This is a genomic window from Porcincola sp. LCP21S3_C12 (assembly GCF_052118625.1).
Lineage (GTDB): Bacteria > Bacillota > Clostridia > Lachnospirales > Lachnospiraceae > Porcincola.
In genome coordinates, this window is record NZ_JBQKGW010000021.1 from 1 (window position 1) to 45,508 (window position 45,508).

Below are 45,508 nucleotides of genomic sequence, written 5' to 3' on the forward strand. Positions count from 1 at the left end.
GACTGATCTCTTTGCAAGCCGGGATGCAACCTCCCGGCAGGTATTTGATTAGTAACCATTATGGCCTCAGGCCAGAACGAGAGGGGTTGCATCTCGTTTTACAGTTGAGGCTTTTGAACTACTGTGATTATAGGAAATTGGCTTTTTGAAACAGGTCTCGTTTGGGTCAAGCCGGGTCATCGTGGGTCAAACGAAGAAGGGAGCATGGCCTCGTGGAATTCAAGACAATATTTCAAATTCTGAAAAAGTACCTATCGGACGGTGAAGACACTCCGACTTTTATGCGAGACCTCATCTCTATGCTCACCGATGTATCTGAGAAAGACTGGGACACAAAGAAAGATCCGTCCAATCCAGACAGGGTGTCTGACGATACTTTGATAAATTATTCAAAAAGAGGACTTTCCGCGAAACTTGCACGCCAGATCATGTATCGTACAAAGGAAGAGTATTTAATTGAGCGGATAAATGAATGCCCTTCAGGTACGCGAGAGGCAATGGCCAAAGACTTTTCTTCGTATGATCCATCTGTCAATGAATCCAATGTCGCAGACAAAGCAGCAGGTTGGATCATCGAATGCATACGAAAGAAAGCAGGTTTTGTATCAGAGGATCAGCTGTCGCAGCAAAGATGGGAACAGCAATCTTCAGATCTGAAAATGAAATATGGTAATTATCTTCTTGCAGAGGCCGACAACTTCTGCCCGATCTGCGGCAGGCGGTTGATTGCCGTTCGTAACAGCCAGTCGGTCCCTGTTTATGAGGTTAGCCTCATTGATAAGACCAAGGACCCGACACCAGAGAACCTACTTGCCATGTGTCCGAACTGTGCTGCCAACTATCAAATGGACGACAATCCAAAACTGCAAAAAGAGCTGGAAGCAAAAAAGAGCGTGCTCTCCACACATGAACAAAGCATCGAGACATTGGAAGACCTTCCTCTTGAAGCAGGGATTACTGGGGTAGTTACGCGGATAAAGAAATTAAAAGAAAAAGATCTTGCGGAAGCAGCGCTTGATCCAAAAGATCTGACAAAAAAGATTGATCCTACTGTTGACATCGCACTCTATATTTCCGTGAGGACATATGTAACTACCTACTTCAATAAGATCAACCAGATTATGATTAACCTGGATAAGAAAAATTTGATTGATTATGAAGAAGTACAGGATCAGATGAAGGGAATCTACAGGAGGCTCTCAAAAGCAAAGAAAAGTAAGGCAGAGATCTTCAATGAGATTTCCCGAAAGATACAGAGAGTAACTTTGCAGGAAGATATCTACTGCCAGATTGTGGTTTCCTACTTTATACAAAGATGCGAGGTGTTCTAATGCAGTTGCCAAGCAAACTCTACCCATACGAAAAAAGCACTCTCGCTTTAATCCCGAGAGTGCTTGAACTATTGCAGTTTGGCCCGATAAAGGTTATTGATCTATACACATCTATGCGGCAGTCATTGGCAGATCCTACGGATTTTCTTTCTGTGATGGACTGTCTCTATGCGCTTCGTTCTGTAGATATCAATTCTGAAGGTGAGGTGTATACATGCTTAAAGAAATAAGCTCTCCAGCGTTTAGAGAGAAAGGGAAAGAACGGCCTCCGATCAAATTTAAACCTGGTCTCAATGTTGTTCTTGGCAAAGAGGACGGCGCGAACTCAATCGGCAAGTCTTCTGCCCTTCTCGCCATTGACTTTGTGTTTGGCGGCAATACATACATCAGCAGCGATGGTGTAAAACATATAGGACATCATACTATTTTCTTTACGTTTGAATTCGATGGAAAAAAATATTACTTTGCCAGAAATACGGAAAACGCAGAGCAGATACAGGTATGCGATTCACACTATAATCTCACTGGTTCAGTCTTCACAAAAGCGCAATATATCGATTGGCTGAAAAAGAAATACCACATTGATTTCCAAGGACTGAATTTCCGGCAAACGCTGAGCAGCTTCTTCCGCATCTACGGGAAGGGTAATACTGATGAGACAAAACCGCTCGCCGGCATTCCAGGCGATAACATGGAGAAATCCATTAACCGGCTGATCGCACTCTTTAATCGCTATCAGGAAATCGAGGATTATACCAACCGCCGTACAGCACAAGAGGATAAACTAAAGGCGTATAAGCAGGCTCGGTCCTACGACTTTGTATCCAATCTTGTGGGTGGCAAAGAACAATATGAAAAAAATGAGGCTGAGATCAAATCATTGAAGATGCGGCTAGAAACTCTGACCTCAGAACAGGTGGAAGCACATAATGAAGAGGACATTGAAAAGAGCAGGAAAAAATCCGAACTGAAAGACAGACGCTTACGCCTGGAAGAACAGATCGATGACAAGAGAAGAAGACTCTCGCTCATCAAACTAAGCCTTGAATATGGTGTCTATCCAACAGAGGCAGACCTGACAGCATTGCAGAAATTCTTCCCGACCGTAAACCTGCGGAAGCTTTATGAGATAGAAAAGTATCATAAGAAACTGGCCAAAATCCTTGACGGCCAGTTTAATACAGAGCGTGAGAACCTTTTGTCGGATATAAACGACCTGGAGAACCAGCGAATGGTTCTGAATGATCAGATTCGACAGCTTGGATTTGTAGGGAATCTGTCAAAAGAATTCCTGGTCAGGTACTCTGAGATAAAGGGTAAAATGGATGCGTTGCGAATCCAGAATCAGGCCTATCTCACATTAACAGAACTTCAGGAACAGAAAAAAGCCGCTGATAAGATGTTAAAAAGAGCCATTGCCTCCATCCTTGCAGATATGCAGGATTCAATAAACGATCAGATGAAGGCCTACAATGATACCCTATTTGCAGAGCCGCATAAGCCTCCGGTACTACAGTTTAACGACTATAACAGCTATCGTTTTGAGACGCCGGACGATACTGGAACAGGTTCGAATTTCAAAGGAATGATAATTTTTGACCTTGCCATTCTTGCTCTGACCGATCTTCCGGCAATCGCTCACGATTCACTTATACTCAAAAATATCAGCGATGGTTCGATCGACGGAATCATGAAGATCTACAACCAGAGTGAAAAACAAATATTCATTGCTTTTGATAAACAAGATTCATATGGTCCACAAACCAGGAAGATCTTATACGACAATAGAGTATTGCAGCTCTCTGATGATGAAAGAGAGCTATATGGAGAGTCTTGGAATATAGGAGTAATAAATCCTGATGAAAATCAGTTATAAAAAACTATGGAAGCTGCTTATTGACCGTAATATGACAAAAACCCAGCTACGCATCGCAGCTGGGATCAGTTCTTCTTCACTTGCAAAATTAGGAAAGGATGAAAATGTCACAACATCAGTTTTGCTAAAGGTTTGCTCTGTCTTAAAGTGTGATGTGTCAGACATTATGGAAATTGTGCCAGACAGTGAAAAATAAAAAAGCCCCGGCGTAGCAGATCAATTGATCTACCAGCACCAGGGCTATAGCTCTATGTTGACAAATAAAGTACACAATTACTGCCCCGCCGCAGCAGCATGGAACCGTTCTACTATTCTACCGTGCTGCCATAACCTCCCCATCCACCTGTTGCCAGGATAGTCGCTACAGCGCTACTTATTCAGGATGCAGCGACGGTGCGGGTATTGAGAAGCGGGGTGAAACTCATCACCTCAGTTTGAACTTATGCCACTCATGTCTTGCTACATACACGAATAAGATTCCGATCAGATATCCCATCACATCAAACGGAATGTCTGTAATGTCGAATTCGCGTCCTGGGACAACGATCTTACTAAGCTGGTCACATATCGACACAACCGCGCAGAATACTACAGCCAGCAGAAAGGGACGTTTCTTGCCCCACACAAGGAAGAAGCTTGACGCAACTCCCATCAACAGGTACTCAACAGAATGGGCAAACTTCCGGACGAGAATGTAGAAGGCATACCAATCTGCCGTGGTGTGATTCAATTTATTATTCACCTTCGCAATCACATTAACAAAATGCATAGCAAGCGCAGCTGACGCTGAGCCCGGTTGCAGCGTAAACGCAATGATGAGAAGGATGGATAGGATTACAAGTAGGATGGATATGTACTTTTTAAGCAATAAACCAAATTCACCTCAATACATTCATAATTGTGGGACAAGTCCGGTCCGGAAGTAACTGGAGAATGGGTAATCTCACGCAAATCTCTGCGATTCTTAGAACTGCGTGATCCAGTACCCACTACTCAAAAAAGTAATACAGGATACTCTTTATTCCAGTAGTGTATTTATAATTGTAAGAGATCAGATCCCCATTTTTCCCACTAGTATTAAGATTGAATGACACCTTTGTGAAATCCAGTCTTTCAATCTCTACACGAATGAAGGGAAGAAATTCACCTAAGTCACATCTGACATACAGTCTGGTGCGAGCACCGAGATGGCCACTCTCTCCAATCTTATCCTTTGTTTTGATTTTGCTGAAGTCATCTTCAAGATCGCGAAGCGGCGATATGATACTGCACATTATCTACAATAATCGATCTGTATTCAGGAGTAGAATGCTGATATTATTTAGTGAACAGTGGCATCCACTAAACCCGAAACATTCATCTTTATCTCCGTATTAGCCTTCTTGTGAAACGATTGTCAAGAAATCGATAAAATAATTCATCTTTTATTCCATAAAGGACACTTGCATACACTCCAAAGAATACCAATGCTGTAATTACGAGACGTAAAAACGAATTGGTAACAGGAAGAAAAGTTACAGCTATGGTCGGCGCCAGCGCTACCGCTGTTGTAGCTCCATATCGTACATATCTCACATGTTTTAATGATTCTCCAACAACATCATGGCCTAAGAATAACTGGGTTGCCAACACCAAATACTCAGCGATCATTGTTGCAAATGCGGCACCGGCTGCCCCCCACTTGGGAATCATAAAACAGTTCAAAACAAAATCAGAAACTGCGCCAACAACAACAGAAATCATTAGTTGAAGCTCTCTGTTGATAGGGGTCAAGACCTGTATCCCGATAATACTAGTAATGCCAATTGCGACAATAGAAATGTTAACAATTTGCATTGTCAATGTTGCTGGTATATATTCTGCACCCGCCAAGAGAGTCAAACTGTCTTTTGCTTCTATGACAAAGTATGTACACAGAGGCATCGACATAAAAATTGTTGCATTTAGAGCTGTCGTCATAAGAGCATTAAACTGTTTTTTATCCCTTCGTTGTACATAGTAGGACATACGAGGCAGAAGTACTCCGCTAAGCGAAGAAACAACGCTTACCAAGATATTTTTCACCTTTACAGCAGCAGTGTAATATCCTACATCTGCATTCGTTTTCATAAAACCAAGCATAACAGTATCAAGATTTGTATATATGCTCGCAACGGCATTGCCGGCAAAAAGAATAAAAATTGGCTTTAAATGTTGCTTTAGATTATATTCGCCTACTTTCTTGAAGCTAATATATCTATGAAGACGAATAAAATTCATTACATTAGATCCAACTGATGCAAATACAGTGGTTGCCGCATATATACGATAATCGGATTCTTGATGGACAAGTGCAAACATCAATATTATGGATACTGCTTTGAAAAGCACAGATCTAGCTGTAATATAATCATACTTTTCGAGTGCCTGATATAACCAATTTGCTCCAAACATATTGAGGACAATATTGATGCCTTCAATAAAAAACAGATTTTTATCTTGGCTAAATCGGGGAACAGTAAAAACCATCATTAGATATGTTATTGTCACAAGTATCGTTGCAATTAGGTTTATAATCAGTATCTCTTGGGATGTCTTAGATAGTTGTTGCTTATCATCTCTAACTTTTGCACATTCCTTGACCCCATAAGTAGGAATCCCAAGCGAAGCAACCATTAGAAAGTAATTAGCAATGGAAGCTGCAAAGTTCACTTTTCCATTTCCCGTTGCATGAAGAATACGAGATACATACGGGAAAGTTATTAACGGAAATAATAGGCTAGAGGCAGTCAAGATGAAATTCATTAAAAAATTATACTTGACTGAATGTACTTTATTCTGCTCCTTTTTCATAGCCCATTTAATCCTCAACAAAGTATTTGCCAGTATAATTAACTTTACATGTATTGCTTTTAAATCTTATGTAACTGCATGTAAGTAATTCACCTAAGTACCCAGGTATCCTACTATATATTTTTTCATTCATTGGATCAATGCATATCCCTTTATCCTTAACTAGCTGTAAATGACGTTCCATAACGCCAAATACATAGGTGCAATACTCATCTAATAATTCTGTTCTCAATATGATCATATTCGCAGCATTTAATAGTGACCCATCTAGAACATCATTCAAAGAGTCACTGAACTGACTAAACTCATTTTTTACAATATCCTTCATTAAATCGATATAATCACGTCCTATTGTATCGAAAAAGTCTTCTACTGAACTGTTTAAGATTCTGACAGGTTTAGTTGCTATGATATCCGAAGAGTATATTACTTTTCTTAATCCATCGTCACTTCTTTGGAAGCGTTCGGCTTCTGTTGTTTTTATTCCGTGACAAGTATCTAAGACAATTGTATGATTATGATGATTTGTTAATACCTTTCCTGCAGCTTTTGTCTTTTCCATAGCTGTTTTTGCCCTATCATAAATTGTATGGTTCTCCGTGCTAAAATATCTTCTATAATGGCAAAGTCCAACATATTTGATGTTCGGATAAAGGGTTCTAATATTCTTCCATGCCCAGTACATAGCCGTAGTTTCGCAAAAAAGATGATTAAGGTTACTAATATTGTCACATTCTTTGCCTTTAAGCATATTATCCGTTTGGATTCCAAGATCAAAATTATTTCTTGCCCTGCCAACTTGTATGGGCAGGTATAAATCATTCTTATATATGTTGTATGGCTTGTGATAACACACAAGAATTTTTATATCATTTTCAGCCATAATGAATGACATTCCTTTCTATGAAATCAAGGTGCTACAATGATGCAAAAAATTCCTTTATGGTCTTTTCGCATTTCCTACTATCTCTCAATTGTCTCTACTATTTTCTTTGCAATCCATTTCATTCCAGTATCTCCAGGATGCAGTGAAGTCAAGCCATCCTTTCACTATTTATCAGCATTTTTCGGAAACCACGCCAGAAGCTTCTCGACCTCCTCTGGTGATTTACCATCCAGTGATGTGTAGAGATCATCGATCCTTTCCCGAATCATATCATCCGTGAGCTTGCTATAATCCAGTTTGAGGAGCTGTTCAATGACTTCAGGACTAAATCGGTACTTAATAATCTTTGCAGGCACACCACCGACGATAGCATATGGAGGAACATCTTTAGTGACAACCGCACCTGCCGCCACTACTGCCCCTTGGCCTATATGGACGCCAGACATAATAGTAGAGCGAAAACCAATCCAAACGTCATCATCTACGATTATGTCTCCTTTTGAAGTAGCTTCATAATGTTTATCTTTTAATACATCAACATGGAATGGAAATGTTGACATATTATTGATCGGATGATCAGCATTTAAGATGAACATTACGTCACTCGCAATCGAGCAAAATGAGCCTATAGTTAGTGTTTGTCCGACGTTATAATTATATACATTTAGTCCTCCATATGTATAACGTCCAACTTTAACTGCCTTCAAATCAAAATAATTTAATGGTAGTGTATTATTATCTTGATTTCCTTTTCTCCAGCACCTTTGATATTTTTTTTTTCTTACTTTTTCTTTTATAAATCCAAACATTAATATTCCTTCGGCATTTCGTTGTTATCTATCAGAGCTTTTCTTACAGCTTCCAAATACGCATAACCATATTTTTTATCTGGCTCTAGATAGCAACCTTCCGCCCACTCATTCCAAGCGTTGATAAAAATCATATCCTTTTGATATTCTTTTTTTGTCTTTATTATCAGTTTTTCAAAAGTATTCTGAAATGTTTCGGGCGTATTTTCTAAAGTTATACCACCTTTGTCACCTTTTCTTGGCGTATTATCCCAGTTAACAAACATACCTGGTATAAATTTAGAAGAAGTTACAGATCTTTTTAAAATATCTCTACAATAAGATTTATAATCAATCGGATGAATATAATATCTTCTATGAAGTAATTTAAACGCTTTACACTTGTATTCACTTAATTTGTACAAAAGATCATGACCACTGCGAAGTCCAGTATATCCAGGTTCAAACATTATCCTGTAATCCACTTTACTGTGATCATATTCCTCTAAATTATTCCAGATAGCACTTTGAATAGCAAATTTAATCCCCTTAAGGCCTTCTTTTCTTGCGAGTGTTCTCCAAAGTTCAAACATTTCTATGTAATTAGGAAATATCTCTGGTTTGTATAGTACAAAAAGAGGCTCATCATCTATGCGAATATACCTTTCGTCACGAAAAAAAGGCAAAAGATAGTAAAAGTGATCAGTCCACTCTTTCTCATCTCCATGTTCTTGTTTAATAAGAACATCTTCTTCTTTCCCTTCCCATCTTCTAGACCAAGTTTCATTTGCCCAACATATGCAAAAATGTTCATTATAATTCTTATTATTTAGAAACATCTCCATTGGCTTTTTCATCAAGATTTTTCCACTAAACCAATAGTGATAAAAACAGAAACCATAAATGCCATATTTATGTGCAAGATCAATTTGCCATGCAAATGTTTTTGGATCAAGCAAATTATAATAGTTATTATTTAAAGGCACCCTAGGCTCATAGTGATCACGATATAAAGGAACAGACTTCTTTACATTAGTCCACTCTGTAAATCCTTTTCCCCACCATTTATCGTTTTCTGGAAACGTATGATATTGTGGTAAATAAAACGCAATTACTTTCATCGGTACTCCCTTCCATTTCTATTTATGAATATTCCGGACTCAAGATACTATGATTCCGTAAAATGATACTGTTATTCCGCTGATTTGTACTGGCTTTTCTATCCTTTACTGCTTGGCTTGTGGATGCTACCGGACCTCTCTGAGCTGTCAAGAACAAGCACTGTGCAAAGCATTCTTGACAGCTCAGAATAGTCTCGGTGATGAGTAACCAAAAGCAGCAAGAAGCTGTTTACATCCTTCGGTTGACATCATTTATATTGAACGATACTCTAACGCGGAATGCCGATATCATTGCTGTGAATAAACAGTACTTTAAACCCGGAACCGCGGTTCTCTGACCGCGGAATATTCATATTTATATATCTTCAACAAACAATACGTATGTGATTCAATAATTCATCCTATCAGAAAAACTTCAAGTATGCCCTTTGATGTTATCATATGGTTAAATGACTTTTATCATTGTCATACTGTTTTCTTTCGTTTATTTAAATAAATAACTATTATTAAATATCGGCATCCACAGAGTAAGATAGCTCTGGTACATAATTATTTTCATATAGAATCCAACTGCTGCGATAAAAAACACTCCACTTTCTATTCCAAAGCTGTAGTAATTAGTTTTTAGCTTCAAAAATTTGTTCTTTTTAATTGCATTCGTTAGTACAATATAACTCATTAACATTGATGCTTCCTGAGGTCGATACATTTCACCTGTATAACGATATATAAAGGAAATAACCGACAAAAGCATAATGCTATATTTTAATAATTCTTTTACATCTTGTGTATATTGAAATAAAAAACGCTTTTTTATTACAATATTGCACAATACAATAATTAATAAGCCTATCAGAAGCGTTGTAAACAACGCCCATCCCCAGTGCCTATATTCAGATGCCTGATATTCACTGCTGAAGTATGCAAGCATTCTACTTTGAGCTCCAAGTTTAGACAATAGCCATCCTACACTGGACGGGTTAAAAATAAATAATACAAACGCATTAATTAGTAACATCCAGATTGTTGTAGTTTTAACTGTAGTCTTCTTTGCTATAAGCAATAGTAGCCAGTAAATTGCAGAGGAATGCATTAATGCAGCCAATATCACACAAAGTACAAACTTCACATCATTCTCTGTAAGGTTTCTCTTAGAGTTTCCAATCCTAGGGCTTTCATCATGTAGCAAATAGCGATAGCTAAAAATTAAAATTGCTGACGCCATTCCAAATCGGAGCTGTGAAACATTCATGATGAATGGACAAAAGAAAAACAATGTGAGTACAACATTCGGATACTTTGAAAGTTTCCATATGGTAGTTGATGTCAATAACATATATATCAAAGCTAGTACTGCTTTGTATTGCACAAAATTCAGCTTAAAAGCTCTGCAAATATTTATTATTGCAGAAAATAACAATTCAGAACTACCTAACCAACTGTACGGGCTTTCGTATCTACTGATATAGATACCTTCATCAGCATTTCCATATGTAAAGGCAATAATTGTCCACATCAAAATTGCGCTTACAATAAATAGTGATTTTGACCGTTTAAAGAATATATTTAATATTCCGATGATAACAAGTAGTATTGCAAGAATCATATTATTTGTACCATTTTCCTACTTCGCTGATAGGAGTACAGGTTCAACCTTCCAAAATATTTATAAACTTCTCCGCTGACTTTTCCCAAGAAAGTTCAGCCACTGTTTTAGACCCATTCTTTGATAATTTTTTTCTAAGCTCAGCATCTTCAATGATCTTTTTAATGTTTTTTGCCAGAGTATTTACATCTCCTGGCTCACTTAGTAGCACATTTTTTCTGTCGACTCCCAGTTCTGTCATGCACCCAACATTTGTTCCCACAACCGGACATCCGCAAGCCATTGCTTCAAGAGGTGTAAGTCCCCACCCCTCTTCCCTAGATGGGAATATAAACAGATCTGCCTGCTGGTACAGGCTTCGAAGTTCATCCCTCTTCGGATCCTGATAGTAGTGATCCAAGTATTCTATTTCTGGCTTTTTATACATTCCAAACATTGAAAGTGAAAGATTAGGATACTGCATCTTTGCTTTCTTAAATGCTTCTACTCCATCGTCAACACCTTTCTTTGACAATGTATGATAAAGCATCAGACAGCGAATCTCATCATGATCTTCTTTTTTTGAAGCTGGATGAAAGAATTCTGTATTGATCCCGTTGTATACAATATCCGCTGGTTCGCATCCTAGTCGCTCTGTGAGAATCTTATCGATCCACTTTGCGATCACGATATGATGCAGTGGAAGTTTATAAGATTGCTCTCCAAGCTCCTTATTATCCCAAACCTCATAGTCCTGTATGAAGTAGTACTTTTTTCCGCATTTCTTTGGGAGCTGATTAACATCAAATGCCGTAGCCCACATGGTAGCAATAGTTGCATCAGCTGGCCTAATATATTTTCCAGATATGTAAGGAACCCATTTTATAGATTTTTTATTACTTAAAGCGGTTCCTATGGTCTTCCCTGTGCAATACGTCTGATGTATGATGTTTTTAATTGATGAATTATATCTATGTAAATTATTTGAAAGAATTGATGCATAAATAATCACATCGATATTTCTATTTTTGAACAGTTCTGCATATTTATTTACAACTTTTATCCCGCCAGAATCACCTAATCCAGGCAAAATAAAATTTACCTTCATACTATATAAAATCACCTTTCTGATATATATCGTCTAGAATCCTGAACTCCCCTAATAAATGCCTTTAACTTATTTCTTCTATTATCTTCATACAAAAGGATTCTCATCAAAATTGCAAGCTCTTTTTTAATCAATCGTATGAATTTATAGGATGAGTGTTTTTTATAGAGCCATATTGTATTACGCGTTAAATAATAAAGTCTCAAAGGCTTTTCATGGTATACAATAATCTTTTTTCCTAAAAATCTACATTGCTCACCATGTCCTACTTCATGTAAAATACCCACTTTATTGACCCTATAGATTTTGAATCCATGTTCATTGAGCGAATAACAAATATCGAAATCCACACAATCAATAAAGAATTTTTTATCATACCCATCAGTCTGAAAATACTTTTGGGTATTTGTAAAAGCTGCGGAAGTAATACAATATTCGACTTCAATAACCGACTGAGACTGCACCTCGTATTTTGTATCTATAAAATTTCGATCTTTAATTAAACAAGTAAACATTCCCGCATCTAAATACTTTGGATTATTTGCCGTATTAATATAGCAATCAACTATATTATCCTGTAAGACAGAATCTTGGTCTAACGTAAGCACCCACCGGTAATTCTGCTTTTTAGCAAATAACATAATCTCCGAGAGGGCGGTTGCTATCCCCTTATTATCATTACTTTCAAGAATAATTGCATTCTCTGAAACCGCCTTAATGGTAGTTCTTACATCAGCAATATTTGTTGAACCATTATCAAAAATAACCAAGTTTGTAATTTGACCTATTATGGCATCCAAACACTGTTTAAGTCTTCCAATATTCGGATTATAAGTGACTATTCCCACTAAAACATCATTAATTGTATATTTTTCCATTCATCTCAACCTATGTAACGCTAAATAAATCTTTTGATACGGGAGGTTCAACTTCAACAAACGTTTCATAAATCCGATCTTCCACCGGCACTGTAGAAAATCATTTTTCAAATCGTTTTTGTGTAATATGTAATGTGTCATGCTCTTTGGAGCAGCAAGCCTCTGTGTGATCCCTTCATCATAAAACTCCATATCAGCAAAAAGCTTTAAATCGTAGGGATTTGGATCTGTTCCGATTTTATATATCCCATCAAAAAGTTCGGTCGACTTATATTTAAATTCACTCAATAATGGATCTTCTGATGCTATAGAGACAAAATCAATGGCTCCGTGCTGGATTTCCTTAATTTTCAGATATTCCTCTGTAGGTTTCCCATCCTTCAAATATTCATATGGATATCTCTCCGCAACTACTCGGCCATTTTCTCTCGTATATCTTTTAACAGAGCCACCTTGCTCTAGAAATAAGGTTTCAAATAATCCAACAAATGAACTCCGACAGTCAACAGCGTGTGGATTATGTTTGAAGTCAAACAAATAGCCGTTTAAATCCAGATCAAGTCCGTCCACTTCATTTTTCTTATAGAAGTCAGCGACACCAAGATAAAATCCTGTGATCTGATGCTGGATCTCAAGTTTATTCAGAGTTTGCGTCAGATAGCGCTGCATGCTTCCGGCATAACCAATATCTACAATGCCAAATTTGCCTAAAACTCCTTCCTGTTTCAAATACTCAGTCAGAAGTGAATACTCCTTTTTAGAATTTTCTATAATGTCCGTTGTCAGATCTGTAAGCAACTGCTTTAATTTTTCATCCAAAAAAATAGTTCTTCGGTCAAATATCGTGTCCCTATGAAAACCATACTGGTCCAGTTGTTCTTGATAACGATCAATATCCATTCCCAGACCATCAAAGATAGATTCTATTGAAACAAGCTTGGCATTAACTACCATATTCAGAATTGTCTCAAAGGAATAATCCATCCAGAGGATTGGGCCTCGAAGACTTCTCCTGGAAACCTCAAGGTACTTTGTTTCAATGGAATGGTCCTCAACACATATATCATAGGCTTTTTTCATAATGTAACCATCTCTTGCAAGAAAAAAGAGCTTCGTTATTCCTTTTTCTTTAGCTACATCATGAATCCAATTTGCATAGCCCCACAAAACTTTTCCAAACTGAGCAAATCCAAATTTGTAATATGGATCATTTGTACAGGGCACAACGTTATTGATGAAAGTATTAAGATAGTTCATGCGCAGAGACGAATAGTTCTCATCTCCACGATACTTAATATTTTTTGTATATCTCGGTATCTGAATTGCCTTGACCCCGAGTTTTTGAGGTTCTGCATAGTCGCCAGCTTTGGAATCACCGATATGTATTAATTCCCTTGAATTAATATGTTCTGTATTAACTAAAAGAGTAAACAATGAACCATCACTTTTTACGGCCTGCCTCGAACTCGAAAGGTACAACCTCTTATACGAAACAACACCTATTTTTTCGAGCAATCTCTCAGTCGTTTCCTGTGGCCAATACATATCGGATGTGATAAAAACCGTTTTACCTTCTTTCAAGCATCTATTGTAAACGTCTATCACAGGACGGTTAGGAATAAGAAGCTGAAATTCTGTGTTTAGCTCTAGATCTTTCAGTTTCTTTCTTTCGGATGCAGGGAAGTAACTATAGATATCTTCCATAGTTACTTCCTTTCTGCCACTATTTACTAGACCTTTTCTAGCCTCTCTTTCTGCTCTGATCCGCTTGTCTGCAAAACCTTTACCAACTTTACGTTCCATTAGTCTGAACACATCAGTTGGATTTTCTACATTGCGCTTGACAAGAGTATCAAAAATATCAAAGGAAACATACTTATATGGTTTAATCTTAACGTAGAGTTCATCGGCATTAATTGAGCTACCACTATTCAATTTCTTTTGTACGGTGCTCTTAAAGCTCATATACTCTCCTATCTCTTTCGAACATCATCTTGTATAACCACGTAATGGGCCTTAGTCTTTCTTTTTTATAATCCGCATCGGATTTCCCACAACAGTGCAATTATCTGGCACCGGTTTCGTTACTACTGCTCCTGCCCCGATTGACACGTTGTTTCCAATTGATATATTTCCTATAACTACAGCATTAGCATAAACACTTACATTGTCGCCAAATGAAGGAGAGTCCACCCCCCCCCGATTTGGTTTTCGGATTTCTTCCTATAGTTACGTTTTGATACACATTAAAATTCTTTCCCGCTTTATTGCAGACTATTACATCACCTACTCCGTGGTAAATTACAAACCCACCTGCAATATCTCCCCAAATATCAATCTTATGATTTCTAAGCAGGATCTGAGACAAGTAATAAACTAAGTAATGCTTTTCATGCCATAATCTAAAATAAAAAACCGAGCGAAACGGAAGACTTACGTTTAGCAGGTAATTAATTGGCCGCAGCTTCTGCTGACTATCAAATGCTGATAAATAATTACTAGAAACCTCATCTTGAAAAATAAGCCCTTTCATAGATGCATCAAAATTCAATGATATGATGGGGAGAAATGTTCGTATGAATCCCAAATAAGATATTGCCCTTTTGATATTTTTGTGTCTCATCTCTTCTTTCCCTTGTTACCAACCAGCTCATTAGCTAGTTCTTCAAACTTCGCGCAGAACTTTGCATTGTTATCCATTCCACCACCGTGCATACCGGCGGACAATTTATCGTAGTCTTTAATAATCTCTCCCAGCTTCTCAATATCTTCCACGACAATCAGATTACCATATCTTTCCTTAACAGCTCTTGCGAAGAGTACCTGATGATCGTTAACATGCTCATTAAACTTGCTCTGTCTTGGGACAACGATCGGGATTTTTCCAATCTGGAGAGGCATAATAAAAGACGATGGACCACCGTGAGTAATGACAATTCTGGCCTGTTCTACATACTTTCCCATGTCCTGAAAGGGAAAGAGCTTCTGCCACTTGCAGTACTTTGGCTCATACGTAGAAAAGCCAGTCTGTATCACCACATCCTCCGTGATCACACCGTCTCGTTTTAATTCGTCGATTTTCTGAACTAATCGATTAAAGGGCTGTTCGTGCGTACCCACTGTTACAAATATCATCAGAATATACTCCCCAGATTAATAGCTTTAGGATAGATTTTCTTCATTTCCTCCCACTCAACGATGAACTTATCCGCAACTGGATATACCAATTTGCCGCTCAGTGTGGATTTATCAATACGGTCAAAGACCTCTATGTACATCGTCTTGGCTCCGAACAGTTTCCCGAGCCAGAAGAACGGAACCGCCACGGCAGCACCAGAAGAGATAATAAGATCAGGCTTTTCTTTTCTTAGAACCTTCCATGCAAGGCGCGTATTAATGAGAAGACCCTTGAGGGAGCGATTTGTCGGATAATAGCAGGGGATCATCCTCTCATCCTTGAGAAGGCTCTTTGCATCTTCTTTATCAAATGTGACCCAAAATCTTTCGTGTTTTTCCCAAAAGGGCTTAAGCATATACAGATGAGTTAAATGCCCACCTGATGAGCCCACTAGACAAATCTTCATCTTGCCTTTCTTTACTCCCTCTATAATCTCACCCTGCTATTCCAGAGCAGTAAATCTTCACTAATGAAATACACTATTGTACGCTTACCAAGAACCCCAGTCCCTACTCTTCCATTCGCCCGCGGGTCTAATCATTCACTCGCCTATCAATCGCTGACCAACCCGTGAATGAATGCCGGAGCATGGAATACAAACGTTCATAAGCAAGCGATTGTTAAGCTCAGTGAAGAAAAGGCACCCCTTTTTCATTCGTCTCACAACCTGCAACATATGGAATAACTCTATTAAGTAAGAATGATTCCAATTTATAGGATCACGCAGCCCCATTGTCCTTCTTGAATGCAAGCCCAATCGTCTTAAACAGGATCTTAATATCCCCTCTAATCGACCAATTGTCAATGTACTGGCAGTCCAGCCGGACTACTTCCTCAAAGTCCTTGATATCGGACCTTCCAGAGACCTGCCAGAGGCCTGTCATACCGGGTTTCATGCTGAGTCTGCGTTTGTGGTAGCTGTTGTACTGGTTGAACTCGCTGACTGTCGGCGGACGGGTTCCCACAAGAGACATCTCTCCTTTGAGTACGTTCCAGAACTGAGGAAACTCATCCAGACTGGTCTTGCGGATAAAGCGCCCAACCCTCGTGATCCGGGGGTCATCCTCCATCTTGAACATCAGCCCATTCATCTCATTTTGGGCAAGCAGCTCTTTCAGGTGAGCCTCCGCATCCTGATACATGCTTCGGAACTTATACATCTTGAACTTACGACCATTTTTCCCGATGCGAACCTGTCCAAAGAAGATTGGTCCAGGCGAATCATGCTTGATCATCGGACCGAGAACCAATGTAAGAACTCCTGCAATCACAAGTCCGACGATGGAGCCTGCTATGTCAATCGCTCTCTTCATGATCTGCTGCCTGACACGCTTGTGCGGCCTGTCAAGAATCAGCGCCGGTCGATTGTTGAAGCCATATTCAAGCTCTCTTGTATAGATTGTCTGCTGAATTGGCGTATCGGAATCTTCCTGAATCTGCTGCCTGCTGTAACCAGAGATCTCCGCCAACGCTTTTTCTGTAACAGTTTTCTCCAGTTTCACGATCTCCGGAATATTGATGTGTACACGGATCCCCATGCAGATCATCTCCCGGGCAGCTTCCATAACCAGTGGGCGCTCGTTTTCATCGACCTCGATGAAAACCTCATCGATCGCGTCACGCTTTACCTGTTCGATCAATGTCTCGGCTGTGGAAGTAACAGGTACTTTACAGACTGTCTTCTGCTCCCCACCGGTCTTTTCATCTATCAGGCATAGACCTACAACCTTTCGTGCCCAGTCTTCTTTCAGTGTCCGGACCAGTTTTTCTGCTCGCCTGCTGTTCGTTACAACACCGACATATGTTGCCGATGGAGACTTATGAAAGTTTTCGACAACAACAGAAGAGATATACATCCATTCTGCAGTCATCAGGATAAAATTGAGCAGCAGTGTTGTCCCAAAAAAGTATCTGGATGCCGATACCCCATTCTTGGCAAGAATCAGAAGGGTTGCCCAGCTGCATGCAAAGATCAAAGTCTCACGTAACGATCTGCCTGCACACTGCCATAGCGGCATCTTTTCAAAATGATAGTTGAATTTCCGAAGAATTACAATGATTGTCACGACGGCGGAAATTGCGACGGGCAGCGCTGCGTCCAGGATAAAGCTGCCCTTGAAGAAGCTGGCGTCCAGTTTTCCTGCTCCATGAAGAACCACAAGTGCAATGCCTGCGCTTCCAACTGCTATCAGCAGGTACGAGAAAAACACCACCTGGAATTCGAGTTGTTTCCTTTTCGTATAAATACTTCCACCCCCCCTCCCGAAATATTCCAACAATTTACCAATAGAGCTGATTGTCTGTATATCCCGGAAGATTTTATCCGCTTACCGCAGATGTAAAGATCCTCTGATTCATGTCAAGGATCTCCTGAAGCTCTCCTTTCAGTCCGTGTGCCTGAAGACTTTCAATCGCTTTCTCCATATTTGGCGGTCTGGTCACCGTATTGTGGCTGTCCGTTCCAAGCACCTGAATACTTCCATGCCGAATCAGACGAAGCGCTTTGCGCTCCGTACTTCCACCTGCGAAATTGCCCGCATTGAGCTGAATCAGGACATTCAGATTCATCAGTGCTTCGATATAGGCAGGCTCAGCCACGCTACTGTACCGTTCGATATGCGCGATGACAGGGACGACACCTAACAGATTTGCAATTCGTTCGACGCCCCGTACTGTGCGGTCTGTCCAGGGGGTGAAGGGCATCTCTAAAAGCAGGTATCTGGACTTGCCGTAGCAAAGACGTTCCAGTTCCTGTTCGCTTTCAAGTGTCTCACGGAAAGCAACCTCTGCACCAAAACAGATATTTGGAATGGCCACCGGGCTTCTGGCTCTTAGCTCTGCCAGAAGTCTGCCAGCAGCCTTTTTGCGGCGAGTTAAAAAGCTCTCGATGGACTCGACTGCATAGTAATGAGGCGTTGCAGCGACCCCTCTGCAGCCCTGCCGATACTGCTCCTCCAGAAGTCTGACAGACTCCTCCGGTGTCTTGCAGCCATCGTCCATCCCCGGCAGAAAATGGCAGTGCAAGTCAAAAAACTCAATTGTCCCCATCGGAATCAGTCTTTCTTATAGTAGCTGTGGTAATACTTGTTTCCGCCGGATATATCTGCATCGTTATAGACAAACCCAATAACCTTTCCCTTCGCGAGGCGAAGCTGATCGAGAGAGTCGGCCACTGCACGGTACTCCGTTATCTCATTCCGGACAACCATCACATATCCGTCCAGAAGCGGAGCAAGAATGGCAGCATCTGCAACACTCATTACCGGTGGGAGATCCACAAAGATATAGTCATAAGCACTTCTGAGTGCCTTCAGGATTGTCTTCATCTGAGCGGACTGAAGAAGCCAGGTCGGATCCGGCGGAATGTTGCCGGCTGGAATCACCGAAAGCATCCGATAATCCTTGGAAGACTGCGTGACGTCCATCAGACAGTTCTGCCCGACAAGGACATCTGTGAGTCCCGGGACGGATTTGCAGCCAAGCTTCTTGCTAACCGTTGGCATGCGCAGGTCAGCTTCCACCAGGACAACCTTTTTGCCAAGCTGTGCGAAGCTGATTGCCATGTTCACGGCGTTGATACTTTTTCCATCATGTTGCAATGCACTGGTCACGCCGATGACCTTGCTCTCATTCCCCGGCAGGGAGAACATAAGGTTTGTACGAAGCGCCTTGTAGGCCTCCTGAACCGGCCAGGCAGAAGCCTCGCTCAAAACCTGCTTCTGCTCATTCAGAAGCTCTGTTTTCTTATTGTTTCTGCTTTTGGATCCGAACGCCATATCTGTCTATGTCCTTTTTGTTCTGCTGCTCACCTGCTGGCTGTCTTCTGGTGGCTCTGGTAATAATACCCGCGGCCAGCCTTTTTCTGTGCTGCCGCCTCGAAGTCCGGAATGGTTCCAAGAATTGAGATTCCGAATCGTTTCTCCAGCTCATCCGCACTGCGGATCCGGTCATCCATCAGATCCTGGACGGTCACAATTGCAAGCGCAATCAGCAGTCCCAGCAATGCACCGACGATGGTATTCTTCTTGAGGCTTGGGGAATACCGTTGTCTCGCAAGCACCGGTTTGGACACAACCTTCATCGAGCTTCCCTCGACGATATCCGAGATATAGGAAGGTGCGGCCTTCGCAATCGCGTCCGCAAGCTTCTTCGCTTCCTGTGGACTGCGCATCGTGACATTCAGCGTCACCAGCTGCGTATTCGTCTGAATATCGGTTGTGATATCCCCGGCGACTTCCTCATATTCATATGTGAGCTTTGATATTTTCAGGGCATCCTCGACCAGCGGGCGGCTCTTCATGATAACCGCATACGTCTGTGCAAGAAACTGGCTGGCCGCTGTATCGCCATTGTTCAGCGACTGGATGTCATTATCACTGCTTGTTGAATGGTTGTTTACATAGGCTGTAAAGCTGGAACGATAGGTCGGCCTGATAGCGATCACTGTAACTGCGAAAGCCAGGATACCGCCCAGAACGGTCAGGGCAAGAACAAAGAGCCGTTTCTTCCAGATAGCCCTTGCAACTTCCAGCAGATCAATCTCTGTCACATCGTTTTTCTCTCCTGATGGTCTGCTATACGCCATATCTGTACTGCCAGGGCTTCTGTTCAATGCCCTTCCCTCCCTCTAGAACTGTAAATTTTCAAAGTATGCTTAATTGCACGATTTATTAACTCATCTAAACTTTATTATAATCAATTTTTGATAATATACCACTCCGAAAAACCGTCAACTAAATAGAAGTTCCTTGTACATCCTGCCTAAACATTCTATGAATACGCCCAGAGAGAAGAACTGGCATAGGCTGGCAGCCCTGGTTCAGGACTGCCAGCCTATCATAGAAGTCGGTATATTCGGCGTCGATTGTAAACTGTGATGTATGTAAATTCAAGATGGGGCAGATTTTGTGACAAGAATTATTCAATGATACCCGACGACTTTCTCAAGTGCGTTCAGGATATTCTCATATCCTGTGCAGCGGCAGAGATGGCCGGAGATGAGCTTGCGGAGCTCTTCCCGAGTGTACTTTCTTCCGCTGTTTGCAAGCTCCACCCCGGTCAAAATCAGGCCTGGCGTGCAGAAGCCGCACTGGACAGCCGCTTCATCGATGAAGGCCTGCTGTACTTCGTTAAGCTCTCCCGTCGGACTCTTGAGCCCCTCGACGGTCAGGATGTGCTTGCCTTCTGCCCACATGGTCAGGTAAAGGCAGGAATCCACGGCTGTCCCGTCAATCAGAACGGTGCAGGCGCCGCATTCGCCAACGCCGCAGCCTCTCTTGACGGATGTCAGGTTCAGCCGGTTCCTGAGGGTGTCGAGAAGGCTTTCTCTCGGATCGACGGCAAGTTCTTTCTCTTCTCCGTTGACGGTCATATGGACAATCTCAAGCATGATTCTCACCGCCTTTCCCGCAGCTTACGTCTTCACCGTCATCCGCGGTGCCAGCCGCATCTGCTGTGCCCTGTGTCTTTGTCTCATCCATCGTCTGTTCTTCTCCGAATTCAACCGGCGGGAAGTCTCCTGCTCCGGGGGTTCCTTTTCCGATGCCTCTGAGGATGGCCTGCTCAAGGGCGCGTTTTGCCATCTCCCTGATGAGCTGAACACGGAATTCCTTTGAAGCGCGCCAGGAGGAACGGGGGTGGACCTCTTCCTCAACGTGCGTGGCGATGATCTCATAGATCGCCGGATCGTCTGCCGCCATGCCCTTCAGCATCTGTTCGGTCTTTCTGCAGCGGATCGGGGTCGGTGCCGCGACACCGTAGCCAATCCTGACATCTGCCAGACGGAAGCCGGCACCCGGAAGTACCGCACTGCCTGCGGCATCCTCCCGCCGTGTGGCTGAACTGCCCTGTATTCCATCTGTCTCTTCTGCCTCTGCCTGCTCTGCGCCTGCTGCCTCCAGCTTCACCCTGACGCAGCATCCAAGCGTTGCGATTTCCATCGAGCGTCTCTTGCCATACTTGATGTAGCAGCCGGAGTAGCCGACATAGTCTTCTGGTTTTACCAGGATCGCAATCAGAACCTCGTCCCGCCTGCGGACCGTTTTGCCGGGACCTGTGTAGAATTCAGTGACTGGAACCTCTCTGGAACCCTCCGGTCCCTGCAGGACGAGGGTGGCATCGAGCGTCTGCATCGTTGCGCCGGAGTCCGCGGAGGTGGCGCCATTACAGAGGTTGCCGCCGATGGTGCCCATATTCCGGATCTGCGGACCGCCGACCGTGTCGACCGCCTCCCCCAGATACGGGAAACTTTCCCGGATGATGGGATCATTCGTGATGTCTGTAAAACAGGTGGCCGGTCCGATCACAATCGTTCCGTCTGTCAGCCTGTCCACGCCCTTCAGCTCCGGGATCTCATGGATGCTGACCAGATCGCAGCCGGCATCCTTGCCGGAACGGAGCTTCACGAGCACGTCTGTCCCGCCGGCGATGACTTCAGCCTTCTCGTCAGCAGCAAGGTGCGCGACGGCATCCTCGACCGACTTTGCCTCGTAGTAATTCTCAATATCGTACATACCGCACCGCCTTTCTCAGATCAGACCATGCTGCTGAAATGCCGCCACCAGCCTCTGCTGGGTCATCGGAATCTCGTTCATCGCGACACCCGTTGCGTTCAGGATGGCATTGCGGATTGCCGGGGCAATGGAGATGACCGGCGGCTCGCCCAGCGCCTTGTTGCCGTAGGGACCCATCGGGTCGTCCATTTGCAGGAAGATCGCCTTCAGATCCGGAACGTCGAGCGCCGTTGGGATCTTGAAGTCGAGCAGGTTATTGTTCAGCGGCCTGCCTTTTTCGTTGTACAGAAGCTCCTCGCTCAGGGCGTAGCCGATGCCCATTGCCATGCCGCCATGCACCTGGGCCTCGGCCAGCTGCGGATTGAGCAGCCTGCCGGAGTCATGGACATTCACGAGATGATCGATCTTCACGGTCCCCATCTCCATGTCCACCGTGATGTCTGCAAATGTACATCCGGATGCGTACGTATTTTCCTTGCAGTGGTTTGTGACCTCTGCTGTGATGTGTTCCGAGCGGTCGAGGGAGTAGAAGGCGTTCTCTGCAAGGTCTTTCATCGAGAGCAGCACCTTGCCGGGCTTTGCGAGGATCTTCCCGGTATCCCTCAGGATCGACTTCTTTCCGGACGGAAGATCGTCGATGTTCCAATGCTTTACGTCCGCGTCGAGCCAGCCTTTATAGCGGTCATTTTCATCCTTAGAGCCGTCCGCGATGAAGCCGTAACCGTTTTCCGCGGAGAGGTCTGCCTGCACAGGCGCGCCTTCCGGCACGATGCGCTCACAGATGTTGTTGTCGTGGATCATCAGCTCCTCCGCCGGACGGCCGAGCATGTAAGAAGCATAATCCAGAATCCGGTTGCGCAGCTCGAGGCCGCATTTCTTGACGGCCTTTCCGGTGACAAAGGACTGTCTGGACGCATACGCACCTGTGTCAAAGGGCGCCAGATCTGTATCCTGCGTCGAGACGATGTAAACCCTGTCCGGTGTGATGCCTGTGGTCTCCGAGGCCATCTGGGTGAAGACGGTGTCGGCTCCCTGGCCGATTTCGGTTGCCGACAGCTCAACCTGGACCGAGCCATCCTGGTTCAGGATCATCCGGGCGCTGGAAGTCTCCAGGGAGATCGGGTAGACGCCGACCTTGTACATGAAGATCGACATCCCGACACCGTGGCGGATGGGGCCAGTCTGGTTTGCGTACGCCTTCCGCTTTTCATCCCAGTGGATGTATTCCGCGCCGCGCCGCATGCACTCCTTCATGGAGTAGGAATAATAGGTGATGCCGTTGCCCGGATCCCGGAAGCCTTTTCCGACGCAGTTGTCCATCCGGAACTTCAGCGGGTCAAAGCCCTCTCTGTGGCAGATGTCGTCGATCTGGCAGTCCGCCAGAAAGACCGCCTGCGGCACGCCGTAGGCACGCATCGCGCCGGCGGAGGCAGAGTTTGTGAAGACCGTCGTCATGTCCGCACGGCAGCCGTAGGCGTCGTTGTAGAGATCCTTGTAAACCGTTGCGACAGACGCTGCAATTGCATGTCCATGGGAGGCGTACGCGCCTTTGTTCGCGTAGCCGTCAAGGGTGCGTGCGAGGAGACGGCCGTCTGTCGTGTAGAGCGCCTTCGTCTTTCCGATCACTGCGTGGCGGACTCTCGTCTGGGAGATGCACTCCTCTCGGGTGGTCTCCAGGCAGACGCAGCGGCCGCCGCAGGCAATCGACAGATAGGCGTTCAGCGGTTCATACAGGATATCCTGCTTGTTGCCGAAGCCACCGCCCAGATAAGGCTTGATCACACGGACCTTGCCGACCGGCCAGCCCAGTGCCTGGGCGATGACACGGCGCATAATGTGCGGAATCTGCGTAGAAGCTGTGACCGTGACCTTCCCGTTCACATCCACGTACGCCCAGCTTGTTGCCACCTCGATATGGCAGTGCGAAACCCGCTGCGTCCGGTATGTCTGCTCATATTCCCGGACATGCTCGGCCCCGTACTCCCTGATCGCCTTCTCCTTTGCCTGTTCATAGTCATAATCCGGTGAGGATTTGAAAGACGTATGGATCAGCTCATTCGTCTTCCGAAGGTCCGGGTGAAGCGGGGTTGCCTCCGGCTTCAGGGCATCCTCGACCGTCGTGAACGGCGGATACTCCTTATACTCGATCTTCAAAAGTCTCTCGGCGCGCTCGCACGCGACATTGTCCACGCCGACGATTGCAGCGATGTCATCCCCGTACAGCCGCACGCGCGTATTCAGAAGCTTCCGGTCTGCGATATCCTGGTGCGCCGCCTCGACGCTCCATGGGTGTCCGGCGGTCGGAAACTGGATGTCCGGCACGTCAAAGCAGGTGACAATCTTCACGACACCGGGCACCTTCTCCGCCTCCGATGTATCGATGGAAAGCACCTCGCCATTCGCAATGGTCGAATGGACAACATGCGCGATCAGCGCGTCCTTCGGACACAGGTCATTCGTGTACTTCGCCTCTCCGGTTACCTTCCCGAAGGCGTCGACACGCTTCATGCTCTTCCCGACTACCTCCATACCGTGTTTACCTCCTAGCCTTCTGTTTGTACTATATCTGTAAGCTCCTCGATCAGTGTCTGAACCTGACCGGGTGTGTTGGCATGTGAAAATGATGCCCGCACGATGCCTCTCTTTTCAGTTCCAAAGAAACGATGAATCAAAGGCGCACAGTGTCCGCCTGCCCGGACTGCGATCTGTCTGTCACGCCAGAGCCGGTCGGCAACATCTGCAGCGTCGAGCCGGCCGATGTTGAATGCGACTGTCGGGAGTACCTGCCCCGATTCATCATAGCTGCTGGTCTGTACAGGATCGTCAGCCGTCCCTCTTCCGTATATGTGAATGCGCTCTTCCCCGGCCTGCCGGTTGATGACATCGATACCGGAAAGCAGCTGCTTCCGCAGGCTGAGGGCCTGCTCCCTCCATGTTTCCCGCTTTCCTTCCGCAAAGGTGAGCGCGGCATGCAGACCTGCGATCGAGTGGGCGTTCTGCGTGCCGGCCTCCAGATGTTCCGGCATCTCCTGCGGCATGGTCTCCAGAAATGTCCGGATGCCGGATCCTCCTGCCATCAGGGGGCTGAGGCTTATGCCGCGCCGCACGATGATTGCGCCGGTTCCCTGCGGTCCCATCAGCGCCTTGTGTCCGGAAAAGCACAGGATATCGATTCCGAGGCGTCTTATATTGATCGGGATGATGCCCATCGTCTGAGCCGCGTCCAGGATCCATGTCGCCCGGTTTTCACTGCACAGCGCCGATACGACAGAGAGGTCGATGACGTTGCCTGTCACGTTGCTGCCGTGCGAGAGTGCCACTGCGATCCGGGTGTCAGGATTCTGCGTGCGGATGGCTCTCAGGGTCTGCCCCAGATCCTCCATGTCGAGGCGCGCGTCCGCTGTCAGCCCGATAAAATGAACGACGATGCCCTTTTCTTTCAGCCTGTAGGCCGGTCTCAGCACGGAATTATGCTCCTGGATGCTCACTACCAGGTGGTCACCTTTCTGCAGCCCCAGGCCGAAGATTGCGGTGCAGAGCGCCTGCGTCGCGTTCATCGTGAAGGCTACGCAGTCCGGTCCCTCTGCCCCCGCAAGCGCTGCGAGCTGCATCCTTGTCTCAAACAGACAGCGGTCTGCATCCAGCGACGCACTGTAAGCGCCTCTGGACGGATTGCCGAAGGCATCGATGGCGGATGCGACCGCCTCCTTCACACACGGCGGCCGGTTGTATGAAGTTGCCGCATTGTCAAAGTAAATCATTCGTCAAAGTTCTGCTGTGCTGCAAAGTGGATGAGTTCCGTCAAAACCGCTCCGCCGATTGCCCGTGCCTTGTCGGAGATCCTGAAGCAGTTGTCATGCTCCGATGCGCGCGGGTCGATGTCCGCGATCTTGAAGCCCTCCGGTACCGGATATCCGTCCCGGATCAGGCCTCTGAGCAGGCCTGTAAAGGCCGCCCGCACTGGCACGCCGGCTTCACCCTTCCTGGATGAGCTGCCCTCCATCTGTTCTGCTGACCGTGCTGCCTGTCCTGCGCTGCCGCCATCTGCCGGCTGTACTGCCTGTTCTGCACTGCCATCATCTGCTGTCCGTGCTGCCTGTCCTGCGCTGCCGCCATCTGCCGGCTGTATGCTCCTGCCTTCCGGCAGGATGCTGGCGATGACCTGCCCCTCCTCCACGATGTCGCCGATTGATGCACAGGTTTTCACGATTCCGGCTGCCGGACTGTGGATGACTCGGTCCTGTGCATGGCCGGCGATCAGTCCTGGTGTACCGGTATTCGGAAGCGCTTCCCCTTCCAGAATGGCCTTTCCCAGGTTATGACCGCGCATTGTCTCGATCACCACATCGCAGTCCTTCCCGGCTGTGAATCCGGGGCCGAGCGCAATGACAAGCGGTGCCATGTCTTTCGTCGTCCCGAGATTTTTCTTTGCAAGAATGGCGTCAACGACACAGGTGAGAAACAGATGCCTTCCGCCACCCTCCAGAGTCGTAAGCCCGGTATCCCACTCGGCGTATTTCTCCCCGGAGTGAATGATATCACGAATGGCAGCGCCGTCCGGGTCCACCAGCATGGCGATTCCATCCTGGAAGAGCAGGTACTCCGCCTCATCCAGGTTGTGGGCAAGCGTGACCGAGACATCCTCAACCGCCGCACTGCCCTCGTAGACGGCCTCTGACAGCGCAACCGTCCGCCTGATGGCGCTCGGATGCTCCGATTCCAGGATCAAGACCGGGAATCCTGCTCTTCTCAGCGTCCGGATCGTGCCGGTCGCAATGTCTCCTCCGCCTCTCACTATTACAAGCTGATCTGTAACCATACTTTCCTGTTATCCCTTTTCCGGCATACTGCCTGACACATCTGCCGCGTACTCCCGGCATGCTTCCCGCGCATCTGCTGCCTGTTTCCGGTACGCTGTCTGGCGCATCCGCTGTACCCTGACCGCTGCAGTCTTCCCGCACATCCGGTGACTGTTTCCGGTGCGCTGCCTGGCGCATCAGTCTGTCACCAGGATGTGATCAACTTTATCTGTCACTTCTCCGATCAGGCTGCAGGGGAGCCCGAGCTTCTTGATCTCTGTCAGCACCTCATCGGCGATTTCATTCGGCACAGCCGCCAGAAGGCCGCCGGAGGTCTGCGGGTCAAACAGCAGCTCCTGCTGCCAGAACGCGGTGTTCTGGAATTCCACCAGGTCACCGAGATGGTTGCGGTTGCGCTGGCCGTTCGCCGTGATGAAGAAGTCCTCCTCGACGAATGTCCGAACCCGCCTGAAATGAGGCACCGCGCTTGTATGGATGACAGCTCCCAGCGGGCTGCTGACCGGCTGGTCCGCGCTTCCGTCTGCTGCATCCGAAAAACCGGACGTGCGGCGTTTCATGCCGAGCATCTCTGACAGATGTCCGAGCAAAGAGAATCCTGTCACGTCCGTGCAGGCGTGAACCTCGTAACGCGACAGAACCTCAGCCGCATACTTGTTCAGCGTTGTCATCGAGCGAACCGCCTCATCCATGCTGGCCGGATCAGCCGCCTTCACGCGGCCTGCCGTGCAGACGATGCCGGTCCCCAGCGGCTTCGTCAGGAGCAGCCGATCACCCGCGCGGGCGCCGACGTTGGTCAGGACATGCGCCGGGTCAATAAGCCCGGTCACCGACAAGCCGTACTTGACATCGTTGTCATTGATTGAATGTCCGCCGCACAGAGACGCACCGGCTTCTGCAACCTTCTCCGCGCCGCCCTGCATGATTCTTCCCAGGATGTTCAGGTCCCAGGACTGCGGAAAGCAGACGATGTTCAGCGCCGTCACCGGCCGGCCGCCCATCGCCCAGATGTCCGACATCGCGTTGGCTGCCGCGATCTGGCCGAACAGGTACGGATCATCCACCATCGGCGGGAAGAAGTCGAGCGTCTGGACGATCGCCCGGTCCCCGCTCACGCGGTAGACCGCTGCATCGTCATTTGTATCGAAGCCGACCAGAAGGTCCGGATCCTTCTTCTGAGCCGGCAGACGGCTCAGCACCCGGTCCAGGATGTCCGGCCCGAGCTTCGCTGTGCAGCCGCCGCCCTTGCAGAATTCAATTTGTTCCATGCTGGCCCTCCAGGTGCTGCTTTCTGCCCTGCCCTTATCCCCGGGTTTCGTACTCATGGGCAGAAAACAGTTTCTCACTATTCAGCACGTTTCAGCACGGCTTCACGACCCTGTACGGTCCGGTCAGTGCTTCGGTGATCTCGTACATGTTGGTCACGCCGCCGACCTTCAGCTTGTCCTCCAGATTCTGGAACTTCAGGCAGGTGCCGCAGGTTGTGATTTCCGCGCCGGACTTCTCCAGCTCCCTCAGATCGTCCAGCGACTCGGATCCCTCACAGGTCAGCCGTGCGCCGCCGTTGTAGAAGATGATCTTCTTCGGCACATCCTCCTTCTTCGACAGAGCGAAGAGGAAGCCCTTGAGCAGGATCTTTCCGAGTTCCTTCTCCGGCTCTCCCATGCTGTCTGAGGAAATGACGACGATATAGCCCTCCGGCGCTGCTGCCGGGATGCCGCAGGCCTGATAGTCCTGCTCATTGAATGTGGCGGCTCCCCTGCTCTGAAGCTCTTTTGCCGCCTCGGTGACGGTCAGACGGACCCTGTATTCCGTGTCCGAAACCTTCTCCATCTCATAAGCGTACTGTCTCTGGTCTGCAAATTTCTTCAGATTCTGGGCAGAAATCTCGTTGTCGACAACGGTCTCTACAACCTCTCCGACGCCCAGCGGCTCCACCGCCTTCTTCGTGTCTACGATCGGAATCGGGCACTGCTTTCCTCTCTCATCCAGTGAAATCATACTAAAGCCTCCCTTTCTTCTACAGGTTTATTTTTTCGATTCTATCCACTCTATCCATGCAGGCTGACCGCAAGCCCACAGGCCTGTTCGCAGGCCCATCGCTCCTGATCCTGCCAGCCGTTCAACATGTTGACAGGCTTCTCACAGCTGATTCGCCGTCACAGCGGAGCTGGCGTACACCGCCGCTGCGACCGGAAGCGCTGTGTCATTGGCATGGAATCTGGGGTTATGCCAGGCGTACAGCGGCTCCCCTTCTGTCCCCGATCCGACCCAGTAGAGATAGGACGGAATCCTGTCCATGATGATCGCGAAGTCCTCGCTTGCGAGGGTCGGAACCGCCGTCACACAGTTCTCCTCCCCGACAACGGCCGCAGCCGCCTTGTGCGCGATCTTTGTCATCTCCGGTGTATTGAATGCAACCGGGAGCACTTCCTTATATTCGACATCCGCCGTACACTGGTAGGCTTTCGCCGTGTCCATCACGATCTCCTCGAGGCGTTGGATCTGCATCTCCTTCGTCTTCTGGCTCAGCGCCCGTACGCAGCCGGTCATCTTCACCTCCTCGACGATCAGGTTTTCAACACTCCCGCCGTGGATGGAACCGATCGTCAGGATCGCATTCTCCATCGGGTCGACGTTCCTGCTGACGATGGTCTGGAGCGACTGAATGATCGCCGCGGCGCAGACGATCGGATCAATGCACAGGTGCGGCATCGCACCGTGCCCGCCCTTGCCGTGGACAGTAATGACGAAGTTTGACTTCGCGCTCATCAGTCCGCCGGACTGAATCACGACCTGCCCTGCCGGGACCTCCGGGCGATTGTGCATACCGAAGAAATACTTCGGAGAAATGATCGAGAAAAGCCCTGCGTCGATCATTTCCTGGCAGCCATTCGTTGTTTCCTCTGCTTCCTGGAACAGAAAGTCGACGGTTCCCGGCACCTCTTCGCGGTTTCTTGACAAAATCATCGCAGCGCCGAGAAGCGACGCGGTGTGAAAGTCGTGTCCGCAGGCGTGCATCTTACCCTCGCATCTGGATTTGTACGGACTCTCAACCTGCTCGGTCTGCGGAAGGGCATCGATGTCCGCCCGAAGGCCGGTCTCCCCGCCGCTCTTTCCGCCCCGCAGCCGTGCCACGACGCCAGTCTTCACGACCGAGGTATCGGGCAGCTCAAGAATCTCGATACCCGGCAGCCCGGCGAGCTCCTCCCGGATCTTTTCGGTTGTCCTGTACTCTTCATGAGAAAGCTCCGGGTGCATATGCAGGTCTCTTTTGATCGCGAGTACCCGTCCGGCTTCCTTCTCTGTCAGATGCAAATCCATCTTCTGCCACACTCCTCTTTTTTTATTCTCAGAAGAACTCCGGCAGTCCGCGCTTCAGGTACTGTCCTCTGTTCTCCTTGATCACCCTGCCATCCTCGGCGGTCTTCTCGCCTCGGAGATAGACCTGATCAATGGCCCCCTTCAGCTTCATGCCTTCGAGCGGTGCGTAGTCTGCCCTCGAGACCTGGGTTTTCACGGAAATGGTGCGCTCCGCCGCAGGATCGAGAACAACGATGTCCGCGTCCGCTCCTTCCTTCAGCACGCCTTTCTTCGGGTAGAGTCCGTAGAGCCGCGCCGGGTTCTCGGCCAGAAGCTCGCACATCTTTTCCTTCGTGATGCGCCCTTTTGCAACCCCTTCCGAATAAATGACGGCCGGTCTTGTCTCCGCACCGGGCATGCCGCCCGGGATCTTCCGGAAGTCGTCCTTCCCGAGCTCCTTCTGCGCGATGGTGAAGGAGCAGTGGTCGGTCGAGACGGTCTGTATCTCGCCGTCCGCCATGGCCTTCCAAAGCGCGTCCTGATCGGTCTTCTTTCTCAGGGGCGGCGCACAGACATACTTCGATGCTTCATCGAAATCATCGTTATCGTAGAGGATGTCATCCATCACCAGATACTGCGGGCAGGTCTCCACATAGACCTTCTGGCCGCGTCTTCTGGCCGCCCGGATCTCTTCAAGCCCCTCCAGACAGGTCAGGTGGACGTCGATGACAGGTTCGTCCGCCACCTCTGCCAGATGGCAGTAGCGCCCGATGGCCTCCGCCTCCGCTGCCGCCGGGCGCGTGAGATAGTGGGAGCTGACTTTAAAGCGTCTTTCATCCGCCGCGTACTCCTCGCGAAGCGCGTCGATCAGACCGCTGTTCTCACAGTGGCAGCCGGTTGTCGTGCCGCATTCCTTCAGCCGCTGCAGCACCTTCAGGATCGTGCAGTCGTCGATCTGCGTATCATAGGTCATGTAGATCTTGAAGGTGGAGGCGCCGCGCTCGATCATGTCCGGGATCTCGGCGGAGATCGCATCGTTCCACTTCGTAATGGTCTGATGGAACCCATAGTCGCAGCTGCAGCCGGCCTCCGCCTTCCGGAACCAGTTGTCAAGGCCCTCGTTCAGCGTCTCTCCCGGATAGGCGGTTCCAAAGTCGATGACGCTCGTCGTCCCGCCGGCGATCTCCGCCTTTGTGCCGGAAGCAAAATCGTCAGCCGTGACCGTACCGGCTACATGCAGGTCAAAATGGGTGTGTGCATCGATGAATCCCGGAAAGATGAGCTTGCCGGCGCAGTCCACGATCTCACAGCCTGCGGGCGGATCGATGTGAGAAGCGATCCTGCAGATTTTTTCGCCGTCTGTCAGTAGGTCTGCCGACCTGCTGCCGGACGGGTATACCAGTGTGCCATTCTGAAACAGTATCATGGAAATGCCTCCTTCCATTCATGTCCCGGCTGAAGACGCATCCGTCCTGTTTGTGACAGAGCCTGCGTCCTGTAAAATCCGATGTAAGAAGCCTATGCAATAAGCCCATTCAATAAGCCCATGTAAAAAGAAAGCCGGGGTTCACGTTTCCGCCGCCCTCGGCATTGTCCCGTCCTGTCATTTTACCGGAGGACGCATCCTGTCCCCCGCTGTCTGCTACAGGACTCTTCTGTAGAATCCGTCAACCCTGATGCTGTTTGCCTCTGCCAGGGCACGGAGCCTTTGTTCTGTCTCCGGCGGGGCGCTGAAGGCCAGCCCGCAGCCGGCCTTGATGCTGCCGGGTACGGGGATCATCCGCCCCGGCACCCCCTGTGCCCGGCATACATATTCCAGATGAAGCGCATCTGTCGTTGTCGGAAATACAACAATCACTCTTTGTTCAGTTTTCACAGATTCTCCATATCATCATGCTGAAAATTTGTAAAATCCCTTGACAATATTTTAGCACCGGATACAATCATTTGCAATAGAAGGTGGTATTTCGTCTGAACAAGTCTGAAAGCGGACGGGCATCCGAAATCCGCCGGTGCAGGCGTGAGACGTTCTTTGCAGCGGCCGGTCCCTTGCCTCGGGCATAGAATCCGCCGGCGCAGGCGGGCGCGTTCAGGCGACGGTTGTTGGCATCAGCGTAAAAGAAGGAGGCGGTCTTATGGAACATATGGACAAGAAAACACTCATCCGTGTGATTGACTCTGCCATGCATCGTGTCCCTGCTGATCTGGTCATCTACAACTGCCAGATTGTGGATGTCTTCACCGGGACCGTCCGGCCAGGCTCCATCGCAATCACCGACGGCCTGATTGTCGGCTTTGGCGATGACTACCGCGGGCAGGAGGAGATCGACGCCGGCGGCGCATACGCAGCGCCGGGACTGATCGACGGACATATCCATATCGAGTCCACATACACCTCGCCCGAGGAGTTCGGGCGCATGGTGGTTCCGCGCGGTACGACGACCGTCATCGCGGATCCGCACGAGATCACGAATGTCTACGGCCTTGAAGGCTTGAATTACATGATCCGGGCAGCGTCCAGGACGGAGCTGTCCGTCCGGTACATGATTCCAAGCTGCGTGCCGGCGACTCCATTTGAGGACGCCGGAGCGGTTGTCAATGCCTTCGACATGCAGTGGCCGATGCAGGACCGGCATGTTCCGGGACTTGGTGAGTTCATGAACGTTCCCGGAATTCTGGAGAAGAACGACGACGACCTGAACAAGCTGCTGGTCGCTCTGTCGATGCACAAGGTGATTGACGGGCACAGCCCGGGGCTGGAGGGCGCGGGACTGAATGCGTATATCGCCGCAGGGGTGAAAACGGATCATGAGTGCACGACGGTGAAGGAGATGGAGGACCGTCTGGAGCGCGGGATGTATGTCCAGCTGCGGGACGGGTCCGCCTGCCATGACCTGGAGAATCTGATTCCAGGCATCACACCGTACAATTACAGAAGACTGATCCTCTGCTCGGATGACCGGCAGCCGAAGACCATCCTGAACGAGGGGCATATCGACAGCCATCTGCGGAAGCTCGTGAAGGCCGGCATTGATCCGGTCATGGCCATCTGCATGGCGACGCTCAATGCGGCGGAGTGCTATAAGCTCGAGGACCGCGGCGCGCTGGCCCCGGGCAGGCGGGCGGACATTGTGCTGTTTGACAATCTGAAGGATTTCGGTGTAAAGACCGTCTTGATTGAGGGCAAGAAGGTCGCCGAGAACGGCCGGTACCTGCTGTCCTATGAGAAGGCGCCGATCTACTCTGTCAGAGGATCGATGCACGTGAAGGCATTCACCGAGGACGACCTGCGGCTGCATCTGAAGAGCGATTTTGTGAAGACCATCGAGATCATCCCAGGCGGAATCCGCACGAAGGAGACCGACTTGCACGTAAAGCTGGACACAGGCGGGGACTTTGTCTTCGAGCCCGGCAAGGATGTGGCGAAGATCGCGGTGCTGGAACGGCACCACAACACCGGGCGGATCGGACTGGGGCTGCTGAAGGGCTACGGCATCCAGCAGGGTGCTGTCGCGCTGTCGGTTGCGCACGATTCCCACAACATCATCTGTGTGGGCGTCTCCAACACGGAAATGAGCGCGGCGATCCACGCCTTGATTGATCAGGAGGGTGGCTTTGTCCTCGTGAAAGATGGAAAGGTTATTGCGTCGCTGCCGCTTCCGATTGCCGGTCTGATGAGCGACCGCAGCGGTGAGGAGGTCGCGCAGGCGCTGGAGGTGCTGCACAACACCGCCTACGACATTCTCGGCGTCAGCCATACGGTTGAGCCGATCATGACGCTGTGCTTCATGTCCCTGATTGTCATCCCGGACATCAAGATCACAGACCGCGGCCTGTTCGACATGAAGAAATTCGCATTCACCAAGATTGAAGCGGAAAATGCCGGGGATAAGACTCTCGTCTGAATGAGTGTCCAGCCGTCATGTCTGTCCCTTGCTTGCCGCCTGAGCCCCTCCAGCTGCTCCTCCAGCTGCCCTGCCAGGGCAGCCGGAGGAGCTTTTATCCTATAAATGGCACGTCATCGCATTTTTGATCAATATCGCGAAGGACGGACTCTTCTGTGTAGAAATAGTAGGCGTCCCACGGGCGCTGCCGGATCAGGCGCATCGCGCCTCTGTCTCCATGAAGCGCAAGCAGGTCGTCTGCCACCCGCCCCCGGTCGAGCCGAAACGCACCGGGGACGGTTGTTGTAACCGTTCTCTCTGTTTCATTCCGGACAGCCATGCAGCCGTAGGGTTTGCCTGAGCAGATGCAGTCACAGACAAACCGGGTGATCAGCCGCCCTTCCAGATACGGCATGTCTGCCGCAAAGAATACGACAAGCTGCGCATGGTCTGCGAGGGCTTTCCGCGTGCCAATCCGGATGGAGGAAGTGATCCCTTCCTCTGCCATGTGGTTTTCCAGATACGTGATGCTCTCCTCTCCCAGATCTGCTGTTTTCTGCATGATCTCCGGGTATCTGGTCACAACACCGATTCCCACCTTCACATGATATTCCTGGAGCTGCTGTGCAGACTGCACCATGTGTGCCAGCGCGTGCATATACAGCGGGTGGCCATGAAGGTCTGACAGAAGCTTGTTCTCATGTTCCGAGTACCGCCTTCCGAAACCTGATGCCATCAGGATGAAGGTCACGTCCGTAACCTGCCTTGCCGCGCCGGAACGGTACATATCACTCAGATAGTAGGAGCTCCGGATCCATGGAAACCGCACCCGGAGCGGCCGGATGTAGCAGGCTTCCGCCAAATGGAGCAGCTGCGTTTCTGTCAGCGGCTCTTCAGGCAACATCCCATCATCCGCAAGCTTCTGATTCGCTTTCTCTTCATGACATGCTGCACCTGCAGTCTTTGCACTGCCGCCTTCATCCTGAACTTTCCCTTCCATGCAGATGGTGTGGAACAAGGCCGCATTGTAATGCTGGCAGACAGACTGCGGCAGCCGTCCGACGGCATGACGCCCCATTACGACAACGACCTCATCTGTGGCCGGCGGCAGGACAGGCTCCCCCTCAAGCGGGATTTTCGCCGGCATAGAGCGGCTCCCGTCTGCCTCCACAAATACGATATCGTACACCCCGCAGATCTCCCGGAATGCTTCCGGAGACACCGGGCCAAGCTTCCAGCCCTGCTGCGCACTTTCCGGTGCGCCGCCCCGTGTGGACATGTATGACCGCCCGTCCATGCCCTGCGGCCTTCCAAAGTATGCCACGCCCTTCACGACTGCTGCCGGCTCTGTCTCGTCCCCGCTCCGGCTTTCGCGGATTCCATACTCCACGCAGGGGTTATAGATGTGGGTTGTCGTGGTCACAGCCACACGCTTTCCCTCCAGCGCCAGTTTTTCCGCCTGCTGCCGGATATATGTACTCTTCCCCCCGGCACCGGCAACTGCAATCACAAGCGCACGCCGGACAGGGCTTGCTTCCTGCTCCTTGTCTCTCCGCTGCCTCTGGTAGTACGTGATCTGTTTTCTTCTGCGCGCCTTAGGCATCATCCTGCTGCCCTCTTGATTCCGCCCCACTCTGTCTGTTATACACACGGCCTGCTTTGCTCTGCTCTGCCTGCCCCGCTCTGCCGCTCTGCTTCTCCGCTTTACTGAACGCTGTTGATCAGGCTGAAGATTTCGTCCCGGATCGCCTCATTCACACTTGCCGCAGCCTTCGCGCTCTCCTGCCTTGAATAGAAATAGAACTTGATTTTCGGCTCGGTTCCGGACGGGCGGACCGCAAACCAGCTGCCGTTGTCGAGGAAGAAGCGAAGGACATTTGATGCCGGGATATCCTCATAGCCATCCTTGTAGTCGATCACCTGCGTGACCTTGAAGCCGGCCACCTGCATCGGCAGGTTTCCGCGCAGCCAGGTCATCATCCGCCCGATACGAGCGGCACCCTCCACGCCCTTCAGAACAATATTCGGTTCCAGCTCATTGTAGAAGCCATACTGCTCAAAAATCTCCTCCAGCACCTGCCAGAGTGTCTTTCCCTGCTTCTTGTAGTAGGCAGCAGCTTCTGCCACCAGCATACCGGCGCTGATGCCGTCCTTATCGCGGATCTGAGGGCAGGAGGCATAGCCGACCGACTCCTCATAACCAAACAGATACTGGTAGCCGAGCTTCTCCACTTCCGGAATACGCCCGCAGATGTTCTTGAACCCGGTCAGCGACTCGAACATCCGGACCCCGTAGGACTTTGCGATCTCGGTGGAAAGCGTAGATGTCACGATGGACTTCACCATTGCGCCATTGGCCGGAAGCGTGCCCGCCGCCTTCCTGCCCTCCAGGATATAGTTCACCAGAAGATAGCCCGTCTGGTTGCCGTTCAGCGGAACATATGTGCCGTCGGCAGAAAGGATTTCGATCGCAAACCGGTCTGCGTCCGGATCCGTCGCCATCAGAAGCTCCGCACCGGTCGATTGCCCAAGCTGCTCGGAGAGGCGGAACGCCTTCGGATCCTCCGGGTTCGGATACCCGACCGTCGTGAAGTCCGGATCCGGGCTTTGCTGCTCCGGCACGATGTGGAAGTTCGTAAAGCCCCGGTCGGCCATCATCCGACTGAACGGCACGGCACCCGCACCGTTCAGTGGCGTGTAGACGATCGGAAGGGAAAGATCCAGCTCGTCGCCGTCGTGGATCGCAATCGACTCGATCTCGTCGAGATACATACGGTCATACTCCGGGCCGAGCACCGTGATCATCCCGCTTCTTTTCAGCGCTTCGACATCCCCGCGGCGCACTCCTTCAAAGTAGTCGACCTTCTCGATTTCCGCCATCATGCCGTCCGCCACATCAGAGCTGACCTGGCAGCCGTCCTCCCAGTAGGCCTTGTAACCATTGTATTCCTTCGGATTGTGGGAGGCCGTGATGTTGATGCCCGAGACCGTTCCAAGCTTCCGGATCAGGAAAGCCAGCTCCGGGGTCGGCCGGAGATCCGGAAATGTATAGACCCTGATTCCTGCCCCTGCGAAGATGCCGGCCGTCAACTCGGAGAATTCCTTTGAAAAATGGCGAGGATCGTGCGCGATGATGACGCCCTTTTTCTTTGCCGCCTCGCCCTGTGCGCAGATATAGTTCGCGATCCCCTGTGTCGCACGTCCGACGGTGTACATGTTCATGCAGTTCGTCCCGGCAGCGACAATGCCCCTCAGGCCGGCTGTCCCGAACTTCAGATCCTGGTTGAACCGCTCCCTGATCTCCTTCTCATTATCCCTGATCGTCTCAAGCTCCGCCCTGAGCGGATCGTCCTTTGGCAGTTTCTCCATCCAGATGCTGTACCGTTCCCTGTAATCCATCTGTTCCTCCTTGTATTCAATGTTTGCCTGTGCCGCTCTCCCTGTATCACGCATCTAAGCGCTTCAAGATGGTTGCCGCAAGATCCTCGGGTTTCCCAAAGAAATATCCCTGCAGCTGCCTGCAGCCCAGCTCGCGCAGAATCTTCTCCTGATCTTCTGTCTCGATTCCCTCGCAGACCGTCCCGATCCCGAGCTTGTCCGCCATCTGAATCATCTCCGAGAGGATGACATAGTTCCGGCTGTCCCGAGTGAGGCCTTTCGTAAACTGCATGTCGATCTTCATCACATCGAACTCGAAGGTCTGGAGCGTGTTGAGCGTGGAGTACCCGCTCCCGAAATCGTCCATCCAGACCTGGAATCCCTGCTCACGGAACCGGCTGACCTCTCTCCGGATCAGATTGCTGTCCTTTGCAAATGCACTCTCGGTGATCTCCATCACGAAGAAATCTCTCGAATAGCCTGAACGATCGACTCTGTCGCAGATCTCCTCTACCATGTCACAGCTTTCAAAATCGTATCTGGAGAGGTTGATTGAGACCGGGACGAGCCGGATGCCCGCCTTCTCCTTCTCCCTGAGATCCCGGATCACATTGTCGAGCATCGTCAGGTCCAGCAAAGCTGTCAGATGATTCTGCTCGAGTACCGGCACAAAGGCGGCCGGCGACAGGATTCCGAAGACCGGGTCCTTCCACCTGACCAGCGCCTCCTCGTGGCAGATTCTTCCGGTCTTCGCGTCCATGATCGGCTGGTAGTAGGTCAGGATATGACCGGCCGCGATCGCCTCGTCGATATGATCAAAGATGTACTGCTGCCGCGCCTTCATCTCTCCCAGACTGCTGTCATAGACGGCATACAGCCGCTTCTTATCCTGGTGAATGCTGTTGCAGGCCAGCATCGCGCGATCACAGCAGAGGTTCGACAGCTCTCCCGGCTGGTTGTAGTAGATCCCTGCCTGTACACTTACGCCCGTTTCCCTGCGCACATTGTTTTGAAGCTGCTGCAGCTGCCCGGTAAGATTCTCATCATACGTCATCAGTATGAAATGATCCGCCCCCACGCGGGACAGCAGACGGTTAGGCCAGTACTTACGGATAATCGACGCAATTTGACTGAGGAGATCATCCCCCTTGCGGAAACCATTCGCCTGATTGTATGCGGCAAAGCCCTGCACATTCAAAAAAACAAAAACCGGCTTTCTTGAATAATCAACGACATTCTTCAGTAAGTCTTCAGCTGTCACGATAAAGAACGCGATATTTGGCAAACCGGTCACCGGATCCGACTGATCCTGCGGTGCCTTGATTCTGAAGTGTGAAACCAGCTTCTCAGGCGCTATTTTCTTCGGATCAAAGCTTCCTCCGGAAACGTGCGTCTTGTCTTCGATCTTTGCATCGAACGCGGAGACATCCGCTTGGCGGATCATTTCTGTGACATCTGCCCTGCCCGCTGGCACACCAAATGCATAGCCACATGAACTGGACGGGTGCACCACCACATCATCCATGTCAAGATGCCGAAGTGCCTCAATGCAGTCCTGGGCCATCGTCAGGCATTTCTCCTCAGACGTATCCGTCAGAACCGCCAGAAACTCATCCCCGCCGTACCGGTAACTGTACGCCTCTCCGAAATGGCTGACCAGGATGCTGCCGAAGGCCTTCAGAACTTCATCCCCTCTTGCGTGACTGTACATATCGTTGAAGAACTTGAAGTTGTCCACATCAAAGAACAAGATGGCCGTCTCCCGGTTCAGAAACGTCGGGTAATCCTTCTCCAACGCATAACGATTCTTCATGCCGGTCAGCGCGTCATGCTCAGCTGCATACTGTGCCTCTATGCTGTTCTCCCGCAGCCGCTGCTCTGATCTGGCCAGCTTTCGGGCGAAGACAACCTGCCTGCGGTAGACATCAGCCAGGACGGCCAGCAGGATCAGAAACCCGATGGCAATAAAGCTCGCCGGAATCAGCACTTTCCGATAGACCCGGAAGAAAGACTTCGGCATGTTGACCAGGACGGTGCCGTCCGGAAGCAGGCTTTTATCAAGACCATACTTTTCCAGCATCTGGTCGTCGAAGATGTAGGTTCCTATGCTCTTTGTATAGAGCGGGATGTCAGAGGGGCTTATGCCATCATTTACAATCCGGGCAGCCTGCTCACCGGCAATCTTCGCGGCTTCTGTCATATTGTAGATTTTTCCGCCGGTAATCCCGCTGCCGATCCCGACGGAGGAGTTGCGGAATATCGGGATCTTCGCACAGCTGTTCAGGATTTTGACCGTGTCCGGGATCGCATAGTGCCTGCCGTCCGCGTCCTCGAAGGCGCAGGCATAGATCAGGATGACCGTATCGTCATAGGAAGCGACCTTCTCCTTGAACTGAGAGAGCGAGAGCTGCGAGGTATTCAGGAACTCGAAGCTCAGATTGTGAAACATCGGCATGATCGTCCGCATGCTGACCTGGTCGCCCATCCCGGTCTTTGTGTCGTCTACGATCTCCACGACCTTCTCGCTCTTTGGCAGGAGCTTTTCCGCCAGCACGATCGTGTCCTGGAGATACTGTTCCTCGATGGAACCGGTTGTGAGCGGATTGCGGACTGCCCGCCGCGCGTGCTTGCGGTCATTGACAGCAAAGAAGACAACCGGGATGTCCTTGAACAGCTCATTCCGGTACCGCTCGACGAAGGACAGTGCCGCGTCATCCCCCGCGAGAACCACATCGTAGGGATCGTGATGGGCAAGCCGGTACTTCAGCGTCTGGTAATTGAGGTCTCTGTTCGCATCGTCCTGGTAGTTCTTTGAGTCCAGGTACTCCGCGTCATAATCCATATCATTGGCATACAGAGACTGGTTCAGGCCTGTGATCTGGTCCATGTAGGTTGGGAAGGTCGGACTGTAGGAGGACAGGAACAGGGCGTGGTGGCTGCCAGAAAACGAGCCGGTATCGTAGACCGTAACCTGCGCGTCCCGCTCTTCTTTTTCACTGGCATTCTGTTGCGAGGTGTAGAGGATCTGCGCAGATCCTGACCCAACCAGAAACAGCGCAAAGAAAACAAGCAGAAACTTCATCTTTCTGCCCCAGCCCCGGCTTTTTGCCTTATATGGAGTACCTGCCACAGCTTTCTTCATACCCATATCCCAACAATCGTCTGACTGTTCCCGGTGCCCCATAGCAGCTGCCGGGATATCCTCCTCATCTATCATATTTTTATATATTACCGCATTTCAGCGGCAGATGCACCTGCTGATTCACGATACATTTGTCATAGCTGGCAGAATCCGACCGGCATTCCCCCATATATTTTTTTGCCCAATCGCCTCCGATAATGTCATAATTATAATATTATTGGTCAATTCTCTGTATCGTTTTTAAGTATAAGGATATTATAATGTAATCTCAATTGAGACAGTTTTTCCCAGGGAGGTTATTCATGGCAGCAGAGAAAAAAGCATGGTGGAAGGAAGCGGTTGTCTATCAGATTTATCCGCGCTCCTTCTCGGACAGTAACGGAGACGGAATCGGCGATCTGAAGGGAATCACCGCACATCTTCCCTACCTGAAGGAGCTTGGGATTGATGTGATCTGGCTCTCCCCGATCTACCGCTCCCCCAACGATGACAATGGATACGACATTTCCGATTACCGCAATATCATGACGGATTTCGGAACCATGGCAGACTTCGACGAGATGCTGGCAACCGCTCACAGCCTCGGCCTGAAGATTGTCATGGATCTGGTGGTCAACCACACATCTGACGAGCACCCGTGGTTTGTGGAGAGCCGGAAGTCCAGAGACAATCCGTACCGCGGCTATTACATCTGGAAGGATCCAAAGGATGGAAAGGAACCCAACAACTGGGCGTCCTGTTTCTCCGGAAGTGCCTGGCAGTTTGACGAGACAACCGGTCAGTACTATCTGCACTGCTTCTCGAAGAAGCAGCCGGATCTGAATTGGGAGAACCCGAAGGTCCGCGATGAGGTCTTCGACATGATGAACTGGTGGTGCGGCGAAAAGGGGATCGACGGATTCCGCATGGATGTCATCAGCATGATCTCGAAGGTCCAGTCCTTCCCGGACGGCAAGGTGACGGATGGTCTGTACGGCGACCCGGCACCGTATGTCTGCAACGGCCCTCGTGTCCACGAGTATCTGAAGGAGATGAACCGCCGGGTCCTCAGCCGGCATGACATCATGACGGTCGGCGAGGCTGCCGGCGTCACGATCGATGAAGCGAAGAAGTACGCATCCAGCTCGGGCGATGAGCTGAACATGGTGTTTGAGTTCGAACATGTGGATCTGAAGGGCAAACCGGTCGTTGGAAAATGGTCGACCGGCGGCTGTTCTCTGAAGGAGCTCCGCGCTGTCCTGAACAAGTGGCAGCTCGAGCTTGAGGGATCAGCCTGGAACAGCCTTTTCTGGGACAACCACGACCAGCCCCGCGCGGTCTCCCGCTTCGGGAACGACAGCCCGCAGTACCGCGTTGTCTCTGCCAAGATGCTGGCGACCTGCCTGCACATGATGAAGGGGACGCCTTACATCTACCAGGGCGAAGAGATCGGCATGACGAACATGCATTTCTCCTCCATAAAAGACTGCAGAGATATTGAGGAGATCAATGCCTGGAAACAGTATGTCGAGGACACAAAAATGGTCTCGCCGGAAACGATGCTGGCCTGCTTCGATGCCTATGGCCGCGACAACGCGCGGACACCGATGCAGTGGGACGACAGCGTGAATGCCGGCTTCACGACTGGTACTCCGTGGCTTGCCGTGAATCCCAACTACCGGGAGATCAACTGCAGGGCAGCGCTGGCAGATCCGGATTCCATCTTCTACTATTATCAGAAACTGATCCACCTGCGCCACGAAAATCCGGTGATTGTCTACGGTGTCTTCGAGCCGCTGCTGGAGGATTCGGACAGTATCTATGCCTACAGCCGCCATCTGGATGGCCAGACGGTAACCGTCGCCTGCAACTGGACCGACCAGGAGCAGCCCTGCAGCCTGTTTGACGCATTTGATAAAAACCCGGGCAGCGCCAGGGAGCTCATCTCCAACTATGGCAGTCACAAGACGGGTGTCCTGCAGCCGTACGAGGCCCGGGTCTTTCTCGAGAGATAACCACCGGATGACAGAAAGGAGGGTGCGATTGATATGAGTGTACAATCACTGCCGTCTTCTCTGAAGGAAACCCGAACCCAGGGTACTGTGACGTTTCCGTGTACGGTTTACAAGGCGGATGCCTCCGCCTCGGAGATCCCCCATCCTTTCATCACAAAGGTTCACTGGCATGACGCAGTGGAGATTCTGCACTTTATCCATGGACATTTCCGTGTCCGCATCGGGATGGAAGAATACGATATCCATCAGGAGGCGTTCTGTTTTGTCGGAAGCGGGAAGCTTCACGCGATTTACAGCGCGGACGGCTACCTGGAAGAAGCCCTGCTTTTCTCCCCGTACATTCTGGAGTCACCGGGCGTTGATTCCGCGGAGCGGGAGCTGATCGATCCGCTTCGCCGCGGTCAGCTCGCCCTCCCGCTGATGATTGACGAGTCATCCCCTGCCTTCTGCCAGATCCGTCATGAGTACCAGATCTGTCAGGCCATCTTCGGCACCCGGTCGAGGATCCAGGGCGACCAGCACATGCTGGAGGACGCTGCCTCGCAGCTGCGCGTGAAAGCCGCTCTGATGAACATCCTGGCCACGCTCAGCGAAACCGGGCTTTTAGGTGAGCCGGCCGGCCGGGAGGATCCGCGTCTGGAGGCCCTCAAAAAGGTTCTGGGCTATATCCGCGATCATTTCCCGGAGAAAATCTATCTTTCGGATCTGGCGCAGCTCATGAACATGAACGAGCAGTACTTCTGCCGCTTCTTCCGGATGGCGATGGGAAAGACACCCCTGACATACATCAATGAGACGCGCATCCGTCAGGCCTCCCTGCTTTTGCAGAACAGCGAGCTTCCGGTTGCGCAGATCGCCGAGGACTGCGGCTTCTGCAGCCCCGGACATTTCATTGCAGCGTTTCGAAAGTTTACCGGTACCACGCCGAAGCGGTACCGGAATCAGCAGCGGGCGCATCCCGCTTCATTCTGACCGGGAGGATTTGATTATGAATCGAAAATGGTGGCATGGAAAGGTTGCCTACCAGGTATACCCGAAGAGTTTCTGCGACAGCAACGGGGACGGGATCGGCGATCTGAAGGGAATCATCAGCAAGCTGGATTATCTGAAGGATCTGGGGGTTGATATCATCTGGCTGTCCCCCTGCTATGTCTCTCCGCTCGCGGACCAGGGCTATGACATCGCCGATTACTACAACATCGATCCCCGCTTCGGTACGATGGCGGACATGGAAACACTCATCGCTGAGGCGAAAAAGCGGGATATCGGCATTCTCATGGACCTGGTGGTCAACCATTGCTCCGATGAGCATGAATGGTTTAAAAAAGCCTGTGCGGATCCGGACGGGCGCTGCGGGAAGTTCTTCTACATCGAGAAAAGACGGCCGGACGGCTCGCTTCCCTGCAACTGGCGCTCCTGCTTCGGCGGGCCGGTCTGGGACAAGCTTCCCGGGCATGATGATCTTTACTACCTTCATACCTTCCACAAAAAACAGCCGGATCTGAACTGGGAGAATCCCGAACTGCGGGAGGAAGTCTACAAGATGATGAACTGGTGGCTTGACAAAGGGCTGGCCGGTTTCAGGATCGACGCGATCATCAACATCAAGAAGGTGCTTCCCTTCAAGGACTACCCGGCAGACCGGAGCGACGGCCTCTCCAGCACTGCCAGCATGCTCAAAGAGCAGACCGGCATCGGCGCCTTTCTTGGTGAAATGAGAGACCGGACCTTCAAGCCTCACAATTCGTTCTCGGTTGGCGAGGTCTTCGACGAAAAGCCGGAGGAAATTCCGGAATTCATCGGGGACAACGGCTATTTTTCCTCGATGTTTGACTTCTCGGAGACCGTCTTCGGGCGGAGTCCCCTCGGCAGCTATGCGGACAGCGGCATCACCCCTGATGACTACAAACGCTGCGTCTTCCAGACACAGTGGCAGATCGGTGACATCGGCATGATCTCCAACATCATCGAGAACCATGACGAATCCAGAGGGGTCTCCCGCTATATCCCGGAGGGAGATGTAACTCCGACCTCCAAAAAAATGCTGGCGGCGCTCTATTTTCTCCTCAAGGGGCTTCCCTGGATCTATCAGGGGCAGGAAATCGGCATGGAGAATATCAGCTTCGACAGCATCGACGAGGTCGATGATATCTCCACAATTGACAGCTACAGGGTAGCGCGCGCTGCCGGTCTCTCCGAGAAGGAGGCTCTGCGTGCTGTTGAAAAAAGCAGCCGTGACAACGCAAGGACGCCGTTCCAGTGGGACGGATCAGAGAACGCCGGCTTCACCACCGGGAAGCCATGGCTGAGGGTCAACCCCAACTATACAGAGATCAACCTGGCGGATCAAAAGGATGACCCGGATTCCGTCTTCAATTTCTACCGCCAGCTGACAAGACTGCGCAAGAATCCGGACTACCAGGAAACCTTGACATACGGCAGACTGGTGCCCTATCTGGAGGACCGCCACAATGTGATGGCATACCTGCGCCAGAGCGAGAGCCAGTCCATCCTGGTCATGGGCAACTTCCAGAAGGAGCCGCAGATCCTTCCGCTGCCGTCCGTCCCGAAAAAGATCCTGCTGAACAACCTGCATGATCTGAAGCTGGACAGTGAAAACGTCACGCTGGACGGCTATCAGGTGATTGTGGCGGAGCTGTAAGATATGATTCCGCTCAGGGGGCTGCCGCACTTAGGCAATTAGTGCGGCAGCCCCCTGATTTTTCTTTATTTCTTTATTTTCTTTATTTTTCTCTGTTTTTCGGTGCTGATACTTTTTACTGTGCTGAGTTGTAATCCGAGACGCCAGTTTGTAAGGCGAGATGCTTGTTTGTAAATTGAAAACTGCATATTTGTAAACGAAACGCCAGTTTTGTACACCAGATGCCAGATTTG

The 45,508-nt window shown here is 49.7% G+C and carries 39 protein-coding genes; 8 read left to right on the plus strand and 31 right to left on the minus strand.

What is annotated here, in order from left to right; genetic code table 11:
• Window positions 1–212 precede the first annotated feature (212 nt).
• The 4 genes from ACTQ1N_RS10440 to ACTQ1N_RS10455 are packed head-to-tail and all read left to right on the plus strand — an operon-like array spanning window position 213 to window position 3,403.
• Entirely contained in the window at window positions 213–1,331 is a 1,119-nt protein-coding gene (locus tag ACTQ1N_RS10440) for an ABC-three component system protein (protein WP_441956701.1), read from the plus strand.
• The gene (locus ACTQ1N_RS10445; protein ID WP_108774908.1) at window positions 1,331–1,561 is read left to right on the plus strand and encodes an ABC-three component system middle component 7; all 231 of its coding nucleotides are present in this window, start codon (window positions 1,331–1,333) and stop codon (window positions 1,559–1,561) included. The genes ACTQ1N_RS10440 and ACTQ1N_RS10445 overlap by 1 nt, the downstream gene beginning before the upstream one ends.
• Window positions 1,546–3,207, plus strand: coding sequence for a DUF2326 domain-containing protein (locus tag ACTQ1N_RS10450; protein ID WP_441956702.1), 1,662 nt, complete (start codon window positions 1,546–1,548; stop codon window positions 3,205–3,207). The genes ACTQ1N_RS10445 and ACTQ1N_RS10450 overlap by 16 nt, the downstream gene beginning before the upstream one ends.
• The gene (locus ACTQ1N_RS10455) at window positions 3,191–3,403 is read left to right on the plus strand and encodes a helix-turn-helix domain-containing protein (RefSeq protein WP_108774902.1); all 213 of its coding nucleotides are present in this window, start codon (window positions 3,191–3,193) and stop codon (window positions 3,401–3,403) included. Before ACTQ1N_RS10450 ends, ACTQ1N_RS10455 begins: the two co-directional genes overlap by 17 nt.
• A 228-nt stretch (window positions 3,404–3,631) precedes the next feature.
• Here the strand turns inward: ACTQ1N_RS10455 and ACTQ1N_RS10460 are convergent, their stop codons facing one another.
• From ACTQ1N_RS10460 to ACTQ1N_RS10590, 27 genes are all read right to left on the minus strand, one after another.
• Window positions 3,632–4,075, minus strand: a complete 444-nt coding sequence (locus tag ACTQ1N_RS10460) for a VanZ family protein (RefSeq protein WP_441956703.1) — start codon at window positions 4,073–4,075, stop codon at window positions 3,632–3,634.
• 494 nt (window positions 4,076–4,569) lie between these two features.
• Complete coding sequence (locus tag ACTQ1N_RS10465; RefSeq protein ID WP_441956704.1) at window positions 4,570–6,039, minus strand: flippase; 1,470 nt, start codon at window positions 6,037–6,039, stop codon at window positions 4,570–4,572.
• A gap of 7 nt (window positions 6,040–6,046) precedes the next feature.
• Complete coding sequence (locus ACTQ1N_RS10470) at window positions 6,047–6,922, minus strand: DUF4422 domain-containing protein (protein ID WP_277067362.1); 876 nt, start codon at window positions 6,920–6,922, stop codon at window positions 6,047–6,049.
• A 167-nt stretch (window positions 6,923–7,089) separates the two neighbouring features.
• Window positions 7,090–7,734 (minus strand): DapH/DapD/GlmU-related protein, encoded by a 645-nt coding sequence (locus ACTQ1N_RS10475; RefSeq protein WP_277067363.1) that lies wholly within the window; start codon window positions 7,732–7,734, stop codon window positions 7,090–7,092.
• On the minus strand, window positions 7,734–8,834 hold the full coding sequence (locus ACTQ1N_RS10480; protein ID WP_277067364.1) for a glycosyltransferase WbsX family protein: 1,101 nt from the start codon (window positions 8,832–8,834) through the stop codon (window positions 7,734–7,736). The genes ACTQ1N_RS10475 and ACTQ1N_RS10480 overlap by 1 nt, the downstream gene beginning before the upstream one ends.
• 484 nt (window positions 8,835–9,318) lie before the next feature.
• Window positions 9,319–10,440 (minus strand): EpsG family protein, encoded by a 1,122-nt coding sequence (locus ACTQ1N_RS10485; RefSeq protein WP_277067365.1) that lies wholly within the window; start codon window positions 10,438–10,440, stop codon window positions 9,319–9,321.
• Between the two features lie 43 nt (window positions 10,441–10,483).
• Entirely contained in the window at window positions 10,484–11,527 is a 1,044-nt protein-coding gene (locus ACTQ1N_RS10490; RefSeq protein WP_277067366.1) for a glycosyltransferase family 4 protein, read from the minus strand.
• An 11-nt stretch (window positions 11,528–11,538) separates the two neighbouring features.
• Window positions 11,539–12,405: a glycosyltransferase gene (locus ACTQ1N_RS10495; RefSeq protein WP_277067367.1), complete on the minus strand. Its 867-nt coding sequence runs from the start codon at window positions 12,403–12,405 to the stop codon at window positions 11,539–11,541.
• Window positions 12,406–14,370 (minus strand): hypothetical protein, encoded by a 1,965-nt coding sequence (locus tag ACTQ1N_RS10500; RefSeq protein ID WP_441956705.1) that lies wholly within the window; start codon window positions 14,368–14,370, stop codon window positions 12,406–12,408.
• Between the two features lie 51 nt (window positions 14,371–14,421).
• Window positions 14,422–14,598, minus strand: a complete 177-nt coding sequence (locus ACTQ1N_RS10505) for a serine O-acetyltransferase (protein ID WP_441956706.1) — start codon at window positions 14,596–14,598, stop codon at window positions 14,422–14,424.
• Window positions 14,599–15,024: 426 nt separating this feature from the next.
• On the minus strand, window positions 15,025–15,540 hold the full coding sequence (locus tag ACTQ1N_RS10510) for a glycosyltransferase (RefSeq protein ID WP_441956707.1): 516 nt from the start codon (window positions 15,538–15,540) through the stop codon (window positions 15,025–15,027).
• Window positions 15,540–15,989 (minus strand): PssD/Cps14F family polysaccharide biosynthesis glycosyltransferase, encoded by a 450-nt coding sequence (gene pssD / locus ACTQ1N_RS10515; protein ID WP_441956708.1) that lies wholly within the window; start codon window positions 15,987–15,989, stop codon window positions 15,540–15,542. The genes ACTQ1N_RS10510 and pssD overlap by 1 nt, the downstream gene beginning before the upstream one ends.
• Window positions 15,990–16,302: 313 nt before the next feature.
• A complete protein-coding gene (locus tag ACTQ1N_RS10520; RefSeq protein WP_441956709.1) occupies window positions 16,303–17,742 on the minus strand; it encodes a sugar transferase in 1,440 nt (479 codons plus the stop codon).
• A gap of 160 nt (window positions 17,743–17,902) precedes the next feature.
• Window positions 17,903–18,631 (minus strand): tyrosine-protein phosphatase, encoded by a 729-nt coding sequence (locus ACTQ1N_RS10525; protein ID WP_441956710.1) that lies wholly within the window; start codon window positions 18,629–18,631, stop codon window positions 17,903–17,905.
• Window positions 18,632–18,636: 5 nt separating this feature from the next.
• Entirely contained in the window at window positions 18,637–19,359 is a 723-nt protein-coding gene (locus ACTQ1N_RS10530; RefSeq protein WP_441956711.1) for a CpsD/CapB family tyrosine-protein kinase, read from the minus strand.
• A 29-nt stretch (window positions 19,360–19,388) separates the two neighbouring features.
• On the minus strand, window positions 19,389–20,132 hold the full coding sequence (locus ACTQ1N_RS10535; protein ID WP_441956712.1) for a YveK family protein: 744 nt from the start codon (window positions 20,130–20,132) through the stop codon (window positions 19,389–19,391).
• A 372-nt stretch (window positions 20,133–20,504) separates the two neighbouring features.
• Window positions 20,505–20,972, minus strand: coding sequence for a xanthine dehydrogenase subunit XdhC (gene xdhC / locus ACTQ1N_RS10540; RefSeq protein WP_441956713.1), 468 nt, complete (start codon window positions 20,970–20,972; stop codon window positions 20,505–20,507).
• Complete coding sequence (locus ACTQ1N_RS10545; protein WP_441956714.1) at window positions 20,965–22,095, minus strand: FAD binding domain-containing protein; 1,131 nt, start codon at window positions 22,093–22,095, stop codon at window positions 20,965–20,967. The genes xdhC and ACTQ1N_RS10545 overlap by 8 nt, the downstream gene beginning before the upstream one ends.
• Window positions 22,096–22,110: 15 nt before the next feature.
• A complete protein-coding gene (gene xdhA / locus ACTQ1N_RS10550; protein WP_441956715.1) occupies window positions 22,111–24,624 on the minus strand; it encodes a xanthine dehydrogenase subunit XdhA in 2,514 nt (837 codons plus the stop codon).
• 14 nt (window positions 24,625–24,638) lie between these two features.
• A complete protein-coding gene (locus ACTQ1N_RS10555) occupies window positions 24,639–25,856 on the minus strand; it encodes an aminotransferase class V-fold PLP-dependent enzyme (protein ID WP_441956716.1) in 1,218 nt (405 codons plus the stop codon).
• Window positions 25,853–26,914, minus strand: coding sequence for a selenium-dependent molybdenum cofactor biosynthesis protein YqeB (locus ACTQ1N_RS10560; RefSeq protein ID WP_441956717.1), 1,062 nt, complete (start codon window positions 26,912–26,914; stop codon window positions 25,853–25,855). Before ACTQ1N_RS10560 ends, ACTQ1N_RS10555 begins: the two co-directional genes overlap by 4 nt.
• Before the next feature lie 9 nt (window positions 26,915–26,923).
• The gene (locus tag ACTQ1N_RS10565) at window positions 26,924–27,058 is read right to left on the minus strand and encodes a hypothetical protein (RefSeq protein WP_441956718.1); all 135 of its coding nucleotides are present in this window, start codon (window positions 27,056–27,058) and stop codon (window positions 26,924–26,926) included.
• A gap of 33 nt (window positions 27,059–27,091) precedes the next feature.
• A complete protein-coding gene (gene selD / locus ACTQ1N_RS10570; RefSeq protein ID WP_441956719.1) occupies window positions 27,092–28,180 on the minus strand; it encodes a selenide, water dikinase SelD in 1,089 nt (362 codons plus the stop codon).
• A gap of 91 nt (window positions 28,181–28,271) precedes the next feature.
• Window positions 28,272–28,913 carry a sulfurtransferase-like selenium metabolism protein YedF gene (gene yedF / locus ACTQ1N_RS10575; RefSeq protein WP_441956720.1) on the minus strand — a complete coding sequence of 214 codons (642 nt, stop codon included), beginning with the start codon at window positions 28,911–28,913 and terminating at the stop codon, window positions 28,272–28,274.
• 141 nt (window positions 28,914–29,054) lie between these two features.
• The gene (locus tag ACTQ1N_RS10580) at window positions 29,055–30,236 is read right to left on the minus strand and encodes a M20 metallopeptidase family protein (protein WP_441956721.1); all 1,182 of its coding nucleotides are present in this window, start codon (window positions 30,234–30,236) and stop codon (window positions 29,055–29,057) included.
• Between the two features lie 28 nt (window positions 30,237–30,264).
• On the minus strand, window positions 30,265–31,641 hold the full coding sequence (hydA, locus tag ACTQ1N_RS10585) for a dihydropyrimidinase (RefSeq protein WP_441956722.1): 1,377 nt from the start codon (window positions 31,639–31,641) through the stop codon (window positions 30,265–30,267).
• A gap of 216 nt (window positions 31,642–31,857) precedes the next feature.
• A complete protein-coding gene (locus ACTQ1N_RS10590) occupies window positions 31,858–32,091 on the minus strand; it encodes a DUF3343 domain-containing protein (protein ID WP_441956723.1) in 234 nt (77 codons plus the stop codon).
• 268 nt (window positions 32,092–32,359) lie between these two features.
• Between ACTQ1N_RS10590 and ade the strand changes: the two genes are divergently transcribed.
• Entirely contained in the window at window positions 32,360–34,120 is a 1,761-nt protein-coding gene (gene ade, locus ACTQ1N_RS10595) for an adenine deaminase (RefSeq protein ID WP_441956731.1), read from the plus strand.
• 94 nt (window positions 34,121–34,214) lie between these two features.
• Here the strand turns inward: ade and yqeC are convergent, their stop codons facing one another.
• The 3 genes from yqeC to ACTQ1N_RS10610 all read right to left on the minus strand — a co-directional run bounded on the left by yqeC (window position 34,215) and on the right by ACTQ1N_RS10610 (window position 40,619).
• Window positions 34,215–35,705, minus strand: a complete 1,491-nt coding sequence (yqeC, locus tag ACTQ1N_RS10600; RefSeq protein WP_441956724.1) for a selenium cofactor biosynthesis protein YqeC — start codon at window positions 35,703–35,705, stop codon at window positions 34,215–34,217.
• Window positions 35,706–35,803: 98 nt separating this feature from the next.
• Window positions 35,804–37,498, minus strand: coding sequence for a phospho-sugar mutase (locus ACTQ1N_RS10605; RefSeq protein ID WP_441956725.1), 1,695 nt, complete (start codon window positions 37,496–37,498; stop codon window positions 35,804–35,806).
• Between the two features lie 46 nt (window positions 37,499–37,544).
• A complete protein-coding gene (locus tag ACTQ1N_RS10610; RefSeq protein WP_441956726.1) occupies window positions 37,545–40,619 on the minus strand; it encodes an EAL domain-containing protein in 3,075 nt (1,024 codons plus the stop codon).
• A 302-nt stretch (window positions 40,620–40,921) separates the two neighbouring features.
• Between ACTQ1N_RS10610 and ACTQ1N_RS10615 the strand changes: the two genes are divergently transcribed.
• The 3 genes from ACTQ1N_RS10615 to ACTQ1N_RS10625 are packed head-to-tail and all read left to right on the plus strand — an operon-like array spanning window position 40,922 to window position 45,275.
• Window positions 40,922–42,613 (plus strand): glycoside hydrolase family 13 protein, encoded by a 1,692-nt coding sequence (locus tag ACTQ1N_RS10615; RefSeq protein ID WP_441956727.1) that lies wholly within the window; start codon window positions 40,922–40,924, stop codon window positions 42,611–42,613.
• A gap of 33 nt (window positions 42,614–42,646) precedes the next feature.
• A complete protein-coding gene (locus ACTQ1N_RS10620; RefSeq protein WP_441956728.1) occupies window positions 42,647–43,585 on the plus strand; it encodes a helix-turn-helix domain-containing protein in 939 nt (312 codons plus the stop codon).
• 16 nt (window positions 43,586–43,601) lie between these two features.
• Window positions 43,602–45,275 (plus strand): glycoside hydrolase family 13 protein, encoded by a 1,674-nt coding sequence (locus ACTQ1N_RS10625; RefSeq protein ID WP_441956729.1) that lies wholly within the window; start codon window positions 43,602–43,604, stop codon window positions 45,273–45,275.
• 30 nt (window positions 45,276–45,305) lie between these two features.
• On the opposite strand, the gene ACTQ1N_RS10630 is transcribed toward ACTQ1N_RS10625, so the two are convergent.
• A partial coding sequence (locus ACTQ1N_RS10630) for a hypothetical protein (protein WP_441956730.1) occupies window positions 45,306–45,508 on the minus strand: 203 nt, incomplete at its 5' end.

What these genes read in the sequence shown, in the direction of transcription:
- ACTQ1N_RS10445 (WP_108774908.1), top strand. Translation starts at nt 1,331, where the DNA reads ATGCAGTTGCCAAGCAAACTCTACCCATACGAAAAAAGCACTCTCGCT.
- ACTQ1N_RS10450 (WP_441956702.1), top strand. Translation starts at nt 1,546, where the DNA reads ATGCTTAAAGAAATAAGCTCTCCAGCGTTTAGAGAGAAAGGGAAAGAA.
- ACTQ1N_RS10455 (WP_108774902.1), top strand. Translation starts at nt 3,191, where the DNA reads ATGAAAATCAGTTATAAAAAACTATGGAAGCTGCTTATTGACCGTAAT.
- ACTQ1N_RS10465 (WP_441956704.1), bottom strand. Translation starts at nt 6,039, where the DNA reads ATGAAAAAGGAGCAGAATAAAGTACATTCAGTCAAGTATAATTTTTTA.
- ACTQ1N_RS10470 (WP_277067362.1), bottom strand. Translation starts at nt 6,922, where the DNA reads ATGGCTGAAAATGATATAAAAATTCTTGTGTGTTATCACAAGCCATAC.
- ACTQ1N_RS10475 (WP_277067363.1), bottom strand. Translation starts at nt 7,734, where the DNA reads ATGTTTGGATTTATAAAAGAAAAAGTAAGAAAAAAAAAATATCAAAGG.
- ACTQ1N_RS10480 (WP_277067364.1), bottom strand. Translation starts at nt 8,834, where the DNA reads ATGAAAGTAATTGCGTTTTATTTACCACAATATCATACGTTTCCAGAA.
- ACTQ1N_RS10485 (WP_277067365.1), bottom strand. Translation starts at nt 10,440, where the DNA reads ATGATTCTTGCAATACTACTTGTTATCATCGGAATATTAAATATATTC.
- ACTQ1N_RS10490 (WP_277067366.1), bottom strand. Translation starts at nt 11,527, where the DNA reads ATGAAGGTAAATTTTATTTTGCCTGGATTAGGTGATTCTGGCGGGATA.
- ACTQ1N_RS10495 (WP_277067367.1), bottom strand. Translation starts at nt 12,405, where the DNA reads ATGGAAAAATATACAATTAATGATGTTTTAGTGGGAATAGTCACTTAT.
- ACTQ1N_RS10500 (WP_441956705.1), bottom strand. Translation starts at nt 14,370, where the DNA reads ATGAGCTTTAAGAGCACCGTACAAAAGAAATTGAATAGTGGTAGCTCA.
- ACTQ1N_RS10510 (WP_441956707.1), bottom strand. Translation starts at nt 15,540, where the DNA reads ATGATATTTGTAACAGTGGGTACGCACGAACAGCCCTTTAATCGATTA.
- pssD (WP_441956708.1), bottom strand. Translation starts at nt 15,989, where the DNA reads ATGAAGATTTGTCTAGTGGGCTCATCAGGTGGGCATTTAACTCATCTG.
- ACTQ1N_RS10525 (WP_441956710.1), bottom strand. Translation starts at nt 18,631, where the DNA reads ATGGGGACAATTGAGTTTTTTGACTTGCACTGCCATTTTCTGCCGGGG.
- ACTQ1N_RS10530 (WP_441956711.1), bottom strand. Translation starts at nt 19,359, where the DNA reads ATGGCGTTCGGATCCAAAAGCAGAAACAATAAGAAAACAGAGCTTCTG.
- xdhC (WP_441956713.1), bottom strand. Translation starts at nt 20,972, where the DNA reads ATGCTTGAGATTGTCCATATGACCGTCAACGGAGAAGAGAAAGAACTT.
- ACTQ1N_RS10545 (WP_441956714.1), bottom strand. Translation starts at nt 22,095, where the DNA reads ATGTACGATATTGAGAATTACTACGAGGCAAAGTCGGTCGAGGATGCC.
- xdhA (WP_441956715.1), bottom strand. Translation starts at nt 24,624, where the DNA reads ATGGAGGTAGTCGGGAAGAGCATGAAGCGTGTCGACGCCTTCGGGAAG.
- ACTQ1N_RS10555 (WP_441956716.1), bottom strand. Translation starts at nt 25,856, where the DNA reads ATGATTTACTTTGACAATGCGGCAACTTCATACAACCGGCCGCCGTGT.
- ACTQ1N_RS10560 (WP_441956717.1), bottom strand. Translation starts at nt 26,914, where the DNA reads ATGGTTACAGATCAGCTTGTAATAGTGAGAGGCGGAGGAGACATTGCG.
- ACTQ1N_RS10565 (WP_441956718.1), bottom strand. Translation starts at nt 27,058, where the DNA reads ATGTGCGGGAAGACTGCAGCGGTCAGGGTACAGCGGATGCGCCAGACA.
- selD (WP_441956719.1), bottom strand. Translation starts at nt 28,180, where the DNA reads ATGGAACAAATTGAATTCTGCAAGGGCGGCGGCTGCACAGCGAAGCTC.
- yedF (WP_441956720.1), bottom strand. Translation starts at nt 28,913, where the DNA reads ATGATTTCACTGGATGAGAGAGGAAAGCAGTGCCCGATTCCGATCGTA.
- ACTQ1N_RS10580 (WP_441956721.1), bottom strand. Translation starts at nt 30,236, where the DNA reads ATGGATTTGCATCTGACAGAGAAGGAAGCCGGACGGGTACTCGCGATC.
- hydA (WP_441956722.1), bottom strand. Translation starts at nt 31,641, where the DNA reads ATGATACTGTTTCAGAATGGCACACTGGTATACCCGTCCGGCAGCAGG.
- ade (WP_441956731.1), top strand. Translation starts at nt 32,360, where the DNA reads ATGGACAAGAAAACACTCATCCGTGTGATTGACTCTGCCATGCATCGT.
- yqeC (WP_441956724.1), bottom strand. Translation starts at nt 35,705, where the DNA reads ATGATGCCTAAGGCGCGCAGAAGAAAACAGATCACGTACTACCAGAGG.
- ACTQ1N_RS10605 (WP_441956725.1), bottom strand. Translation starts at nt 37,498, where the DNA reads ATGGATTACAGGGAACGGTACAGCATCTGGATGGAGAAACTGCCAAAG.
- ACTQ1N_RS10610 (WP_441956726.1), bottom strand. Translation starts at nt 40,619, where the DNA reads ATGAAGAAAGCTGTGGCAGGTACTCCATATAAGGCAAAAAGCCGGGGC.
- ACTQ1N_RS10615 (WP_441956727.1), top strand. Translation starts at nt 40,922, where the DNA reads ATGGCAGCAGAGAAAAAAGCATGGTGGAAGGAAGCGGTTGTCTATCAG.
- ACTQ1N_RS10620 (WP_441956728.1), top strand. Translation starts at nt 42,647, where the DNA reads ATGAGTGTACAATCACTGCCGTCTTCTCTGAAGGAAACCCGAACCCAG.
- ACTQ1N_RS10625 (WP_441956729.1), top strand. Translation starts at nt 43,602, where the DNA reads ATGAATCGAAAATGGTGGCATGGAAAGGTTGCCTACCAGGTATACCCG.